The organism is Alkalibacter saccharofermentans DSM 14828 (assembly GCF_900128885.1).
Lineage (GTDB): Bacteria > Bacillota > Clostridia > Eubacteriales > Alkalibacteraceae > Alkalibacter > Alkalibacter saccharofermentans.
The window spans coordinates 57,672-113,081 of the sequence record NZ_FQTU01000002.1 but is presented as its reverse complement, the minus strand read 5'-3'; the positions used below and the strand labels follow the sequence as shown (position 1 = coordinate 113,081).

Here is a 55,410-nt window from a genome sequence, read left to right as displayed (position 1 = left end):
TTTCATAATCTGTAATGCCTAGCTGTCCAATCTTAATATTTGGTTTGTATTTTCCGTGAAAATCGCTTCCGGTCGTGTAGATTAAATCTCTTTCCAAGCAATATTTAAGGTATATCTTGATATCGTCCTCAGTGTGGGTAATGTAGTATACTTCTACCCCCTCAAGCCCTTCTTCAACCAATGAATCCATAAACCTTGTGTCGTTAAAATCCACCCTCATCTGATCGTATCCGGGATGCGCAAGTACAGGTACTCCTCCACTTTCTTTGATTGACTTGATGAAATCTGATGTGTCCGGGATATAATGCGGAGTATATAATGGTTTTCCATAGGCTAAAAGCCTCACGCTCATCTGATGAACCGGGTTTTCGTATTTCTTGTATTCATCTATGAGAGGATGATCTTTATTTCTTTCATCGTAAAACACCGCATATGCAGCAGATGAAAAAAGTGGTGGGGTGTCTCTGCAAAACTCCCAAGCCTTAGCTTCTTCAGCATAAAGTCCATTTTTTCTAAATAGGTTAATCTGCTCTTCAAGCCATCTGCCCCTGTCATTTGCAATGTCATTAACGAGTCTGTTGATTTCAGCAGCATCAGGCTCAAAACAATAACCCAACATGTGTAAGAACTTTTCACCTTTCTTGCAGAAAAGTTCAGTCCCAGAGAGAACCTCGATTCCATAACTTGATGACTTCTCCATAGTTTCCGCCACGCTATTAATCGAGTCATGATCTGTTATAGCGATTACTCCGATTTCTTCCTTAACGGCTAACCTTAGTATCTCATCGGGAGAAAGTTCTCCATCGCTGCTAGCTTTAGTATGAACATGCAAATCTATCTTTCTCATCACGCACCTCCAACTTATATACTGATTCAATCCTATCACAGCGAGCAAATACAGGCAACCTGCCCATTTTAATGAGGTTTTAATTTGGGGATAATGGGTATTTAATACTACTGAAAGATAATAAAATCAAATCCATGAAAGGAATGAATTAAATGAAAAGACTTTATAAAAACAAGGCACAGGGCAAGATTTCCGGTGTATGTCAGGGTGTAGCAGAGTATTTCGACATCGATCCTTCCATCGTAAGAGTGATATGGGCTATTACTTTCTTTTGGGGTGGAGCAGGCTTATTTCTATACATCATCTTCGCTGTCGTGCTGCCAGATAAAAGCGAGCTTGACTTTAATGACTATACCGTTAAGCCCTTAAACAAGGAAGAGGAGTAATCAGCAGTTTATGAAAATCATCCATCTGGCAAACACAGGATTTTTACTAAAAAACACATCACAAGATAAGACGATTTTGATCGATGCCGTCAATACAGGAAAGGTTTATCCTTTCACCTCTTTGCCTGAGCCTACCCTTAAGGACATGATAGCAGGCAAACATCCCTTTGAATGCATCGATCTGATTTTATTTACCCATCATCACAAGGATCACTTTGACGCCGAAAGCACCCTAAAAATCTTGGAGTCCCACCCGGAGTCTGCTGTATTTTCTACGTCTAAAACTTATGAGATCCTCGTAGACCACAGCAGCTGCACATCCGAACTTAAAAAAAGGATATACTTTGGAGAGGTGCCTCTAAAAAAGACGCTTTCTTTTAATATAAACGGCATCTCCTTTTACGGGACCAGTCTTCTCCATTCAGGAGATCAGTACAAGGATGTACAAAACTACTGTTACACTCTGGATATTGACGGAGATACGATCTTCCACTGCGGAGACGCCCATCATTCAGTTGAGAACTACAAAAATTGCGGAGTAGCTGAACTGAATATAAGCATCGCTCTTCTTGACTTTCCCTATATAACTCTATCCTCCGGTAGAAGGGTGATACAGGAGTGCATAAAACCCCAAAAAATCCATCTGATGCATCTCCCCTTAGCTTCTGAGGATAAGTTTGAGTGGCTTAAAGCCGTTGAAAAATCTATTGAAAAGTTTTCAGATGAACTGCCGGAAATAATTTTATAGCTATTACCTATTGCCATTCCTATATTCTTTGATGCTTTTAAGAGTTTTTGCAAATCGATTTGATTTAGCCTTTGGGTAAGCTTTAGTGAGGTGGGATTTTGACAACCTGGTCCTCAATTGATTGTAAATGCTTAAGCTGTTTTTTCCGTTTTCCCGCCTAGCCCTTCTTAGCTCCATAAAATCTTTTTTCAGCTCATCCCCGATTTCATTGATGCTGATATTTCCGATATAAGTGATGTATTTTTTATAAACTTGATCATGGAAATATTCAGTCTGGGACTTTATGTCAGACTTAAGATCCTGAAACCTTGCGTACATCTCTTCTGTAAACAAAAGTCCTTTTTCTTCTAGCTCTTCGATATTTTCCAATATGCTTTCAGATATATCCTTCGACAAGTTTTGCATCTTTCCAATAATGACCTTGTAGTCTGCCAATGCCTTAATGGTAAACAATATGTCTATCAATAGATAGGCGAGCAAGATTCTTAGAATTGTCTCTCCGGTCTGAGTGGGAATCATATCAATAAAAGCCTCTACCATAGGGTTGAGTACTTTTATCACGAGTATGCCTCCAATACCCCACATGATTGAAAACCTGAGACATATAAATCCGTTCAGGTTATATTTTCTTTCTGAATAATCCCACCATCTCGTATTAAACATCTTATCCAAAGCCATGCCTACTATATATTCCACAATGGAGGAAAAGAAGAATACAAAGACAAAGATCCCTATATAACTGCTATAGAAATCAAAGATATTATTTTGATTTAAAGTGTCAAATATCAAAAGCAAAATCGCCATGCCTGTACCGTAGATCGGACACAGCGGTCCATAGAGGAAACCTCTGTTGATAAATCTTTTATGATAAATGAAGGCATATATCACCTCAGTTGTCCATCCTATAAATGAATAGAGAAAAAAGTGATAAAAAAATGAATAAAGCATGTATGTCTTCAGCTCCTTTTCCCCTATAGGGTAATGATTACATTATAACACAATTTGATAAAATCCAAACTCCTATGGTTTTATTATTAGTTCAGTCCCTTGAAAACCAGCCCTCGCTCGAACATATGTTTGTTTTTTCCCCCTTTTTATGCTATATTTATCTTATGGGAGTGATCTTATGAACGAAATACTAATGGATAAGCTTGCCATCTTGGCAGAAGGTGCAAAATACGACGTGTCATGCTCTTCAAGCGGCGTAGAGAGAAAAAGCAAGGGCAAGGGCATCGGCAGCACACGAAGCTTTGGAATTTGCCACACCTGGGCTGCTGACGGTCGTTGCATATCTCTTCTCAAGCTGTTGATGACAAACAACTGTATCTACGACTGCAGCTACTGCGTCAATAAAAGCTCAAATGACGTGAGGCGCGCAACTATGACCCCTGAAGAGATAGCGCTTATCACCATAGAGTTTTACCGTCGCAATTACATCGAGGGACTCTTTTTAAGTAGTGCCATTGAGAAAAATCCAAACGATACAATGGAAAAAATGTATCAAATCTTAAAGCTCCTTAGAGAAACTTACGAATTCAACGGCTACGTCCATATAAAGGCAATTCCCGGAGCGGACCAGGTGCTTATCGAAAAATGTGGATACCTGGCAGACAGAATGAGCGTAAACATCGAACTTCCGTCATCTTCATCCTTAAAGCTGTTGGCACCACAAAAAAGCTTCAAGCAAATAATGCCTCCAATCGCACAGATAAAAAACGGCATAGCTAAAAACTCAGATGATCGAAAGCATTACCGCAAGGCTCCTAGCTTTGTTCCTGCCGGTCAATCCACCCAAGTTATCATCGGAGCTACTTCAGATTCTGATAAAAGTATTCTTAGCGTCAGCGAAAAGCTATATGGTGACTATAGCTTGAAAAGAGTATACTATTCAGCGTATATGCCCGTAAACGAAGGCACCAATCTGCCTGCTATACTTACTCCTCCGCCTTTTTTAAGGGAGCACAGGCTGTATCAAGCTGATTGGTTGCTTCGTTATTACAACTTCAGCGTCAAGGAACTCTTCTCATCGGATGAAAGCAATATAGATATCCAAATAGATCCCAAGCTATATTGGGCTCTTAAAAACCTAAATGTCTTTCCTGTGGAAATAAACCGTGCATCCTTCGAAGAACTTATTAGGATTCCAGGAATCGGCCATACCTCTGCATATAGGATAATCCGCGAGAGACGGATAGCTCATCTTGGCTTTGACAACTTAAAAAAGACCGGATGCGTAATAGGAAAAGCTAAGTACTTCGTTACCTGCAAAGGAAAATATTACGGCGAGCACTTAGAGGGCGATTTCATACGCAATCGTCTTGTGCATAAAGAAGATTATCAACAAATAAGTTTTTTCGGGTGATAAATATGGATTATATATACGACGGAACCTTTGAAGGTCTTTTATGCTGTCTATATTGCAACTTCTCAAAAGAAGCTGCATCGGGCATTTATAAGAAAGAAATCTACCAGAGGCATATGATAAATTCCTTCAAAGAGATTCCTTCTATTGAAAAATATGCCGACTATATGGATCAAAAATTAAAGCAATATCTGGGGGCGCTCGTATCATCCCAGATATATCAATGCTTCCTTTACGAAAAGGACGGTACTGAAAATATAATACTGCAATTCGTAGACCTGTGCTTTAAAAAAGGCTCCAAATATGCAGGGTTTCATACAGATCCCATAGTTTCCGCCTTTGACGACAGGGTGAGAAAGGTCAAAAACGAGACCCATAAATATGTCGGATATGTCCGATTCTCTCAGATGGGCGAATACCTATACAGCTCTATACACCCAGAGTACAACATCCTCTCTCTAATTGGCGACCATTTTGCAGACCGCTATAAGGGGGAAAAGATAATCATCCATGATGTGAATCGAAATTGTGCATTGGTCGCAAGCTGTGGTGATTTTTTACTGATCCCCTTTTACAATGGTGCCCTTCCAGAAGATGCTGAGAGCGACTTTGTGGCTAAACTTTGGAAAATCTATTTTGATCATATACCAATAAAAGACCGCATCAACCCAAAACTGCAAAGAAACTTTGTACCTCTTAAATACCGTAAAGATTTAACAGAATTCAAATAGGCCATGGATATAATCTCCATGGCCATGACTTTATGCTTTTGAATCCATATATTCCTTAATCGCCTCTACATCCTTGTCGCCTCTACCTGAAAGGTTTAATATTATAACCTCATCCTTATCGAGAGTTGGGGCAAATTTCATTGCATACGCAATTGCATGGGAGCTTTCAATCGCCGGAATTATGCCTTCCTTTTCCGATAAATATTTGAATGCATCTACTGCCTCGTCGTCAGTTGCAGGTACGTACTCAACTCTGCCGGTATCCTTAAGATAGGCATGCTCAGGTCCTATTCCGGGGTAATCCAGCCCTGCAGAAATAGAATATACGGGCTTTGGCGTCCCATCCTCGTTAAAGATAGCTATTGTGTTCATCCCATGGATAACTCCCTCGGTGCCTTTTGTCATGGTTGCAGCATGAAGCTCAGTATCCACTCCCTTTCCTGCACCCTCAACGCCTATGAGCTTGACTTCTTTGTAGGGTACAAAGGCGTCGAAAAGCCCTATTGCATTGCTTCCTCCTCCTACGCAAGCGATGCAGTAATCAGGCAGCCTGCCCTCTTTCTCCTTTATCTGCTCTAATGCCTCCTGACCGATTATCTTTTGGAACTCTTTGACTATCGTCGGGTATGGATGTGGCCCTACAGCCGAGCCTAGAAGGTAGAAGGAATTTTCCACATCTTCAACCCATGCCTCAATCGCTGCATCTACAGCATCACTTAGCGTCTGGGTTCCTCTTTCAACGGGATGGACCGTCGCTCCTAAGAGCTCCATCCTAAACACGTTGAGCTTTTGTCTTATAATGTCTTCTTTCCCTTGGTATACATCACACTGCATGCCAAACATTGCTGCAGCTGTTGCAGAAGCGACGCCGTGCTGTCCTGCTCCCGTTTCCGCAATAACCTTCTTCTTGCCCATTCTTTTTGCTAAAAGGATCTGGCCAATCGTATTATTTATTTTATGTGCCCCTGTGTGATTGAGATCTTCTCTCTTCAGGTATATCTTCCCACCTCCCAGGTCCTTGGTCATGTTTTCTGCATAATATAGGGGGCTTGGTCTTCCTACATATTCTGTCAAGATATAATTGTATTCCTCCCAAAACTCGGGATCTTTTATTGCCTTTTCAAACTCCGCTTCCAGTTCCTTTAATGCTTCCACAACAGGTGGGGGAACAAATTGTCCTCCAAACCTGCCAAATTGCAAAGTGTTTTCCAAACTGATTCCTCCTTAATATTAAAATAATAAAAAAACTCCCACCCTGGCGCATATGCGCCAGGGCGGAAGCAATATCCACGGTACCACCTGACTTGAGCAAATTTCTACTCATCTCTACCGGACTGTAAGGTCCGTTCCCTTTAACGGGGGATGCCGGCCTTGGCTACTAACTTCGCCAATCCTCTCATGAATCCATTCAAAAGCTTAATCTTACCGGACTTCCACCACCGCCGGCTCTCTATTAAGATCATATGCAATTTACTACTTTCAATCATCGAGTTTGATTATTTTGTTTATTATACACCCATTTAAAGGATTTTAAAAGCTTAATTCGCTGTAGTTTTGCAAAAATCCCATCATCTTTTCTTTTATCTCGCCGCAGCCGCCTGCTTTATCAGATTCTGAGTTAATTGCCATTACAGGATCGTGAAGGGAAAGCCTTATGAGAACCCATCCTTCTTCTTCATCACAATTGACCCTTACTCCTTCAAAGTTGGGAGTAACTATGTTCCAACCTGCTTGTCCTTGTACGTAAGCCGTAAAATCATCCAACACCTTTTGACCGTAGCTCTTGAAATCATCTACTTTTATCTTTGTCCTGAATTCATCTGCTTCTACCGGCTCTTTTAAATCTGAGATCAAATCTGTCAGAGTCTTATCCTGGGTCTTTAGCTTTGCAAATTTAATAAGTACCTTAGTGATTAAATATGCTCCGTCATCAAGGAAGAAGTTTTCTTTGAATGCACAGTGACCGCTAGTCTCTATGGCAAGCTGGCTATCTATTCCCTCATTGTTTAGTCTGATCGATTCGTTTATGACGTTTTTATAGCCTCTTTTGAATCTATGGTGTTTCCCTCCGAGGTCTTCAATAAATTCAGTTAGTCCCTTTGATGTTATTGAATCCGTTACTATGGTGGTTTCAGGAGTTTCTTCCAGCACTATGGCTGCCATTAGCGCAACCAATGGATTCCTGTTTATTGACTTTCCGCTGCCATCTACCACTGCTGCTCTATCTACATCCGTATCGAATATTATGCCTAGGTCCGCCTTGCTCTTCTTGACGGCATTTTGAATGGCTTCCATTGCTTCTTTGTTTTCAGGATTTGGCTCATGATTAGGAAAGTTGCCGTCCGGCTCTAAAAATACGCTTCCGTTAGTATCTGCACCTAAAGGCTCAAGAACCTTGGAGGCGAAAAAACCACCTGCCCCATTACCTGCATCCACAATGATTTTCGTATTTTCAAAAGGTTTTTTCTGTCCGGTTTTTTCAATTATCATATCAACCAGATTTTGTGCATATTTGCTGATGAAATCAAATTCTTCGATTGCTACTTTTTCTACAGCAGCAAATTCTACTGTTTCTGCAATAGTCAATATCTCTTTGATATCCTTGCTGTCTGCTCCGCCTTCCTTGGTGAAAAATTTAAGTCCGTTTCTGTTGAAAGGCAGGTGGCTGGCAGTAATCATTATTCCTCCGTCAGCATTTATCTCATCGTCTTTAGTTGTCATGAACATAGCTGGAGTAGAGGCCATTTTACAGTCGTATACCTTGCACCCTTTAAGTGCCAGTCCCTCTATGGCACCTTTTGCTATATCCGGTCCCGACAACCTGCTGTCTCTACCTACCGCTATGGTCAAATCTTTCCCCCCAGTTTTTTCAGATAACCACACAGCAAATGCTCCACATATTCTTTTGGCTATATCCGGCGTCAGATTCACCTTTTCCCCTTCGATTCCCTCTAAAGCAACTCCTCTGACGTCAGATCCGTTTTGCAGTTTCAATAAACTCATTAACTCATCCCCTTTGTTTTTGATTGTATTTATATTGTATATTTAATGGGAACATTTTACCATACCCTACTGTTAAGTAGTCGTTTTCATGTTTTCAGCAAAACAGGCGGTCTTCTTAAATAACCGCCTGCTATCCTTATTTTATTTCTTTTCCACCTTGATTCCGGTCTCGTGACCGTTTATGCTCTGCACTGCTAATTCGTCATCAGTAAGAACAAGCTCTGCGGTCAAGGTTTCTGATTTTATGAAGTCTTTAAAAGATTCGACGGCTTTTTGGATTTTTTCATCCCCGTTGATATATAAAACTATTTGATCTAAAACTTCATAGCCGTTTTGCTTTCGCATCTGCTGCACCTTTGATATTATCTCCCTTGCACAGCCTTCAGCAATAAGCTTTTCATCAAGAGCAGTATCCAGTATTACGAATATATTGTTTTCCATCTGCACATTGAAGCCTTCTTTTGCAGATATTCTTACATCAAGATACTCTTCCTTTATAAGTATATCCTCTCCGTCAACACTCAATGTAACGCTACCTTGTGATTTCACTGTAGAGACTATCTCCTGGGCATTTGCCTGAGCAAGCGCTTTTGCCAAGGATTTTACTTTAGGTCCAAATACGGGTCCTGCAACCTTGAAGTCAGGCTTAAGGCTGAAATCCAAAAATTCATTTAAATTATCTTCAAAGCTTACTTCTTTGATGTTTAACTCTTCTTTTATGAGCGGAACCAGATAGCTTATGGAATCCTTGAATTTTCCGTCTACTAAAATCTGCTTTAGAGGCTGTCTAACTTTTATCTGGGCTTCTTCCCTAGCTCCTCTTCCAAGACTTACCAAGGTCCTGACTGTATCCATCCTTTCCTCTACCATTAAGTCTAGACGGCTCTCATCACATCTTGGATAATCGGAAAGATGCACGGATTCTTCTCCTGTGAGCTTTGTGTATAACTCTTCCGCGATGTATGGAGCAAATGGTGCTATCAGCTTTGCCAGCCCTGTGAGCACTTCGTAAGTGGTATTGAACACCGCTTTTTTATCATCTGTTAACTCCTTAGCCCAGAATCTTCTCCTATTTCTTCTTATATACCAATTGGATAGGTCCTCATTTACGAATTCCTGCACTTTTCTGGCTACTCTGGTAAGGTCGAAGATCTCCATTTCTTCTTCAACATCTTTTAGCAGATTATTATATTTAGAGATTACCCATCTGTCAATTTCAGGTCTTTTGTCGTGCTCAATGAAGAAATCATTTGGATCTATATCGTCTGTATTTGCATAAAGAGCAAAGAATGCATAGACATTTTTAAGGGTGTTGAAAAACTTGCTCTGTACCTCTTTTAATCCTTCTATGTCAAACTTGGTAGGTGTCCATGAGGGGGATACGTAAAGCAGATACCATCTTAGCGCGTCTGCACCAAATTTGTCGAACATCTCAAAAGGATCTACAGTATTTCCCCTGGTTTTTGACATCTTTCTTCCTTCTGAGTCCAGTATCAAGTCATTGACCAATACTCTCTTATATGGCGCTTTCTTCATAATAAATGACGAAATGGCTATCAAGGAATAGAACCAGCCTCTGGTCTGGTCGATCCCTTCGCATATGAAATCCGCCGGAAACTGTTCTTCAAACAGCTCTTTATTTTCAAATGGATAGTGGTATTGGGCAAATGGCATGGATCCTGAGTCGAACCAGCAGTCGATGACTTCTGTTACTCTATTCATGCTTTTTTCGCACTTGGGGCAAGGTATGTGAACTTCATCCACATAAGGTCTGTGAAGCTCTATGTCTTCTGAAATGTCCTCAATCGCTCTATCCTTAAGTTCTTGCCTGCTTCCAACAGACTCAAGGTGTCCGCATTCGCATTTCCATATGTTAAGCGGGGTTCCCCAGTATCTGCTTCTTGATATCGCCCAGTCGTTTAAGTTTTCGAGCCAGTTGCCGAAACGTTTCTCGCCCACGTAGTCAGGATACCAGCTTACGGTATTATTGTTCTTTATAAGCTCGTCCTTGATTTTTGTCATCTCTATGTACCAGCTGGGCTTTGCATAGTAGATCAGCGGTGTCTTGCACCTCCAGCAGTGTGGATAATTGTGGGCAACTTTTTCTTTTTTAAACAGCTTGTCGTTTTCCTTTAGCCACTTTATGATCTCTATGTCCGCATCCATTACGAACATGCCTTCCCAGGGAGTGTCAGTGTACTTTCCCTCTTCATCAACAGGATTAAACACCGGAAGACCATATTTTCTTCCTACCTGATAGTCGTCCTCTCCAAAAGCTGGTGCCATATGAACTACTCCTGTACCGTCATCTGTTGTTACAAAATCAGCACAAGTTACATAAAATGCCTTCTTGTCAGTTGATAAAAACGGCATCAGCTGTTCATACTCTGTATACTCCAGTTCTGCTCCAGGCATTTCCTCCAGGATTTCAAAACCCTCTCCGATTACTTTGCCTAAAAGTTCCTTTGCCAGTATATAAGTTTTTCCTTCATATGAAGCTTTCACGTATACCGCCTTGGGATTGACAGCAAGAGCCACATTTGAAGCCAACGTCCATGGCGTAGTTGTCCATACCAAAAAGTATGCATCCTGCTCTCTAAGCTTCATGGGCACTACTACCGTATTGGATTTAATCTCCTGATATCCCTGAGCCACTTCATGAGATGCAAGACCTGTTCCACAGCGAGGACAGTATGGAAGGATTTTGTGCCCTTCATATATCATGCCTGCATCAAAAAACTGCTTTAGAATCCACCAAACAGTTTCAATGTAGTTGTTGTCCAAAGTAATATACGGATCTTCCATATCGACGAAGTAGCCCATCCTTTTGGTCATCTCTCTCCATTGAGCTTCGTAAGTAAAAACTGATTCCTTGCACTTTTTGTTGAACTTGTCGAGTCCGTAATTTTCTATTTCTGTCTTGCTTGAGAGGTTAAGAGCTTTTTCAACTTCTATCTCAACAGGAAGCCCATGAGTGTCCCAGCCGGCTTTCCTTAGCACCCTGTAGCCTGACATGGTTTTGTATTTACACACAGAATCCTTCAGAGTTCTTGAGATGACGTGATGAATCCCGGGTCTGCCGTTAGCTGTAGGCGGTCCTTCATAGAAAACGAAATTCTCTTTTCCATCTCTGTTATCGATGCTTTTTTTGAGTATGTCGATTTGTTCCCATTTGTCTGAGATCTGTTTTTCTCTTTCTGCAACAGGCAAGCTTGATAATTCTTTAAATTTGCTCATTTCTTCCTCCTGTAATTAGTTTATTTCCCATATGCATCTTTTAAAATAAAAAAACACCTTCGCTCATATAAGAACGAAAGTGTCTGACTTCGTGGTACCATCTTACTTCGCACCATAATGGTGCCTCATTTGTTAACGGCTTTACCGGATCTTATAGACCTAGCTCAGAGTTGATATTCGATATGACGCCGCTAACGATCTTTCAGCCTGGGATCGCCTCTCTACAAGCTTAATCATATTTACTGGTCTCTTCATAGCATTTTTATATGAATTTGTACGATATATTTTATACAAATTTCTTGAGAAAAGTCAAGGCTTTTGAAGTTTTATTTTTTCTTTGACCCTTCCCCCGGCTTCTTTTAACTCTGCTACCGCTTTTTTGTTATCCCTTATCATGACTTCATCGGTTTTATTGTATTTCAAATACTCAAGCACGTCTGCATTGATATTACCCAGGAAATGCTTAAGCTCTACCATTATTCCGTCAAATTGGCCAGGGTACTTAGGCGCTCCGCCATTTGAAAGCACCGCCACATTTTTCTTTTCCTTGAATATAGGATCTTTGAAGTTGTACTTTGCATTGTAGAGAATCTGGGTCCTGTCTATGAATATCTTAAACCTGCTTGTGACGCTGTTAAAATACAGAGGAGTGGCCAATACGATAAGATCGCTGTTTTTAAAGATATCTATTACATCCTCCATGTCGTCTTTTAATATGCAGTGGCCATAATGCCTCCTGCAATAATCACAAGCCAGACATATCTCTATTTTCTTATCTAACAGATCCACGAATTCTACATCATTGCCTTCCTCTAGATGCTCTAAGAAAAAGTCCGCCATCTGTCTGGTGTTTTTGTTCCTTCTATGGCTACACAAAAGAACTGTAATCTTCAAATTACAACCCCCCTTAAAGTTGGTATGTTTTCATTATAACACGTTTGTAACGTTTTCAAGCAAGCTGACTTGTTGATTTCATGTAGAGTTTGATCTACAATGGTTATGTAGCTATTAATATTAAAGGAGTCCATTATGCTTAAAAACAAAAAAAGTGTGATATTCGATCTCGACGGCACATTGATAGATTCTCTGTGGGTTTGGAGACAGATTGACGAATTGTACCTTGAAAAGAAGGGAATAATCTGCGAAGACAATCTGCAAGAGGCACTAAACGGCAAAAGCTTTACTGAAGCAGCAAAGTTTTTTAAAGAAACCTTCTCTATGAATGAAAGCATAGAAGAAATCAGCAACGACTGGATTGAGATGTGTCTAGACGTCTATGTGGATGAAGTGATTCTAAAGGAAGGTGCGCTTCGCTTTGTGCAAAAGGTCCACTCCATGGGAAAAAGCCTTGGCGTCGGCACCAGCAACAACAAGAAAATTGCCCAACAGTATCTTCAGTCAAAGAACATGACAAGGTATTTCTCCACTATCAGGACCTCCTGCGAAGTAGGAAAAGGCAAACCTAATCCTGATGTGTTCTTAAAGGTAGCAGAAGATTTGAATGTCAGACCTGATGAATGCCTTGTATTTGAAGATACCTTAGAGGGAGTCATGGCGGCCAAAAATGCCGGTATGGAGGTGGCCGCTGTTTACGACAGCGCTCATGTGAAATTCGAGGATGATATCAAGAGCCTTGCCGATTACTATTTCGAAAATCTTTTACAGGCCGGAGCCGCAATTTAAATTTTTAGCAGTTTGATAATTCAAACTGCTTTTTATAATATTGCTTCTATTGTATCCAGCGGAATTCCACTGTAGGTAAGAAGGATCAATTCCCCTACATTTCCTGTTCCTGAATCTATCTTCTCTGTAAGAATGTCATTTGCGCAGAAGATGTTTTCCAGCTCTTCTTTTGCTCTCTGGGTGTTTAATTGAATAATCAGGTGCAATCCGCTGTTCCCTCCGATTATCGTTATTTGGTCACCGAATTTTTTCTTGAGCCTCTCTTTTATCATGATATTTTTTTTATAGTATATCTTGTTAATTTTTCTCAAATGTCTTTCAAAGTGACCTTCCTTCATTAACTGGCCAAGGGTCAACTGCTCCAGTTTGGATGCAGTCTGAGTAAATCTGTTTTTATTTTGATTATACGTTTCAATCAATCTTCTTGTAAGAACCATATAGCTTATCCTGATTGAAGGCGTCAAAAGCTTTGAAAAGGAACCTAGATACACCACATGCTCCCCTTCGTCTAGACCTTGAAGAGATGGTATGGGCTCTGTTTCGTATCTTATTATGCTGTCATAGTCGTCTTCTACTATCAATATGTCCTTTTCTCTCGCCCAGTTTAGTACCTCGAGTCTTCTTTTTATGGGCATTACGGTTCCCATAGGATACTGGTGTGAAGGGCTTAAGTATGCCAGATTTCCCTTGGTCTCATATAGAAGATCCGTTCTTATTCCTTCCTCATCCACGCTTACCGGCTCAATTTCAAAGCCGTAATCCTCAAAAGTCTGTCTCGCGTGAACAAAACCTGGATCCTCTACGATCACAGTTTGAGTAGATTCCCTGATAAGGCCGGATATTATCCCTAAAAGATACTGGCTTCCCGATCCTATCACTATTTGGTCCGGGGTACAGTAAACTCCTCTGCTTTTGGAAATAAACCTGCTGATTTCCTGCCTTAACAGAAGCTCCCCTTGTAGATCTCCGCCGTCAAAGATTTCATCTTTTTTTTCTCTTATTACCCAACCATACAGTTTACGCCACAACTTAAAGTCAAAGCTGTCTTTATCAACACCGGTATTGATATATGACTTCTTTGCCTGGTTTACCCGTTTCTGCTTAGGGATTTTTTTAAATCCATACTCCTTAAGCTCAACTGCAAAATAGCCCTTTCGGGGAATGTTTTCTATATATCCTTCTGCAGCAAGTTGATTGTAAGCAGACTCTATTGTGATCTTGCTTACGTTTAACCCTTTAGCCAATCCCCTTACGGAGGGGAGCTTCTCATTCTTAATAATTTTTCCGCTCATTATCTCATTTTTATAATGCCTATAAATTTGCAGGTAAAGTTTTTCTCCACTTTTTTTGTCCAGTATAAATCTATCTATCATTTCAATCTGTCCTTGCCAAATTATTTTAATTTGTATATTTTAATATGGTCATGTTTATTATACTATAATTAATAAATAAATTAAAGGAGCTAATCATGAATACTACACTTAAAAAATTAATCTACACATCCCTGATGCTTGCCCTTGTTTTTGTGGCTACAGTGGTAATAGCAATACCCATGCCTTTGGGCTATGTCAATCTAGGCGACGGAGCAATATACATTGCAGCCGCACTTCTTGGTCCCAAATTCGGATTTCTAGCTGCAGCTCTTGGCTCTGCATTGGGGGATTACTATTTAGGCTACCTGATCTATATGCTGCCCACCTTCCTTGTAAAAGGTGCTATGGGTTACGTTTCAGGGCTTATGTTTGAAAAGTCCAAGTACGTCCAGGGGGTAATTGCCGGTTTTATTATACTTGTAGCTGGATACTACATTGCAGAAGTTATAATCTACTCCAATTTCATTTCCCCATTGTCAAGCATCCCTTTTAACGGCGTCCAAGGGGCTGTAGGCGCTGTTGTAGGATATCTGTTTGCAACGAAATTCAAAAAAATATTTTCCGGCAAAATCAATTTCTAAATTGCAAAATAAATGACATTCATTTATAATTGTTAATGTTCGGGGTGTGGCTCAGCTTGGTAGAGCGCTTGGTTCGGGACCAAGAGGCCGGAGGTTCAAATCCTCTCACTCCGACCATTTTCTATTTGAAACTTCGGCCTGGATGGGGCTTGGGGAAGGATTCCTTCCCCATTTTAGCGATAGCGGAAGTTCATCTCCGGGGGTTACAGGACATCAAGCGAAGCATATGTCCGTCATAAGGGGGCAGACGCCCCCTGTGAGGAGCTTGCGACGGATGGATGGTTCAAATCCTCTCACTCCGACCATTATCAAGGCTTTCAGAGACTTTCTTAAGTCTCTTTTTTTATTATTTGTCATTAACTTATCCTTAATCTCCAATCTAATCGGTAGGAGGAGATACTACAATTAGATAGAGATTGCTAATTGCATAGTAAGCTCTATCTAATTAAAATTTCTGAAGAAGGGGCTGAAGCACCTACCGAATTCCAAGAACCATCTTCATAGACTTCCAGCGTGTATGAATACTCATGAATAATTTTTGTATATTCCTTGACTGGCTCTTTATCTGGGTTTCTATCATCTACTAATTCGCCACTAGAAATCCGTCTTATAACTTCATCAAATTTACTGATTGTCAAATTTGCTTCTGGAAACAGACCTTGAAGCTGCTGGAGGGAAATTTGACTGAATCCGTCTACAGGTTCAAAAAACACAGGATCTTTGTCATATTCCAGTTTGCTTAGCTCCCCTACATTATAACAAGCATCATCTTCTATCGAATATGCAGCATCAATACTATCATAAAACCAAATAGTTTGAAGTGAATAATCATCGAATTTGGTTATTTCATCATAGATAAATCTCAAGTTTTCTTCATCAATTTCAGAGTCTACAACAACTTTATATAAAACACTATCTATATCTTCCTTACTAATAGGCTGCTCAAATGCCCTCGAATAATCTGGATTATCATTGTTCCCATAGCTAGGTAGAAAAATAAGTTCTTCTGTCGATGTATCATATTGCGCTATTTTATGAAAATCAGTGTATTTTCCTTTTCCAATATAAAACATATCATCTTCAAAATATCCTATTAAAGAATTAGAATATAAGAATGCATCTTTTTCTAATTCTTCGCCATTCTCTTTAGCTAAATCAACAACAAAAGGTATTAAATTTTCATAGTCTGCAATGGAATCTAATTGTATTTGCCAGTCAGATGCCCTGATACTTTTAGCATGATTTTCGGGAAGTGTTCTGTATTTAGTATATATTAACTCTATTGAATCTCCGACAACATAATTATATATATTTATATCATTGCTGTTTTTCACAAATTCATAGAAAGTTAAATTATAAGAAATTTCTTTAGCATCATAAAACTCTTGACTTTGATATAAATACAGACCGTATGCAAAATACAAATCTTTATCCACGTTCTCAAGTACTGCATTTGCTGCATCAATCATAGTATCATAGCTTTTATCGGGTTCAGCATTAGATTCAGACTTTGCACACGAACTAGTTATAAGGCTGATAGAAATTAAGGAAAAAAATATTAAATAACAAAACTTCATTTTGAGCTTTTTCATAGAATGTTCCCCCCACGATAATAATTCTTGTTTCGATTTTATCAGTTTATAAATGTATATTCAACCAATTCATTATATAATATGGTTTTTAAAGTAAATTTTATGTCTCATATACTTAAAATACAACTATATAATTAAAATACTAAAAAGTTAAATAAAGGGTTGACGACTGGGTATAATTAGATAAAATGGTAACAAACCATGTCTGGTTTTTAAAGAAAGTGAAGTTTCTCGTAAATATGTATGTAATTTAACTCAATAAGTAAACAATAACAAAATCAGCTAATTATTAAAGTATGTCACTTGAAATGAAAAGATTTTCAGTTATGAAGAATTATAGATTTTGTTTATTCTTTGAAAATTCAAAAGGAGATCTGTATGAGAAAATATATTCTTATATTCTTAATTTCGTTGTTTGCGTTATTGCTTTCCAATTGCGCAACAAGTCAATCTGAAGAATTCAATCTAAAAAAAACTTTGATTCAACTTGCTACCATTAACGAAGCATATTTGCTGCAATCTGAAGAAGATGACGAGTTTTGGGCTATTACAGACAAGATGACACAAGCACTGGAAGATAATCCAGACTGGTTCGCGAAATTTAGGAAAGAAAACAAGTATTATCCCTATACTTATGATGAGCGATTAGGAATAACAGAAGAAGAATATAACAATCTATTCATCAGTGGAAAGTATATAAGCATTGTTGATGCAGAAGTTGCTTATCCATTCTCATGTAAATTAATCGATAAAGATACTTATTCTTTAAACCTTCGGTAAATATAAGGGACTTGATGAATATGTCATTTACTATAGAATCGTTGATACAGCAGCATACACCGCCGATTTTTATATTTTTAAATTTTCTTAGTTTTATAGTTTGACCAGTTCATTATTGTTTGATACCATGTGAAATTTGAAGTAAAGATGCATACTCTAAAATCTTTATATGCCGCAGTTTTATAAACAATAGTAAAACACTGAGAGAAGAAGGTATTAAAGCAATCTGGGCGTCTCCTTACGTGAGAATTACATTTTATTCAAACAACGCAGACACTTTTATCTTTACTCCATTTTGCTCTGAATTGGCATTTTGATACACCTTAATATCAACGACATGTTTTTCAGTGTTGCTAACTAAATCTATAAATCTATTTGCCAATTCCGGATCGAACTGTTTCCCGAAATTGTCTTCTATCTCCTTTATAACAGCTGCTAGCTCCATACCTTTTCTATAAGGCCTATTTGACATCATAGCATCAAAAGCATCTGCAAGAGAAAGCATTCTTGAATAATACGGGATTTCATTGCCCGCTAACCCATCGGGGTATCCTTTGCCATCAAAACGTTCATGATGCGCTCTTACTATTAGAGCATACTCGCAAAAATCAGGTAGGCTCTTAAGTATGTTATGCCCAAGGGCAGTATGTTTTTTGATTATTTCAAACTCTTCATATGTTAGCTTGGTTGTCTTATTTAATAATTCCGCCGGAAGATCTACTTTTCCTATGTCATGCAGCAAGGATAATACCTTAAGCCTTTCAACTTCAAAACTGTCAAGAGACAACGCTTCTCCGAATGCAGCCATAAGATTCATTACCCGTGTAGAATGTCCATAGGTGTAATGATCCTTTGAATCGATAATACTAAGTACCATTTTTATTGCCAGCTCTTTTTCAAGACTGCTACCTGTGACATTTTCAATGTTGTCAAAAAGGTTTTTATAAATATTCGTATGCAAATTTTCGTAAAGTTTGTTTCCGGTTATTATTTTCTCTGCCTGAGAATATAAAAGATTATATGAATCAACCGTGTGTGGGTAGTGAGCAATTCCCGATGATATCTGGATATGCTTTGTTTGAATACCATTCTTTTTATCGTAAAAACAAAAATCGTCAACCTTCTTATGTATTTCCTTTTCTAATCGAATCATATCATCAAAATCAACTCTAGGGAGCATGATGGCAAACTTGCTTCCAGATGCCCTGCAGAAGATGCTTCCCTTTGAGAGGCTTTTATTTATTGAATCAGCAATGCTTTTTAAAACAGAGTCACCAGCTTGATATCCGTATATTTTATTTATTTCAGCAATTGGGAAGACATCAAAAACCAAAATTCCTATAGGGGATTTGTCTGCTGCTTCTGATAGTTCATGCAAGTATTTAAACATATATTTTTTATTGTGCAACCCTGTGGTCACATCTTTGAAGGTCAATGTTTCGATGTCTGCACGTTTCTGATTTAAATTTTCAACCAATAAACCTATAATAATTGAGGCTACAATAATGCTTATTTGTGTAAACATAAGTCCATAGTACATTGTATGGGGGTTAGCGAGAATTCTAAAAAAAGATGTAGCTGCGACTACCAAATTAAAAAGTATCGAAATGATCATCCCTCTATAACCATCAACCAAGGGTAAGCTAAGGGTGAGAGCCAATAGTGCTGAACCATTTAAAACCGTTATAATATCGTATACATGTGGATATGATATTATGTAGATTAATAACAAAATACTGATAATAACAACTTTTGTCTTTTTCTTATAAGATTTTTTTAAATGCATAATTTTACCCCTCAAATCTAATGTATTATTGGCTAAATTGTAAAAATTTACTCAAGATTTAAAAAAATATAGTTGCTTAGCTTTTTTTTCTCTTTCAGCAGTCGCTTTCCTTCAATAAAGTCTGCGATTGACTGGATCTCATCCTCTGTCCAATCATGATAATCTTGGAATGCAATAGCTGCATCTTTAAACTCAGGTCTTTTGAGCAATTCAACAATCTGCTCTTTAGGCGTGGGGCTCGCTGTTTCAATTCTTCCTAATATATAATCTGATGCAACACCAAAAATATCACATAGCTTTACAATAGTCTCAAAATCAGGCTCGTTTATACCCTTTTCCCATTTTCCGACCGCTTGCTGAGAAATTCCTAAGATTTCAGCAAGTTGTTTTTGAGTCATATTTTTTTCTTCTCTTAAGCAACGAATTTTTTCGCCTATGCACATTTTACACATCTTTTATACACCTCTCAGAAATATTCTACACTAAAATGTAGTTATTCACTTGTCAAACACCGAAAAATATCAAAAAATACACTCGCAACACCTCAACGGTGTAGCGAATTATAACATATGAATGCCGAAAAGGTGTATGCTTTAAACGAAAAAAATGAGGGTTATTCAAATTATTCAGGCCTGGCCAGAATAATTTATGATACAATTAATCCAATTACTATTTCAGGGAGATTTGTCATGTCGCTAATTCATGTTACTGGAAACACCTACTGCATAGATTTAGGATATTCATATGTAGGCTTATATAGAATAGGAAAAAACGATGCAGTCCTTCTCGATACCGGAAGACCCGGTGAAGAGGGAGATATTTTGCTTAATGCAATACGTGAAAATAACATTATAATCAAAGCTATCATCTCAACCCATGCCCACATCGACCATGTGGGTAACAATTCTTTATTGAAAAACCACTTCAATTCCACCATTGCCATGCACTTTAACGAGGCTGGGTTGTGCTTTTCAGATCTTTCGATTAAAAACGCCAATCCAATCCTGGATCTGCACCATGCCAAAAGATTTTATTCCAACATGGTGTGCAAAACTGACCGGCTTATACTCGATTCTGACGATAAGATAACCTTCGAAGGCGCGGATTTTTCCATATTCCATGCCCCAGGGCATTCTCCAGGTCATATCTGTGTAATCACCCCAGATGGTGTAGCATACCTTGGAGACGCACTGCTTGGCAAAAGCTCTCTTAGAGCCGCCAAGCTTCCCTATGCTTTTTCCCACAGCGCTGATATTAAAAGCAAGGAACAACTACGGGGTTTAAAAGCGGATGGATACATACTTTCTCACAAGGATATTTTGGGAGACATATCCCCCCTTATAGATTCGGGCATAAAAAAAGTCAATGATACAACCACTAGGGTTTTTAGGCTCATTGAAGGTGAAATGGAATTTGGAGCTATCTTAAAAAAAGCCATCTCTGAATTTAATATCCGCATAGATTCATATGAAAAATACGCCCGGGTCGAAAGACTCTTTAGGCCATTTCTAGAGTATCTGGTAGAGACAAACCAAGTAGTTCTTTACTCTAAAGACGGCTGCCTTTATTATTCTACCATATAGAAAACGGCGGTTTCCTCAACATTACAGTTGTGGGAAACCGCCGTTTTAAATTTAATCAGTACTTTTTATCTGCGTAGCCTACCCATCCGCCTTCTCTAACTAAAGTCTTATCAAATCCTCCGACGGAAAACTCGATTTCTTCTGACTTTTCAAGCGCGCTTACGACGAGCTTTTCGTTGTCTATATCAATCTCAATAGATGTGTCCTTGCCGGCATAATTTTTAAACAAGTAATCTATCTTTTCCTTGGGAAGCTCAATTGCAAACATCCCGCAATTGTACATATTCTGCCTGAAGATCCTTGCGAAGCTTTCGGCTAATACGACGTTTATTCCGTTTACCTCTAACGCCCACGGAGCATGTTCTCTAGAGGATCCACAACCAAAGTTTTCTCTCGTGACGATAACTGCCTTATCCTTTATGTCTGTTGCGCTGTCGAAGCCGGGCAAGCTCAAATCTTCCAGCAAAAACGGCTTTAGCGCTTCTTTTGTAATTTCAGTAAGATACCTTGCGGGTATTATTTCATCGGTATTTATGTCGCTTCTGTCCAAAAACAGTACTTTTCCACTAAAATTCTTCATATTGACCTCCTTCTACTAAGCCTCGAAAAGCTCGGAATTTGTAATTGCTCCTGCAATGGCTGTTGCAGCTGCTGTCGCCGGGCTCATAAGATGAACCGTACCGCCCTTGCCCATCCTGCCGTTAAAGTTACGGTTAGTAGTGGAAGCACAGACTTCACCCTCTGCCAAAACTCCGTTGCTCATGCCAAGGCATGCACCGCACGTAGGATTAGTTACGCAGAAACCAGCATCCTGAAAAATATCTATGATGCCTTCTTTAAGTGCCATGGAGTAGATCTTGGGAGTTGCCGGGCTTACTATGCCACGGACATCGTCGCTTATTTTCTTTCCTTCAAGAACTTTAGCCGCCACTCTCAGGTCTTCGATTCTTCCATTGGTACAGCTTCCGATATATATCTGGTCGACCTTTGTACCTTCCATATCCTTGACAGACTTAACTTGATCCGGTTTATAGCCGAAAGTTACCATTGGCTCAAGCTCTGACATGTCGTATTCGTAAATTTCTTCATACTCGGCATCTTCATCAGATACCCATTTCGAATAATCTGCAAGCGCTTCTTCCTTTGTTGAGTACTCATCCTTGATGAAATCCCACAGATAATCAACTGTAGTCATATCCGGATAACAGATGCCGCAGGTTCCACCAGCCTCGATGGCCATGTTGCAGATTGTCATCCTAGACTCCATAGACATCTTTTCTACTATCGGTCCGGTAAACTCTATTACCTTGTTGGTCGCTCCATTAACCGTAAGCTGCTTTATGATAAATAGTATAACGTCCTTTGCATAAACTCCCGGCTTTAGCTCTCCATTGAGGACGAACTTGATGGTCTTGGGGAAGTGGAATGAGCACACGCCCTTAAGTATTCCTACCTCCAGATCTGTTGTTCCTACACCCGCTGCAAAAGCCCCAAATGCTCCATGGGTACACGTATGAGAATCACCCATTATAACGGTGTAGCCAGGTCTTACAAATCCTTTCTCCGGAAAAATAGCGTGACATACGCCGTTTCTTCCAACGTCGAAAAAGTCTTTAATTCCGTGTCTTTTAGCCCACTCTCTCATTATCTTTCCCTGTTCTGCTGTCTTTGAATCTTTGGCAGGTGTTACATGGTCTATTACCGCTTTTATCTTTGTTGGGTCAAAGACTCTGTCCATGCCTCTTGCCATAAGATCTGTAATAGCAATAGGCGTAGTGATTTCATGACAAAAAACCCTGTCCAATTTTAAAACATGTGTATCCGGAAACGGCTCTTCTACTCTGTGAGAATCAAAAATCTTTTCTGCAATTGTTTTTCCCATTTTACTTCTCCTTTTTATCGATTTACAACCTTGATATTCTTTTTCCAGCTTAAATTATATTATATAGTTTTTTTGGTCATTTTAAAATCCATTTCACATAATCCCTTAACTTAAAGACCATTATCGCATATAATGATTATATAGAATGTAAACTATGCTACAATCTAAAAAGTTTTGAGGTGTTTTTGATGGACAACATACCAATAACCCAAGAACATATACTAGATCTACCTGAAGAGCTCTACGAAATATTTAATACCAAGCAAGTAAAGCTTTATAACAAACATCAGATGGTTTATAGACAGGGAGAAGCTGCAGAAGGATTTTATTTTTTAAAAAGTGGCAAGATAAAAGTATTCGTAAATTCCCCTGAAGGTCTCGAAAAAAATCTGGCTGTATATAACAGGGGAGATGTTTTCGGCGAGGCATCATTTTTTGACGGGTATCCTAGAATATCTTCTGCCAAGGCGATAACTGACTGTGAGATAATTATGATGGATAAATCGGATCTCTTAGATCTATTTAAGAAAAAGCCGTTGTTGGCTTTAAAGTTCATAGAAACCCTTTCAAAGAAAGTGAGAATGCTTTCAAATGAAATAGACAGCATGTCATTTTTGGCTGCTGACAAGAGGATTGCAGGATTTTTGTTGGAGCTTTCACAAAGCTTAAATGGAGAAATAGAAATCAGTCAGGAGGACATAGGCGTAGCCGTTGGTGTAAGCAGGGTCACTGTCAGCAGAGTCCTTGGAAGCTTTGCCGCAAAGGGCTGGATAAAGACGATGTATAAGAAAATTTTGATTATGGATCATGACGCACTCTTAAATTTCACCCGGACCTAATAATAGAAAAGGCCTCGCTAGAAGCTAGGCCTAAATATATTCTCTAAAATTCTGCATTGCCGACTGTTCTTGGAAATGGTATAACGTCTCTTATGTTGCTCATTCCTGTTAAATACATGATAAGCCTTTCAAACCCCAGACCAAATCCTGCATGCTTTACTCCACCGTATTTTCTAAGCTCCAAGTACCACCAATAATCTTCCTCCTTCAGACCGTTTTTAAGTATCTTTTCTTTAAGTACCTCTAAACGCTCTTCCCTCTGGCTTCCTCCTATGATTTCGCCAACTCCTGGAACCAACAGGTCCATAGCGGCCACCGTTTTGTCATCTTCGTTCAGTCTCATATAAAACGCCTTTATCTCCTTTGGATAATCTGTGACAAATACGGGTTTTTTAAATACAACTTCTGTCAAATATCTCTCATGCTCCGTCTGAAGATCGCTACCCCATTCCACCGGATATTCAAACTCTTTTCCCGACTCCTTTAAAAGCCGGATAGCTTCAGTATAAGTCACTCTTTCAAAATCACTTTTTAAGATTCCCTCTAATCTATCCTTCAAACCCTTGTCTATGAAGGAGTTGAAAAACTCCATTTCCTGAGGGGCATTTTCAAGGACGAATCTGATGAGATATTTTATCATCTCCTCTGCAAGATCCATATCGTCTTTAATGTCTGCAAAAGCTATTTCCGGCTCTATCATCCAAAATTCGGCGGCATGTCTAGGCGTGTTTGAGTTTTCAGCCCTAAACGTTGGACCAAATGTGTATATGTTTCTGAATGCAAGGGCAAATATCTCCCCTTCGAGCTGGCCGCTGACGGTTAGACTTGCAGGCTTCTCAAAAAAATCCTTGGTGAAATCCACTTCTTTCCTGTCATCTCTTGGAATATCCAAAAGATCCAGGGTGGTTACCTTAAACATCTCTCCCGCACCTTCTGCGTCACTTGCGGTAATTATTGGAGTATGGACGTTGACAAAACCCTTCTCTTGAAAAAACTTGTGAACGGCGTAGGATGCCAAGCTTCTAACCCTAAAAACTGCAGCAAATGTATTGCTCCTAGGCCGCAAGTGGGCAATAGTCCTTAAATACTCCAGAGTATGTCTTTTTTTCTGCAAAGGGTACTTGGAATCCGATGGCGCTTCCAATGAAATGGATGTTGCCTTTATCTCAAATGGCTGTTTGCTTTCCGGCGTGAGGACAAACTTTCCTTTTGCGACAATAGCCGTAGCTACGGGATACTTTCCTATCTCAGAGAAATTAGGCAGGCTGTCATCGTATACTGCCTGTATTCCTTTAAAAGATGTTCCATCATTTATTTCGATGAATCCAAACTTGTTTGAATCCCTTATGGTTCTTATCCATCCGCTTATTGTGACTTCCTTATCCGAATAATCTTCTTTATTGTAGTAAAAATTTCTGATGAGATCATATTTCATGGAATTTCCTCCCTTTATCATTTATTTAATTATAAAAATATTATATCATAGTGTGTATGCAGTGAAATACAAGATAACTTGGAAATGAGGCGAAATATATGAAACTAGCAAATTACAGCATCAAGGGCTCAAGTGATACGAAGCTTGGCTTGCTTACAGACAATGGAATAGTCGATTTAACAGAACTAGGCGTGTCCACGCCTCACCAAAACATGATAGAACTTATAGAAAGATACGAAGAATTTAGGCCACGGCTTCTATCTGCTTTGGAGAGGAATGATATTAACTATATCTCAGAAGATAAGATAAAGCTTGAGAGCCCCATCCCTTATCCACGGCGAAATGTATTCTGCATAGGAAAAAACTACCTGGATCACGCAGAAGAAATAAAGTCCCTGCCTGGAGCGCCATCACAAATCCCCCAGTTCCCAATCTACTTCACTAAGGTTGCGTATCCTTCAATAGGGCCTGAAGACACGATACTAAATCACAGGGAAATAACCGACTCAATCGACTATGAGGTTGAGCTGGCAGTTATAATTGGTAAAAAAGGTCTTAATATTCATATGGAAAATGCTGAAGAGCATATATTCGGCTATACCGTGGGAAACGATATCTCCATAAGGAACATCCAGATGAAGCATACCCAGTGGTTTAAGGGAAAGAGTTTCGATACCTGCTGTCCATTGGGACCGGTAATAGTAACAGCAGATGAGATAGCCTATCCTCCTGATCTTACGATTACATCCAAAGTCAACGGAGAAATAAGGCAAAGCTCCAAAACCTCCAAGCTTATATTTAGCATATCAGAGCTAATAAGCGACCTTTCCAAGGGAATGACCCTATACCCAGGAGATATCATTCTTACCGGAACGCCTGCCGGAGTGGGATTTGGTTTTGATCCTCCAAAAACCCTAAAGCCCGGTGACGAGATAGCCTGTGAGATTGAAGGCATAGGCAAACTGGTAAACTACATCGAAAAATAACATCAAAAAAGGACTTGTGGAATGGACTAAACTTACCCACAAGTCCTTTTTGCCATTATAGCTTTCCAAATGCCTCTGCGATTCGTTTAAAATCTTCAAACGAAAGGGTCTCAGCCCTTCTGCTCTCTTCTATTCCAGCTTGTAAAAGGGCTTTTTTTACATCAGGCTTTTCATAGTGAAGGTTGTTTGACAGCGTATTAAGAAGGGTTTTTCTCCTGTTGGCAAAACCGGCCTTAACAACAGCAAAAAACCTATCTTTGTCATTTTTATCCATAAGTCTGTCATCTCTAACCTCCATATGAATGACTGCAGAATCTACCTTGGGTTTTGGAATAAATACGCTTGCGGGTACGATAAAAGATAGCTGTGGCTTTGTATAATAGCCACAGGCAACGGTTAAGGCTCCATATTCCTTGCCTCCCGGAGTAGCTGCAATCCTTTCCGCCACCTCCTTTTGTATCATTACCGTTATGCTCTCTATTGGAATATCTTTTTCCAATAGCCCCATTATTATTGGGGTGGTTATATAATACGGAAGATTGGCTACAACCTTTATTTTTTTTTCGGTATGCTTTATTATCTCGGCATTTATATCCAGCTTCAAAATGTCTTCATTTATTACTGTACAGTTTTCGTATTCGGCCAAGGTCTCATCGAGTATGGGTATTAGCATCTTGTCTATTTCAACGGCTAGTACATGCTTTGCCCTTTCACAAAGCTTGGCGGTCATGGCGCCGATCCCAGGACCTATCTCAAGCACAACATCATCTTCTGTTACTCCTGCAGCATTTACTATCTTTAAGACAATGTTTTCATCCGTCAAAAAATTCTGTCCGAATTTTTTACTCATTTTAAATCCGTGCCTTTTTAAAATATCTTCTATTGTCCTTGGAGATGTGAGCTTATGCATATGATCAAACCTTTTCTTTTATTTTGTTTACAGCCTTCAGCAGTACTTCTTCGCTTATTTGGTACGCATTTATCCTTTGAAGAAACTGTTTTCCGTTTGCGTATCCAATACCCAGGGCTTCCCCTGTCTTTTCTCTCATTGCCTTGGCATTGTTCCCATAAAGCAGGCCTAGCTTTCCGATGCTTTCCGAAGTATGGATCGCCTCACCTTCAACAACCGTCTTAACATCTTCAAGCGCTTTTATGATTGCTTCCGGAGAGGCATTTTCAATTCCAATGTTTCCATTTTTGGTCCCCTCATCCCTTGGCAGGTAGGCGTGTTTGCATCCCGAAACTCTGTCATTTATCATTCTTCTGATTTTCTCTCCTGCAAAATCTGGATCCGTAAACACTATAACGCCCGTACGTTCTACGGCGTTTTGTATAATTTCGTAGGTCTTTTCTTCAAGGCCAAGGCCGCTGGTCTGAATTATATGTGCATCCACCGCTCTCTTAACAGCTGCTATATCGTCCTTGCCCTCAACCACTATAAGTTCTTTTATCATATGATCGCCAAGCCTTCCAAAAGAATCTTGCCACCAATCAAAATCAACACTGAGCCGCCAAAAATCTCGGACCCTGCCTGAAACTTATGCCCAAGGCTATGCCCAAACCTGGCTCCTACAAAGCTTATCACAAATGTAGTTAGTGCTATAACTCCTGCTATCAGCCATATATTTACATCTAAGAAAGCAAAGCCTATTCCCGAAGCCATGGCATCGATGCTCGTTGCAATCGCCAATGTAAAAAGGTATCTGTTGCTGAGCTTCCCGGTTCCACACCTGTCTTCCTCTCTAGACTCGAGAATCATCCTTATCCCGATGAATACCAACAGCCCAAAAGCTATCCAATGATCCACCGTCCTGATCCGGTCTGCAAAGGTCGCCGCAAGAAAATATCCCATCAAGGGCATAATCCCCTGAAACAATCCGAAAAACAGGGCGATCTTTCCCTGTAGTCCCAAAGTTTTTGCCTTGTTAGAAATTCCGCATGAAGCCGCCACTGCGAAGGCATCCATTGAAAGAGCCACCGCAGTGCTCATCATAACAAAGGTGCTCATCTATATGTTCTCCTCTAATTTTATTCTATCCACCATTTCAATAAGTTCCTTCCTTCTATTTAATTCAGGAGCTTCAATGACGACTTGCAATAGGTGGTTAAGGGTCTTTCCTATGCTTTCGCCTTTAAACCCTTTTTCCTTTAAATCATTACCTCCTATTTCAAGGTCTACTACCTTTCGGGGAAGCTCACCCTCTAAAAGCCTCCTAATCGTCATCTTCCATGGGTGGTTTTTGCCTAAGGCATCCTCTAGTTTTAAAAACAGCCTTAGCATTTCGTCGGTATACTCGGGAACTTTCTTAACAAAATCCTCATGTCTTTTAACTCTTTCATAATCATACAAAGCTATGACTTGGTTTATTATTATCCTCTGATACTTCAGCCTCTCTAAGATTGTTTTCACTTCTTCCCTTTCAGCTATGGGACGCAGCAAAAAATAAACCCTCAGGGACAGCTCAGGCGCGGACTCTTCAAAGTGTTTGACGTACTCGTCCCATCCTTCTTCCCCTGGAGTGACCAGCTTGTCGAGTTCAGGTATAATAACCCTTACAAGATGAAGCCTGAATAAGAGCTCAACTCCTCTTTTTGCTCCTTCACATATAAATATTCTATCAAATTCCGCCTTTATCCTCTCGCTGCTAACGCCGGGAAGATCTGGATCGTTCATTATGGATTTGATTATATCCTCATGGATTAAATAATTGTTCTCACAGGCAATCCGTACTGCTCTGAGCTTTCTGAGACGGTCCTCCTTGAACCTTACCTTAGCCCTGCCTATAGTCCTTAAGAGCCTGTTTTTCAAATCTTCCATCCCGTTAAAATAATCATATACGTTAAGGTCCTTATCAAGAGCTATCGCATTCATGGTGAAGTCCCTTCTGCTGAGATCGCTTAAAAGGGAATCTGAGTAAAATACCATGTCCGGCCTTCTTCCGTCGGAATATCTGTGTTCCAACCTAAATGTGGTAATCTCAAAGGGTTCGTCGTTAAACAGCACTGTAATAGTGCCGAAATCTATCCCCGTCTCAATATGTCGTTCGAATATGGTCTTTATCTCCTCAGGCTTTGCATCCGTGGTAAAATCAAAATCTTTGGGTTTCTTGTGGGATAAAAAATCCCTGACAGCTCCCCCAACCAGGTAGCATTTATAACCCTTTGATTCGATATAATTCATCAATCGGTATACATTTTCGGGCAGATTCATAGCCTCTCCTCGCTAACCTACGATTTCAATCAAGCTTGTTAGATCATCTATCATATAGTCCGGGGATTCCTTCAAAAGAGCTTCTGGATAGTTGTATCCCCATGTGACTGCAGCACATTTTACCCCTGCTTTTTTGCATGCCGCAATATCCCTGCTTTCATCACCTACATAAAGTATATCACTTTTTGGTATTGAATACTTTCTGGCAGTAGAGCTAATCTTTATTTCCTTGCTCATAAGGGGCGAAGACTCAATAAAATCAAAACAGTCTATGTTTTGGTTCCTCATAAAAGCCTTTACATTTCTATTTGAGTTAGAGGTTATTATCCCCATTACCTTTACCCTTTCTTTAAGTTCAATCAAAATTTCTTCCAGCTTTTCATCAAAGGGTTTTATGGTATGCATCTCGTTTTTCAGAAGCTTTTGTCCATGCTTGATGATCTTTGGCAACTTTTTTAAAGGTATCTCAACTGTTTCGATTATTTCCTTTATATTAAGATGCTTGATCTTATGTAGCTCTTCTCTGGTTATGCTCTTGTAGCTGTATTTTTCTGCAAGGCTGTTGTATATGTAAAGCGCACGTTCCTCGGTGTCTGCCAAGGTTCCGTCAAAATCAAATATGACGCATTGAAATGCCATTTTATCAAATCCTTTTGTGTTTATTCCTTTTGAATAGTACTATTATAATATAGTTTAGTTAAATTACTATGATTTTTATTGACTTTTTTGACCGGAGCCTATATAATTTTGCTATACTTTATCACACTAAAGCAATAAAGCGGAGGGTTGTTTATGATTAATTACTATATAGATGGTGTCAACGACATACATTTTCAGGAGTTTTTAGGCTATGAAAGAATAAATGAGGAAATTGAACAGGTCATGCGAAAGTTTGGCTACAAGCCGATATTGACTCCAAATTTCGAATACTACGATATGTACAACATGGATCAGTCTCTCTCTAGAGATAAAATGTTCAAGCTTATCGACAAAAACGGCAAAGTGCTTGTTTTAAGGCCGGATGCAACGATTCCCATATGCAGGATGGCTGCAAACACATTTAAGGACCCAAAAGAAGTCCTCAAGTTCAGCTACATAACAACCATATTCAGAGAAGACAACAGCAAGACAAATTATAAAAAAGACTTCATACAAGGCGGCGTTGAGTATTTTGGCAACAATTCCCCGGATTGCGACGCCGAAATAATAGCAGTAGCGATTTCCATGCTGTTAAACCTAGGTCTAGACAAGATTCACATCGACATAGGCCAAGTCGCTTTTCTGGACGGCTTATTCCACGGGCTGGATCTTACAAAGAAGGAAAAAGAACGCGTAAACGAGCTTATAGAAAACAAGAATCTAGGAGACCTCAAGCTTTATCTCAACAAGCTGCAGATTTCTCCCGAAGTTTTCGAAACGATATTGAAAATCCCCATGCTATTCGGTTCTTATCAAAAGGTGATACCACAAGCAGAAAAGCTCTGTAGGAACGAATCGATGAAAACAGCACTGGACAATGTCAAGGAAGTCTATAAGATGCTAAAGCTCTACGGTTTGGAAAAGTACGTATACCTTGACTTTGGATTCACTAATCAGCTAAATTACTATTCCGGCCTTATATTCAAAGGTTATGCTGAAGACTGGGGAGATTCAATACTATCTGGAGGACGCTACGACCAGTTGTCCTCCACTTTCGGAGTGGAGCGTCCGGCCATAGGCTTTGGAATCAATATAAGCTTGCTTACAGAGATCATAAGTGCCGAAGAAAACAGCCAAGACTACTTTGACGCACTAATAAGGTACGATTCCAGCCAGACTCAAAATGCACTGTCTCTAGCTTCGCTTCTAAGAGATCTGGACTTTTCAACAGACTGCATAAACAAGGACTATTCCATCGATCACGAGGCCTATCGGTTTATTTTTGAATACGATGAAGCCGGATTAAAGGTGTCAACCAATGAAAAAATCTCTCCCATAACCACCGAGGAGGCAATCGACCTTTTGAAAGGAGAATCAGATCTATGAAAAACTTAAATATAGCCTTGGCAAAAGGCCGTGTGGCCTCAGCTGCCATGAAGCTTTTGATTGATTGCGGGTGCGAGTTTCCCGACTACAGCAAGGAAAGCAGAAAACTGATATTCCATGATAAAAAGAACAATATAAAGGTAACTTTGGTAAAATCTCCGGATGTTCCTGTGTATGTGGAAAAGGGGGCAGCGGATGCGGGAATTGTGGGCAAGGACATCCTTCTTGAAGACAAAGCTGACGTCTATGAGCTGGTAAACTTGAATATCGGCAAATGTGATATGTGCGTTGCCGGATTTGCAGATAAAAAGCCTGATTACAGCAAAAAAATCACCGTTGGTACCAAGTATCCCCACATAACTAGAGACTATTTCAACAAGCTTGGAGTATTGACTGATATAATCAAGCTTAACGGTTCTGTTGAGCTTGCCCCCATTATAGGCCTTTCAGATATCATAGTCGACATCGTGGAAAGTGGAAAAACCCTTGAAGAAAATGGCCTTGTAGTGCATGAAAAGATGTTTCCCATAAGCGCCAGGTTCATAGCCAACAAGGTTAGCCTAAAAACCAAGTTCGAAGAGATACAGTGGGTCATAGATTCCCTTGGCTCTTTGGTGGAAAGGGATGAGTGAAATGGATACAATCATTATGAATACCCTAGATATAACTCAAGATAAAGTTGACTACATCCTGAAAAGAAATCACGCCCAGAACAAGGCTATCGAAGACGCCGTTGCCCATATTTTAGATGATGTGCGTTTAAACGGCGACGCAGCAGTACTTAAATATACAGAAAAATTCGATAAAGTGGCACTTGAGACACTGGTAGTTTCAGCTTCTGAAATAGAAGAAGGATATAAGAGCGTAGACGGAGATTTTATTGAAACCTTAACAGAAGCCAGAGACAATATAGAAAATTATCATAGACATCAGATATCAAAGACTTGGATAAAAGACTTCTCTCCCGGTGTAAGGCTAGGCCAGCTTATAACCCCAATCGACAGGGTGGGGCTCTACGTACCCGGAGGCAAGGCCGGTTATCCATCTACCGTACTTATGGATGCAGTTCCTGCCAAGGTTGCCGGAGTTAAGTCCATCGTGCTAATCACTCCTCCCGGTAAAGACGGCAAAGTAAATCCATACATACTCGCCGCTGCAAAGATTGCAGGCGTTGACGAGATATACAAAGTTGGCGGAGCCCAAGGTGTGGCAGCTTTGGCATATGGTACCGAGTCTATAAAGCCCGTCAATAAAATCGTGGGTCCCGGCAATATTTACGTAGCTACTGCCAAAAAACAGGTCTTCGGCAAGGTGGATATAGACATGATAGCGGGACCAAGCGAAATCTGCATTATAGCCGGAAGTGATGCAAACCCCGATTTCATCGCAGCTGATCTTCTAAGTCAAGCAGAACACGACGAAATGGCCTCATCCATGCTGATAACTTGGGACGAGAAGCTCGCCCATGAAACAAAAAAATCTGTTTACGCACAAATGGAGGAACTGTCTCGAAAAGATATAATGAAAAAATCCATCGAAGATAACGGTAAAATATTTTTAGTGGATGATATTGACAGCGCAATAGCTCTTTCAAACTTGATCGCCCCTGAACACCTTGAAATCATGGTGGATGATCCAGAAAGTCTACTGAGCAAAATAACAAATGCAGGAGCCGTATTCTTAGGATCATACACCCCCGAGCCCATAGGCGATTACTTTGCGGGTCCAAATCACACCCTGCCTACTTCCGGAACAGCAAAATTTTCTTCACCACTGGGAGTATATGATTTTGTTAAACGAAGCAGCGTACTGCACTACAGCAAAAAAAGCCTTGAATCGGTAAAAGACAAAGTTGCCGATTTTGCAGAAAGGGAAGGATTCACTTCCCATGCAAATGCGGTTAGGAGGAGATTTAATGATTGAAGATTTGATGAGGAGCCACCTAAAAGAATTTATGAACTACGTGGTTCCAGACAACGATTATAAATATGTCCTTAATGCTAACGAGAGCCCCTTTAACCTGTTTAAAGATCCAGATTTAAAGGATGGACTTTTTGATGAGTTGAAAGAATACAAGACAAACTTATACCCCGATGGCAGCTCACGTCTTCTCAGGGAAAAACTATCTGAATACCTTAAAGTTGATTCAGATAAAATCATATGCGCAAATGGCTCCGATGAGCTTATTCCCATGATATTTTCCGCATTTTTAAATCCAGGAGAAGCAGTAGTTTCACACTATCCTTCATTCGACATGTATAAGATATCCGCACAGATAGCTCAAGGGAATTTCGTACCTGTCAATGATCTTGAGGGACATGTCATCGATGTGGAGGGAATGATTTCTGCTGCAAAAGACTACAATGCTAAACTTATCTTCGTTTGTGTTCCCAATAACCCCACGGGACATGCCATTGACAAAAGGGATATAATAAAAATACTAGAAGAGTCCCCGGGAATAGTTGTTGTTGATGAAGCTTACGTTGAATTTTCAGATGCAAACTGTCTGGATCTTATCGAAAAATACGAAAACCTCATCATCCTTCGGACTTTTTCCAAGGCCTTCGGAATGGCAGGTCTTAGAGTGGGCTATGCCTTGGGGCAAAAAAAAATGATCGACATATTAAACAAAGTAAAGCAGCCCTACAACCTAAACTCAATTTCTCAGCTTATAGCTTCCTGGGCGATTGAAAATCGCAAGCCCATCATGGAAAAAATAAAGTACCTTTCAAAAGAACGGGATTACCTATACGCTGAACTTAAAAAAATATCCGGAATCACCGTTTACGACAGCCAGTCAAACTTCATCTTGATCAAAGTTGATGATGGGAAAAAAGTTAATGACGCCATGCTGTGTCAAGGTGTGCTGTTGAAGTACTTTGACAAAAAGCCAATGCTGGAAAATTGTTTCAGAGTCACCGTCACCACAAGAGAGGTCAATGACCTGGTTTTAAAAATTTTGAGAGGGGCCCTTAAAGATGCGTGAATCCACCATGAATAGAAATACAGGGGAAACTCAGCTTGCCTGTTCCGTCAATCTGGACGGCAAGGGAGTTTTTGATGGTAGTACCGGAATAGGATTTTTTGACCACATGCTCCATTTGCTCTCCAAGCACGGAGGTTTTGACCTGAATATTGAGTGCAAGGGAGATCTCGATGTAGACACTCACCATACCGTAGAAGACCTGGGCATACTTTTAGGCCAGTGCTTAAAAGAAGCCTTGGGAGATAAGAGAGGCATACGCAGGTACGGCAACTTCTACTGTCCCATGGATGAGGCTCTCAGCCGGGTGACGCTAGACTTAAGCGGAAGGGGATTCCTTGTGTTCAATGTGGAGTTGAAACGTGAAAAGGTGGGCAACTTTGAGACAGAAATGCTAAATGAGTTTCTCTACGCATTTGCCATTAATTCGGGCACTACCCTTCACGTGACCACACTATACGGAAAAAACGATCATCATATAATTGAATCTATATTCAAAGCCTTGGGAAGAGCATTAAGTGAGGCATGTCGCATAGAGCCAGGCTCTGACAGCATTCCTTCCACCAAGGGAATACTATAATCGGAGGTAACTATGATTGCAATAATCGATTACGGGGTTGGAAACCTTATGAACGTCTACAACGCCCTTAAAAAACTTGATATGGATGCGGTAATCACTGGCGATAAAAAAGTCATAGACAACGCCTCTGCTATCGTTCTTCCGGGAGTTGGCGCCTTTAAAGACGCCATGGACCATCTGGTAGAACACGATCTAGTGGAAACTATAAAGGACAACGCTTCAAAGGGGAAATACCTTTTAGGCATCTGCCTTGGCATGCAGATGCTCTTTGACAAGAGTTACGAAGACGGCCAGTGGGAAGGTCTAGGTCTGTTAGAAGGTGAGATTGTCCGTTTCGGAGATGGCTTAAAAGTGCCTCACATGGGCTGGAACGAACTTCACATCAACAAGCCTCACCCTCTAATCAAGGATATTCGAGACGGAGAATATGTGTACTTCGTTCACTCATATCATTTAGATCCCAAATACTTTGACGATGTACTTCTGTACACAGATTACGGGGTAAAGGTTCCTGCGGTCGTATGCAAGGACAATGTTATGGGAATGCAGTTCCACCCGGAAAAAAGCAGTGACACAGGAATAAAGCTGCTACAAAACTTCAAGGAGTTGATAAAATGATAGTATTGCCTGCAATAGATATTAAGGGCGGAAAATGCGTCCGATTAAAGCAAGGTCTTATAGACCAGGAGACAGCATATTACGACGATCCGGTTTACGTCGCTAAAATGTGGGAAAGTCAAGGAGCCGAGTATCTTCACGTAGTAGACTTAGACGGAGCCTTTACAGGATCTCAAACCAATATGGAAATCGTGAAAAAAATAGTGGACAGCGTATCCATACCTGTTGAAATCGGCGGGGGAATACGAACTAGAAAAACTGTAAAGGCTTACCTGGATTCCGGAGTATCAAGAGTCATTCTGGGTACCAAGGCTGTTGAGAACATGGATTTTGTAAAAGAGCTTTGCGATGAATTCCCTGACAAAATAGCTGTTTCTGTAGATGCCAAAGGAGACTTCGTGGCTATAAAAGGCTGGGTTGAAACCAGCGACAAGGAAGTCCTTCCCTTTTGCCAGACACTTGTCGAATCTGGGGTTTCCACAATAGTCTATACCGATATTTCAAGAGACGGGATGCTAAGCGGGCCCAATCTTGAAATGCTCAAGAAGCTAAATGACACCTTAGATGCAGATATCATAGCTTCGGGTGGAGTAGCAAACATCCAAAACATCATAGACCTGTCATCCCTGGGCTTATATGGAGCGATAACAGGCAAGGCTTTATACGAAGGCACTCTTACCTTAAAAGAAATTAACTCTCTCCCAGAGAAAGGCAGGTAGCGACATGCTTACTAAGAGAATCATACCCTGCCTGGACGTTGACAAGGGACGAGTCGTCAAGGGCAAGAAGTTTCAAGGAATAAAAGACGTTGCAGATCCAGTGGAGCTGGGAAAATTCTATTCTGACCAATGCGCTGACGAACTTGTTTTTTATGATATAACCGCCTCCCACGAAGACAGGGACATATTTATACACATAGTAGAAGATGTAGCCAGGAATATAAATATCCCCTTTACCATAGGTGGAGGAATACGAAGCGTTGAAGATTTTAGAAAGGTGCTTCTCGCAGGCGCGGACAAGGTTTCTGTAAATTCCGCTGCAGTAGTCAATCCCCAGCTAATCAAACAGGCAGCCCTAAGGTTCGGCAGCCAGTGTGTTGTGCTATCTATTGACGCCAAGCGAAATCAAAAGGGTTCCTGGGACGTATACGTCAAGGGTGGAAGAGAAAACACCGGAATAGATGCAATCGAGTGGGCAAAAGAAGGCCAAAGATTAGGGGCTGGTGAAATCTGCATCAACTCCATCGATACAGATGGTGTAAAGCAAGGGTTTGACCTGGAACTAAATGAGACTCTCTCAAGTTTATTAACCATACCTATAATAGCCTCAGGTGGCGCCGGCAATATGCAGCATTTTTCCGATGTCCTAAATTGTGGCGCGGATGCAGCTTTGGCTGCAAGCGTGTTTCACTACAAGGAAATCGCAATTGCAGACCTGAAGGAATTCTTGCATAAAGAAAATTTACCTGTTAGGAGATGCTTATAACAATGGATTTGAATACACTTAAATACGACGAAAAGGGCTTGATTCCTGCAATAGTTCAGGATGCAGATACCTCGGCGGTCTTGATGATGGCTTATATGAATGAAGAATCTCTAAAGAAGACGATAAAAACCGGTACGACCTGGTTTTACAGCAGAAGCCGCCAGAAGCTGTGGAACAAGGGAGAAAGCTCAGGAAATTTTCAAAAGATCATATCTATCGATTATGATTGTGATGAAGATACCCTTCTATTGAAGGTTGTTCCAGAAGGCCCAAGCTGTCACACCGGTGAGTACAGCTGCTTCTATCGAAGCATCACAGGGGATACTGCCTTTCAATCTGAAAATATGCTTAGCACACTCTACACAATTATAAAAGATAGACGAGACAACCCGAAAGAGGGATCCTACACCCAGTATCTTTTTGATAAGGGCGCAGACAAGATCCTGAAAAAAGTTGGCGAAGAAGCCGCTGAAACCATAATAGCGGCAAAAAACCAGTCCAAAGAGGAACTGATATACGAAACCAGCGATTTGTTTTATCATTTGATGGTTTTGCTGGTAAACCAAGGTGTGGAGCTCAACGACATAATGGAAGAACTCAAGAAAAGACATAAGTAACTAAATTAAAGTGGTTTGAAATCAAACCACTTTTTTATATATTTTTAGTATTTCCTCGGTGTAGGTGCCATCTTGGTTGTACACCACGATCTCTTCACCTAATTTTATTCCAGGATTTCCTCCCTTTACTCCCTCAATCAGTATCATGTTGGGTTCCTTCCCTTCATGAGGTCTGACTTTGATCATCTGCTTCGGCTCTATTCCATGTTCCCTCATGGCGCAAAATATATCTACGATTCTATGTGGCTTATGAACCAAATAAAATCTGCTTTTATCCTTTAGAAGTCTAGCAGCTGTCTTTGAAACATCTCCCATGCTGCATAAAATTTCATGCCTTGCTATTGCGACTTCCCTTACAGGACTTTTAAATCCCTCAGATTCATTCATATATGGTGGGTTGCTGACCACGATATCGTATGACCCGGGTATGAAAAGCTCCGGAGGATTTTTGATGTCTCCAACCACTATTTTGACTTCATCTTCAAGTCTATTTAGAGCTACGCTTCTTTTAGCCATATCTGCCACATATTCCTGAATCTCCAGTCCATGTATCTGCTTTGCTCCGTTATTTGCCAACAATATAGGGATTATGCCGCTTCCAGTTCCCAAATCAGCGATTTTGAAATTAGGCTTTGCCCTCTCCCCAGCCATCCAAGCCAGCAGTACAGCATCTGTTCCGTATCTGAAGAACTTCTCATTTTGAATAATCTTCAGTCCCTCTATGTGAAGGTTATCCACTCTCTCCTGTGCATTAATCAAGTACTTTTCCACAATATCCACTGCTTTCATTCGACTTTTATTTTACATGTTGTATATAACATATGTTCGGCACTAAATATAGTGACCTATCCACATATTCCACATTATTGTGCACACATTGTGGATAACTCCCCTGTTTTCTATGGGCTTTTCAACAGGCAATGTGGCCTTATCCACATTTATCCCCAACCCACATGTTCATATGTGTATAAGATTTTCTCCTGTAACAAAAAAAACCTCTATTCAAAGAGGTTTTTCTCGCAGTTATTATACAAGGTGTGGAGAATCCACTGGACAAACATCTGCACATGCACCACAGTCGATACATAGGCTTCCATCTACCACGTAGATTCCATCACCTTCGCTGATAGCGTCTACTGGACATTCAGGCTCACATGCTCCGCAAGAAATACAATCATCATTGATTACGTATGCCATTCTTTTCACCTCCTCTAATGTGATTGGTTGACAAAACCATTATATAATAAATATTATAAACAATAAACTGTTTTTTTGTACTAAATTTCCTTACTTTCCGTCCAGTTCCTTTAAAGCTTTTCTTTCTTCAGGCGTTAGTTCCTCTTTGCTTCCCTGGCCTTGTTTCTTTCCATGACAGCCCTTGCCACAGCCTGTCTTTTGAGTTTTAATTTCTTCAAGATGGTATTCCTTCAAAACAGCATCATCTCCATCGAGTTTAACTGTCACTGTTTCTCTTAGGACGTTAACCTTGAAGACTACACCTTTTCCATCCTTTGTGGATACTGATTGACCCTCCACCGGAAGTTTTTTGCACACATCTTCGTAAAAATCCTGCTCGTACTTTAAGCAGCACAATAGCCTTCCACAGATTCCTGAAATTTTTGTAGGGTTTAAAGATAAATTTTGTTCCTTAGCCATTTTTATGGATACCGGCTGAAACTCTCCAAGCCACTTGTAACAGCAGAGACCTATGCCGCATGGACCCAATCCTCCAAGCATCTTGGCTTCATCTCTGACCCCTATTTGCCTTAACTCTATCCTTATTTTAAATACTGATGCAAGGTCCTTCACTAGCTCCCGGAAATCCACCCTGCCGTCAGCCGTGAAGTAAAATATGACCTTGTTATTGTCAAATGTATACTCCACATCTATGAGCTTCATATCCAGCTTGTGCTCTTCAACTTTTTTCTTGCATATTTCCATGGCTTCAACTGCTTTTTCCTTGTTTCTCTGGTAAGCCTTGTCATCCTTGGGAGTTGCTTTTCTAATGACCGGCTTTATGGGTGATACTATATCATCTTCAGCAACCTTTTTTATATCTAATACCACCTGTCCGTATTCCATTCCTCTGGCTGTTTCAACTATTACATTATCCCCTTTGGAAAGCTTGAATTCCAAGGGATCGAAGTAGTAAATCTTGCCCGCCTTCTTAAACCTGACACCAACTACATCTATCATTTTATTCCTCCTGTATCCTCAAAAGCAGATTTTCAATCTGCAATGGCATATTCAAATTTATTTTGGTATTTGACTGTAGTTCCATAATCCCCTCTATTATATCATTTATCTTCCCCACAGTTAAATAATCTATATCACTATTTTCCTTGTACACTGTTTTTTCCACAAGTCTCTGTCTGAGATAAACTAACAGGTAATCCGTCAGCTCCAGCTCGTTAATTCCCTTATCTTTCGCTAATGCCGGAATTTGAAATATCTTATCAAATTCCCCTTTGCTGATACTGTCCATTGATGATGAAATGCTTTTGTAAATATCTATTTTACCCGGATCTTCCAATGCCTTCAAAGCTTCGCCCATTCTTCCCTGGGTAATCTGGTATAAAAACTTTATCTCGTTTATATCCGTGATTCCTTTTGCTTCCACAACATTTAAAAACTCGGTGTATCTCAAGGGCATAAAATTCAGAATCTGACATCTAGATAAAATCGTAGGCAATATGGAGCTTTTGCTATTTGCTATCAATAGGATTATAGTTCCTTCTTCCGGCTCTTCTAGTATTTTTAATATGGCATTTTGTCCGGGCACACCCATAGTTTCACAACTGTTTACTATAAAGATTTTTTTGTCCCCTTCATATGGTTTAGTGGCTGCGCTTTTTTGCAGCTGTCTTACTTGGCTGATTTTTATGGAATCGCCTTCTGCTCCGGTTTTTATCTCATGAATATCAGGATGGTTTCCCTTTTGTACCTTTAAGCATTGACTGCATAAACCGCAAGGCTTTGAATTTTTTTCTATGCAGAGTATAGCTTTTGCAAATTCCAATGCCGCATCTCTTTTTTGAGTGCCTTTTGGGCCTGCAAACAGGTACGCGTGGCTAAACCTTTCAGTTTCCACAACTTTTTTTAGAATGTTTTTATTCATCTCATTGCCGTATATACGTTCAAACATCTGCATCACCGGTTTTCCATTACTAATTTCATAATCTCTGAGTTTATTTCCCCTATAGTTTTAGGCACCCCGTTTTTCAAACAGTCTATTCTAGTCCAATAGTACTTGTCCACCATTTGAACTGCAGCCTCGTATGCATTTCTCAAATGAAGCTCATTCGATTCATGGATATCCTTTTGGGATTCATTCGTTATCTTGTTTTTCCTGTCTTTTATCCTCTCCATGCTAAAGGACGGAGGAATATCCAAAAACATCACCTTGTCCGGAATAGGTATCTTGTAGAGATTGAATTCCAAGTCCCAAAGCCAGTCTAAAAACCTCTGTCTTTCTTTTTGGTCTTTAATCTTGCACCCCTGGTGCATCATATTAGAGGTGGTATACCTGTCGGCTATCACTATACCCCCTTCATTGTAAAAGCTCTCATATTCGGTCTTGTAGGAAGCGTAACGATCTGCTGCAAAAAATGTAGAAGATATGTATGGGCTTACCTCATCCGGATTTTCTCCGAAATCACCTCTAAGATACATCTTAACCAGAGCCGAGCTTTCCTTCTCATATCTAGGATATGATATCCTCACGACCTTTTCTCCCCACTCCTCAAGCCTTTCGTACAGCAGCCTGCTCTGTGTCTCCTTGCCGCTTCCATCAAGACCCTCTATAACTATCAATCTGCCTCTTTTCATAATGTTTGCTCCTCGTCTAGAATATAGATCATCTTATCTTCGATCATCCCGTCAACCGAACCCTCTTTCATGGAATAAAGATAATCTGCCGCAGCATCGCTTACCATCTCTCCCGGACATACCACCGGTACTCCTGGTGGATATGGCACTAGATAGCTTGCCGATACTTTGCCCGCTGCTTTTTTTATGCTGACCATTCTTTTTTTCATCCTGTCAATTTCCCAAGCCTCCATAACCTTGTTTCCTGCTTTGGGAAATAGAGCTCTTTTGCTGTCTTCCAAGCTATCTTTAAATAGCCCTTTCTCACTGATATCCTTTAAAGCTGTAATCAGCCTGTCAACATCCTCAATGACGGTTCCAACTCCCATCATGCACAGTGCTGTTTTTCCGTCATCAAGCTCGATATCGATATTGTAATCCTCCGCAAGGATTTTTCCCACTCCTCCAGGAGCCAGCCATATTTTTGCCTTGTCCACCTGAAGAATCTCACGACTTATTTTATCATGAATAAGGGTGAATTTGGTTCCTTCAAGAGCTTTTTTAACTCTTTCATAGAATCCTTGGATTTTCTCCAGCTTTTTTTCTCCATTTTCATTCATGAACTTTACAGCTTCTTCCACTGAAAGAATTATTGGGTATGACGGACTAGATGTCTGCAACATAGCCATATGCCTTCTGATATTTTCCATATCTACCCTATCGCTTTTTACATGGAGGACAGCTCCTTGGTTTAAAGAGGAAAGTATTTTATGAGTACTGTGTATGGTAATATCAGCCCCAATATCTATGGATGAGGGTGGAAATTCCATGCTGTGTTTAAAATGGGCTCCATGTGCCTCATCGACGATAAGCAAAACATCGTGACTGTCGCATATATGCTTCACAGCATTCAGATCATCACAAGTTCCGTAGTAGGTTGGATACGTCATTACAAGCGCCCTTACTCGTGTTTTTCTCAGTTCAGCCTCTAAATGTTTTAAATCTATGCCGACTGGATATCCGTATATAGGATCCAGCACCGGATCGATGAATAAGGTTTTTAATCTGCCGTAGTATATGGCGCTGAATACGCTTTTATGAGAGTTTCTCGCCACTGCGACACAATCCCCCTCCCTGCAGGAACCCATTATCCCAGCCATTATGAGAGATGTGCTCCCATTGACGCTAATTATGCATTCCTTGCTTGCGTAAGATTTAGAAATCTGCCTTTCAATTTCCCTAATCTCTTTTTGAGGGTTGTTTAGATTGTCCGTGCCTTCCAATTCAGTAGTATCGAAATACTCCCAACCCAGTTTTGTGAAATCCCTGGATTTATGCCCCGGCATATGAAAATTGGCGTTTTTTCTCTTGGATTCAATATTTAAATAAAGTCTGCTTTTCATACTTGACCTCCGAGTTTCATTTTATCATAAGGCCCTCTCATTAATCATTATTTTATGGTATAATTTAAAATTGTCCCTGATAGAATTTTAAAATTTGATTATTGCCATCTAATAAGGGTAATAAAATACTAACAATACGAAAGGAGTTTGGGTAATGGCAGATAAAAACATTGTGATCCTTGACGAAGCGAATTTTGAAGGAGAAGTACTAAATTCAAACATTCCTGTTATGATTGATTTTTGGGCTGAATGGTGCGGTCCATGTCAAACGGTTATGCCCATTGTGGACGAGCTGGCAAACGAATTCGAAGGCGTTGCCAAGATTGCGAAGCTTAACGTGGACGAAAATCGCTCTCTTGCAATGAAGTACAGAGTAATGAGCATCCCCACAATTTTGTTTTTTAAAAACGGTGAAGAAGTTAAAAGAGAAGTAGGAGCCAAGAGCAAGGAAGAATACGTGGAATTGATTGATTCTCTTGTTTAAATGTTTTTAGTGACTTTCTCAGCACATTGAAAAAGAGAGGAAGAGCCTCTCTTTTTATTTGTTGCCTTTTTATTTGTTTTTTGTCACTTCTTTCTCAAGCTTTTCAACAAACTTCTTGCTGGCTTGTATTAGGATTTGAACTTTTTTTCCGTTCTTGTCCCATTCTACCGCATATTTAATCTTGTTTCTGACTCCCACCAAAGTGTAGTCTACCTTTCTGCCTTTTAGATCTTGTTTTTCAAACAAGGGCTTTATCTCGACAATGTCGCCAACAGGCACAGTAATTACCATCCTCGGCTTGAAAAACATGGCTTTATATATTACTAAATTATTATCTGCTACGATCATTTCATACCTCGGGAGCATTTTTCTCAATATAAACATCGTTATTCCCAAGCTTATCGCCACACCTATTGCAGAAACTATCGCCTGAGTAGACTGATCCAGGTTCTCAGTTATTATGCCATATCCTACTTGAAAAATTATTAAAGCCACAAAAATCGCTATCAGCTTTTTGGGGTTCATCACGTCTCTTTTGTTTATTTCTCTTGCCTTTAAAGCCATCTTTAATCCTCCAATGTTCTTTTGTATTTTTTTGTCTGAGTTATATAAAGGTTCTCTCCCGACGAATCTATGATAACCACCGCAGGAAAGTTTTTGACCTTTAGCTTTCTTATAGCCTCAGTTCCAAGCTCATCGTAAGCCACGACTTGCGCAGAGACAACAGATTCTTTTAACAAGGCTCCCGCCCCTCCTACTGCCCCAAAGTAAACTGCTCCATGTTCTTTCATGGCATTTATTACATCTTGGTTTCTCTCACCTTTACCTATCATTCCTTTTAGGCCTTTTTCGATCAGTTTGGGAGCGTAGCTGTCCATTCTCCCGGATGTGGTTGGTCCTATCGAACCAATGACATCCCCGGGTTTGGCAGGACACGGTCCAGCATAATAAATCGTTTGATTTTTGATGTCTATTGGCAAAGGCTTTCCGCTGTCCATTTCCTCCACCATTTTCTTGTGAGCTGCATCTCTTGCCGTATATATTATGCCATTTAACAATACTCGGTCTCCCGCCTTTAGTCCTGATGCCGTTTTATCGTCAAGAGGCAGGTTGATAATAATTTCTTTCATTATGACATTCTCCTTATATCTTGACTTTTATGTGCCTGTTCACATGACAGCAAATATTTACTGCCACAGGCAAGCCTGCTATATGAGTCGGAAACGTCTCTATATTCACGCCCAATACAGATGTCGTCCCTCCTAATCCCATCGGCCCTATACCTAGTCTGTTGAGCCTCTCAAGCAGTTTGTCTTCAAGATCTGCATAATATTGATTAGGATTTGGTTCATCTGCATCCCGAAGCAGAGCCTGCTTTGACAACAGGGCACACTTTTCCATCGTCCCTCCTATCCCTATTCCTAAAAACAAGGGTGGACATGCATTTGGACCTGCAAGAGCCACTGTTTCCGTTATAAACTCCACCACGCCCTCAACTCCTTCCGAGGGCTTGAGCATCTTTAATCTGCTCATGTTTTCACTGCCAAAGCCTTTGGCGGTCAAAGCTATTTCTATTCCCTCTCCCTCCACGATGTCGTAGTGAATGACGGCAGGCGTATTGTCCTGGGTATTTTTCCTCTCAATAGGATCAGAAACCACTGACTTTCGAAAATAACCGTCTTTGTAGGCTTCCTTTACGGCCTGGTTTATTGCCCGGGAAATATTACCCCCTACTACATGTACCGCCTGACCAACCTTCACAAATGCCGTGACCATTCCCGTATCCTGACAGATGGGCACCTTTTTATCTTTTGCTATTTCATTGTTTTTTAGTATGTCCTCAAATATTGATCTACCAACTTCAGATTCTTCCCTTTCTACTCCAGCAATTAATGCCGATGAAACATCCGGCGACAGCACGCAATTGATTTGAAGCAAGGCGTCGTATACTTTGATTTTTATCTCATCAATATGAATTTCTCTCATGATATCTTCCTTTACTTAATAATAACCCATTATATCATTACAACTGTTTTTTCGTCCAATAAAAAAACCCCTGTCACGTCATTTGACTGTAACATAGGGTTCTAATATTTTACTCTACTTCCTGGAAATCTTCTTTTCCAGCTCCACACAATGGGCATACCCAATCGTCTGGAATATCAGCAAAAGCTGTTCCCGGATCCACACCATTGTCCGGATCTCCTTCAGCCGGATCATAAATATAACCGCAGATTACACATTCGTATTTTTGCATTTGCAACTCCTCCTTGTAGTTTAATATATGCAATGGGCTTTTTAACCCTTGCTTTCATTGTCAGATTCTTAAGATGCACTCTTTAATTTCATTTCCATGGTCTTTAACCTTTACATTTAGAAATGCCTCTTGTATTATTCCCTCTTCGTCAATTACAAAGGTGCTTCTGGAAATCCCATAGTATTCTTTGCCAAATTTCTTTTTAAGAGCCCAAACGTCATAGGCTTTAATTGTCTCAAGCTCAGGATCGCTTAATAATATAAATGGCAATTCATATTTATCAATAAATTTCTGATGAGATTTTTCTGAATCCTTGCTTATGCCTACTATTATCGTATCCTTTTGTTGAAACTCTTCATATAAATCTTTAAACTGCAACGCTTCATCCGTACATCCAGGAGTATCGTCCTTGGGATAAAAATACAGCACTACTTTTTTCCCTTTAAAATCTTCTAGGCTATGCTCATTACCCAAATGGTCTCTAAGGGTGAACTGAGGAGCCATATCTCCTTTTTTCAAGCTCACATTAATCATCCTTTCTGATACTATAATATGATACCCAGGTGAACTCCCTTTAATCTATAATTTCATGTTCTATTTATTTTTTTTTATCTTTTGCTATAATATAAGCGGAGACTAAAATTTTTGGAGGTCACATTCATGGATAGAAATAAATCATATTTAGCTGCATCCTTAACTACGGTAATTTGGGGATTTTCATATATAAGCACAAAGATCCTTGTGGATGTAATAAGTCCTGATTTATTGGTTTTTTATAGGTTTTTAATATCGTCGGTATTTCTCATCATTCTTTTGAAGTTACGGGAAAAGAAACTATATTTAAACCTAGCGGATATCCCCAGGTTTATTTTCTGTTCCGGGATAGGGTATACCGCATACTTTTTATTGGAGAGCAACGGCATTATGCTAACAAATGCCTCAATATCTTCAATCATAATAGGGATGATACCCGTACTTTCCCTTCTCACCGATGTAGTCTTCTTTAAAAACAGACTGACAGCTGTCAAAATGGCAAGCGTCACCATGTCTTTTGCAGGCGTCATTCTTGTGATAGGAAGCCCTGGCTCCGGTGTTGTTGATCCTCTGGGGGTAGTATTTATTTTCGGAGCAGCTGTGTGCTGGATAGCCTTTAACTACCTAAACGGCCCTTTATATAGGAGCTATTCACCTCTTGCCATAACTACCTGGCAAACCATTATAGCTTTTATTAGCTTGTTTTTCATAGTCATGTTCAAAGAAGAAAGTTTCACATTAAATGCCAGCTTGGCGGAATTTTCTCATATTTTGTTTCTAGGTATTGCGGCATCTGCAGGTGGTTTTCTTTTCTATATATATGCACTGAAGCATCTTGGAGTGCTGTCTACCACTTTGTTTGTGAACTTCATCCCTGTTACCACTATGCTCACAGGAAGAATATTTCTTGGAGAAGTTTTAAGTGGAATGCAGTGGGCAGGTGGATTTGTAATAGTCTTATCTCTTTACATCGGATCGATTTCTTCTGCTAAAGAGTCAGTTAAAGCTTTGGCCGAAAATAATAAAACCGGATAATCCATCGATTACCCGGAAATAATTTATAAAATCTTCTTTAAAAATGCCTTAGTCCTATCTTCTTTTGGGTCTGCAAATATCTGGCTTGGTTCTCCCTGCTCTACTATTCTTCCTTCATCCATAAATATGACCCTAGTGCCCACTTCCTTGGCAAATCCCATTTCATGAGTTACCACGATCATGGTCATTCCGTCCTTAGCAAGCTTTTTCATGACCTCGAGCACTTCTCCCACAAGCTCAGGATCCAGTGCGGAGGTCGGTTCATCAAAGAGCATTATTTTCGGTTGCATGGCAAGAGCTCTGGCAATCGCCACCCTTTGCTGTTGTCCTCCTGATAGCCTTGAAGGGTACTCGTCTTTTTTGTCTTCAAGTCCCACAAGCTTCAATAAATCATAAGCGATAGCCTTTATATCTTCTTCTTTGAATTTTTTTACGATTTTAGGTGCTATCGTTATGTTCTCATAAACCGTTAGATGTGGAAACAGATTGAACCTCTGAAAGACCATCCCCAGTTCAGTGCATAGTTCCTGGACTTTTTCCGCCGGAATATCCTGAAGGTCTTTGCCCATCTCCCTCTGATCTGCAAGCTCCCCATCTATGTAAATCTTGCCGCTTGTAATCCTCTCAAGCTGATTCAAGCAACGAAGCATGGTGCTTTTGCCGGAACCGCTGGGGCCAATGACGCAAACCACTTCTCCCGGATTAACCTCAAGATTTATATCTTTAAGCACTTCTAAATCTCCAAATGACTTATATACATTTTCTAGCTTAATCATAAATTGAATACCTCTTTTCGATCCTCTCGAAACCCAGCTGTACGATAGAAGTTAAAAACAGATACACTACAGCTGCGTATATGTAATAATACCATCTTCCTGTCGCATTTGACATCTGGTTGACTGTACGCAAAAGATCAAACAGACCAATCGAGGCGACAAGTGAAGTATCCTTCAGCAACATTATAAGCTCATTCCCAACTGGTGGTATGAGCCTTCTATAAGCTTGAGGTATGATTATTTTAAACATTGCCTGGTAGTAGCTCATCCCCAATGCCTTTGAAGCTTCCATCTGACCTTTATCTATAGATTGTATGCCCGCCCGAAATATTTCAGCTAAGTAAGCCGCTGAGTTCAATGAATAGGCTACAGCTGCTGCAACTAATAAAGGCAGCCTGACAGGTGCTCCAAATACATCTAAGGTAAACAAGGGTATTGCATATACTATTATGAAAAGCTGCATCAAAAGAGGCGTGCCTCTGAATACCCAAACGTAAAACCATGTTATTGAATTTAGGAATCTGCTTTTAGATATCCTCCCCAATGCAAGGACAACCCCCAACATAATTCCTGCGATAATGGCGACGACAGTCAACTGTATCGTTACGATTGTCCCTTGAAACATCGCCATTACCTGAGGCGTAGTCAACAATTTAATCTTCCTTTCATTACATGAGCGAAATAAGCTTGCATAGCTCAATCCTATACAAGCTTACCCTTCAATTTAATTATTCTATTACATTCAGCTCTGTGTCAATATTTGAGGTATAGTCTTCTTTTAACCATTCTATCGATATTTGAGCCAGTGTTCCTTCTTCTCTCAATTCACTTAACGCCTGGTCTATTTTTTCCTTAAGCTCCACGTCGTCTTTTCTTATGCAAACGCCGATAGGCTCGTTTGTAAGCTGGGCAGTTGAAATCTCAAAGCTTGCCGGATCATTTCCTACATATTCGATTGCAACGGGATAGTCTACTACTATGTAATCCACATAACCTGCCTTCATAGCTGAAAAGGTCTGGATTATCTCATCGTATTTAATTAGCTCAATATCAAGCTCTTCCATGTATTTCTGAACCGCATTGTCTGCTGTAGTTCCAAGTTGTACGCCAACCGTTTTTCCGTCAAGATCTTCCGGGGATTGTACCGAAACGTCTCCAGGCTTTACGACTATTACTTGACCGTTAGCTAAATATGGCTCTGAAAACAAAAACGTCTCTAATCTGCTTGGAGTTATGCTTACTGAAGAAATGATAACATCATAGTTCTGAGTCTCAAGACCTTGGAATATGCCGTCCCATGCCGTTGATACGAATTCGACTTCCATATCTAGTTTCTCGCCAATTGCCCTTGCAAGGGCAATATCAAAGCCCACTAGTTCGTTGTTTTCGTCTCTGTACTCCATAGGCGGATAAGAATCATCTACGCCGATTCTCAGAACGTCTCCTCCAGCTGAATCTGAAGAACATCCTGCAAACATCAATATCGCCGACAATAAAAGCACAGCCATAATCAAAGAAATTTTTTTCATTTTTATTACCTCCCCAAAATTTATATTTTACTGTCTTTCCCTTTTCTATCAACAGTTTTATTAGTTTTTTATTATATCATAACCTTCAGAATAAATATACATTTTTTGATGTGTAAAATACATGTCGTTTTTATTCTTTTCAGCAAGATATTTTCACTTGAACATTTGTTCACTAGTATTACTTTTGATGAATTTATGATATAATCTAATTGAAAGTTTAAAGTTTATTAAGGAGGCGTAACAGATGAAAATTATGATGGTAGGCGGCATAAACGACAAAAAAGCAGAAAAATTGATCGGTGCAATCAAAAAAAATATCGGCAGCGATACCGAAGTTGTAAACGTGAATATTTTTACACAAAAACCTCTGGAAGAGGAAGAAAAAATAAACCCGGATGTAATAGTAATGCTGAACAAACAGAGCTTTTCGTTCAAGGCACCTGTCGTAGATGGTCTTGGACTTATCTATCCTCAAATGGGTGAAAAAAAGGTTTACGAGGAACTTAAAAAACACCTGTAACAAATAAAAAACCGAGGCGGATGCCCTGGTTTTTTTATTTGTTATCAGAAAGTATGCTCTTCGCCGTTTCTTCATCAGTTATCAAGGTATTTATGTATCCACCTTTAAGTCCGGCCCTTAATGCCCTTTTCTTTTCCTCCGGTCATGCACACAACCTCAGGAATTTTCTTAAACGTTTCAGGCTCAATGCCCATTACCGATTTGTTCAAGTCGCAATCTAAAATATTTCCATTTTCATCAAAATACCTTAAGCTTATATTTCCAACGCCGCCGAGCTCAAGTATCTCCTCGTAGTCTGATTCGTCTATCAACGTAGTTTTTAGAGACGAAGAGTATTTGCTTACTTCACCGATGCTCAAAAATACCACATCACAGCTTTCAATCTGCTTAAAAACTTCTTTTATTGATTCTTCCTTTAGATACTCTTCCTTTATGAGCGGGTTTTTAACGAAGGTAGGAGCAAATAAAAAGTAAGTCTTTGCATTTAATTTATCTCCTATCATCCTGGTTATTTCATCAGATTTGCGCGGTCCATCCTCGGAGCTCATTCCACCGACAAGCTGAGTAACAGATATGTCTTGGAATCTATTTGAATTCGATGGCAGGTTTGCAGAAAGATGGTATAGCGTCTTTCCCCAGGAGACACCTATCTTCAATCCGTCTCTTAGTATATCTACAAGGTAATTAACCCCTTCCATCGCCAAAGCCTCATATAGATTTTCACTCTCAAGAGCTTTTACTACTATAGCTCTGTCAAGATTGAATTTTTCTTCAAGTCCGCTTTCCAGCTCAGCGAAGCTTTCATTGTATCCTTCAATATTTATTTTTACGATTCCTTCTTCTCTTACTTTTTTTAGCAGTCTGTTGACCCTTTGTCTAGACATCTTCATTTTATTTGCAATCTCATTTTGTGTATAATCCAGCCTGTAATAGTAGTGCGCAATTTTTATCAGCAGATTTCTCATGTCTTCCATATTAATTCCCCTTTAAGCAAGCCCTTTTATATACATTATAGCTCAATTTCTATATTTATGAAGTGTATTTTTATATAAATACATATAAAAACCCCATAAGATTTATGGGGCGATATACTTATTCGGGCAACTTTTCATTGATATATATCAAAACCTTGTTGAAATATTTATCTCTTGTCTTAACGACCTCAAATGCATCCTGTGCTTTTTCAAGGGGAAATCTATGGGTAATCATATGGTCTGCCTTCACTTTTCCGCTATTAAGATAATCTATGCCAACCTGCCATTCGTCAATGGGAAGTTCCTTGTAATCATAGCACCAGGATCCCTTTACAGTAAGTTCTTTTCTTAGTATTCCTTCAAATACCTTGTCCCCTATGGTCACATCTCTGTGAGGTGTTCCCATGAACACGACTCGTCCTTGCTTTGCAGCCACCAGGATGCTGTTTTCAACGGCTTGAACGGCTCCAGCAGATTCTATGACCACATCTGCCATTAATCCGCTTGTAGCTTCTTCTACGACTTTGAAAATGTCATCTTTGGTAACGTTGACGCAGATATCGGCACCGGATTCTTTTGCGCAATCCAACTTTTCTTCCATGAGATCTGCAGCTATGACAGTTCCCGCACCATACACTTTTGCAAGCTGTACCATGAAATTACCGATAGGTCCAGCACCCATGATGCATACTGTATTTCCAGGCTGTATGTCCGCTTTAGACAAAGTATGTATGCCAATGACCAATGGATCGATGGTAGCCGCCAAATCAAATGGCATTTCCTGCGGTAGCTTTATCACATTTTTTGCAGCCACATTTACATATTCTTGATATCCTCCGTCGGATCTTGAACCGAGGTAGTCATATTCTACGCACATATTTTGATGTCCGGATCTACAATATCTGCAAACCCCACATGTAACCATAGGATTGATGACTACGTGGTCTCCTACATTCACATTAGTGACGCTTGATCCTACCTTCTCAATTATCCCACAAAATTCATGACCCAGTACAGTTGGAAATTTCCATGTACCGGTATGCCACATTCTTTCAATATCTGTCCCACATATGCCTCCTACCATAGGCTTTACGAGAACCTCTTCTTTTTGGATACTAGGAATATCCCTTTCTTCGATTTCAATTAAGCCTATTTCCTTTAAGACAGCTGATTTCATTTTCCCCATAGCCATTCTCCTCACATCAATTTGATTCTTTGTGCATTTGAACATAATAAAGTTCATATGCACACTATTATTATATATCATCTATTAGAAATGTCAATGGCGTATTTACCTACCTGATTGTTCTTCCACCGTCTACCAGAATCTTTTGACCTGTAATGTAGCCTGACATATCTGAAACAAGAAAAAGTACCGCTTTTGCTATGTCTTCAGGCTTCGCAAGACGTCTAAGTGGTATCCCGGATTCAACCTCTTTCTTTCTTTCAGGTGTAAAAAAATCTTTTAGCATCTCCGTTTCAGTGGGACCGGGAGCTACTATATTTACATTTATTCCATAAGGACCAAATTCTTGGGCTAAAGAATTCATCAAGAGCTCAACTCCGCTTTTAGAAGCGGAATATGCGGCAGTTCCTCCTCTTGGTTGTTCAACGGCTGAGCTTGAAATTCCTATAATCTTTCCAGATCCCCTTTTCATCATTTCTCGCACAGCTTCCATAGAGCAGTAAAATGTCCCTTTTAAATTTATATCTATCACTCTTGCGAAATCCTCATTTGTTATATCTAGTGCTGAAGGGGGCGCAAGTCCTATACCTGCATTGTTGATAAGTATGTCGATCTTTCCAAATTTTTCGACTGCAAGGTCCACTAGTGCCTTCGCTTCTTCTGGCACGGATACGTCACAGCAGCAAAGAACTGCTTTTGATCCTAATGCTTCTATATCTTTTTTCAAATCTTTTGCAGCATCTTCACTTGAGCAGTAGTTTATGACTATATCCGCTCCATTTTTCGCAAGCTCAATAGCTATTGCTTTCCCTATTCCTTTTGACGCTCCGGTTACGACTGCTGATTTGCCTTTTAACATATTCATCCTCCCATTTCTTTGAAATCATTTATGCACTATTATATTTTTTTAATTTGATATTAATAATTATACGCTTATAACCCACCATACAATAAAGGCCCCAATGAATTTCATTGGGGCTAAATGTGCAAAGAGTTAAATTATTATTACTTCACAAATTGTAGTGCTATGAAGAATGGTATCCAAGTATAAATTTGTGCTCCAATTGCCAAGCAAGTTACTTGAGAACCTTCCATCAAAAGCGTTGGGTCAACAACACCAAGAAGTTCTGTCATCATAGGCGCCGCATAGGAAGCCAAGTACAGGATTATGACACTGTTGATTGTACCCAATATAATTCCTCTAAACAAGTTTCCTCTGTTTGGAAGAACTGAGCAGATGTTGAAGAATGTAAGTACTGACAAGTCAGCAAGAGGAAGTACAGTAACACCTGGTAATACAAAAGCAAGTACCAAGGTGATTGGAATCATGATAAGGGCGATTGATACTACGAATGGATGTCCGATAGCAACCGCTGCGTCAAGACCAATGTAAACTTCTCTTCCTGGGAATCTTTTTTCCATAAACTGATGCGCGCCTTCTGAAATAACCATAAGTCCTTCCATCAAAAGAGCGATCATTCTTGGAAGAAGCACAAGTACTCCGGCAACTCCCATTGCAGTGTTAAGGATTACTCTGACTTCCATTCTGGCAGCTGCTGCCAAAACGGCACCGATGATAAGTCCCAACAACATTGGCTCTCCTAGAAGACCAAGTTTTTCCTGCATTTTTTCAGATGTCCAGCTAATCTTGTTGATGCCTGGAATTCTGTCCATTAACCAATCTAATGGATAAGCTATTAATGCAAATGCTACACCTTGTGTATGTGGAAGAGATATGCCTTCAAGGCCAAGTACTTCCGCACAGTCAGGTTGAATATAGTCGGCGATTTTAAATACAACAGCCATGTTGATTGCAGCTGAAGCCGCAGCCAAGATATAGCTTAGAGTTGATCTTTCGCCCATAAGTACGATTGCGCTACCAATGAATAGAGCATGCCAGTAGTTCCAAATGTCGATATCCATTGTTTTTGTCCATCCAAGAGCCAACATGATGATGTTGGTTGCAAGAATTGTTATAAATATGATTGGAACAACGTCGGTACCCCATGCTACTGCGGCACCTGCCGGCCAACCGATGTCAATAGCGTTGTTTCTAAGTCCGTATACGGTAACAAGCTCATTGATAACCGGTGTGATGGTGTTTACCATCAGGCCTATAACCAAGTTAAGTCCGATAAATGCAATACCAAAAGTGATTGCTGCCCTAAATACATCTGAAAATCTTTGACCTAAAGCGACACCTAAAATCATAAGTATGATAGGCATCATTACAGAGGCGCCCGCGCCAATGATCCACGTAAAAAATCCTAATACTAAATCCATTGAGTTATTCCCCCTCAATAATAAATTTATATTTCTCACTACACTTTTCGACTGACCTGCTAAAATCAGTCTTTTAACACTTCAACCAATTCATCGATTGTTTTTTGAAGGTTCACTCCAGTTAAGAATGATCTTCCGTTAACTACAGGAACGCCTGGATCCCCTGGAATCTGGCATGTACCAACAACAACATCCGGCTTCAAGGTTTTAGCTTTGGAAACTGCTTCACTAGCTTTGCATTGTACAGTCATACAATCGATTCCCTGCTCTTTGCACATTTTTTCGATTTTCTTTGCTACTACTGTAGATGTTGCGATAGCTGTTCCACAAGCAACCAAAATTTTCTTTTTAGCCATGAGTATTCACCTCCTCAATGAATGATTTTAGGTAAGACTAGTGAGTAATACACCATTTTACCTAATTTGCGCCCTTCTCTTTGTATCGATTACATTTGTTACATGAGTTATTGTCTCATATTACATATGTAATTTCAACTATTTTTTGATCTGTCCTTTGTATACATTGATTACTGAGCATATTCTCGTTTTTATCCCTGAAAACGTTTATCTCAAGGCAAAAACCAGGGCTACAAAAGCTAAAACCAATGCCATTATGTTTAATAAATACATCTTTTCCAATTTTTCTTCCAGTTTTTTAATCTTGAACAATAGATATTTTTCATTAAATGTGCCTGGTGATCCTGAAAATTTTTCATCTGTATTTTCATCTACAGATTTCAATGGATTCCCTATATCAAGAGCATTCTTCCCTAAAGGTGCAAATTTGGCTTTTTTTATGCTTTTTTTATAATTTTCAAATATCTGTTTTCTTTTTTCTGAGTCATTCATAATTTCTCCGATTTAATTGTCCGGCAGAACTGACTGCCGGACAACATATTGGTTTAAATTTTATTTTTCTAAATCAAATAGTACTTTGAATCCAGTTACGTTAGCAGCTTTCTCAAAAGCTTCCTCGTAGTCTTTAATAGCCATTACGTCTGATACCAAGGCTTTTACGTCTATCTTTCCTTCTGCGATCATGTTAGTTGCTTTAATCCAAGCAGTAGGCTTTTGGCTTAAAGATCCAACTATATTAAGCTCCTTGTGAAGAATCTTGGACCAATCTACCTCTCCATTGCCATGGTGGACTCCCATTTGACATATCGTTCCTCGCTTAGCCACGATATCTAGAGCTGCTCTCACAGCAGGATATGCGCCGGATGCTTCTACTACAAAGTCAGCCCCGTATCCTCCAGTAAGATCAAGAACG

General features: G+C 39.9%; 60 protein-coding genes, 1 tRNA gene, 1 pseudogene and 2 other annotated features (2 of these 64 running past the window's edge). Of the genes and pseudogenes, 23 read left to right on the top strand and 39 right to left on the bottom strand.

Translation table 11 applies throughout. From position 1 onward, the window contains the following. A protein-coding gene (locus BUB93_RS02360; RefSeq protein ID WP_073269468.1) for a PHP domain-containing protein crosses the window boundary here: on the bottom strand, positions 1-847 show its 5' portion. 56 nt of this gene lie to the left of the window's left edge; only the first 847 of its 903 coding nucleotides appear in the window; the start codon lies at positions 845-847; its stop codon lies off the left edge, out of view. A gap of 152 nt (positions 848-999) precedes the next feature. Between BUB93_RS02360 and BUB93_RS02355 the strand changes: the two genes are divergently transcribed. Beyond that, entirely contained in the window at positions 1,000-1,233 is a 234-nt protein-coding gene (locus tag BUB93_RS02355; protein WP_073269467.1) for a PspC domain-containing protein, read from the top strand. 10 nt (positions 1,234-1,243) lie between these two features. After that, positions 1,244-1,981, top strand: coding sequence for an MBL fold metallo-hydrolase (locus tag BUB93_RS02350; RefSeq protein ID WP_073269466.1), 738 nt, complete (start codon positions 1,244-1,246; stop codon positions 1,979-1,981). Positions 1,982-1,984: 3 nt separating this feature from the next. Here BUB93_RS02350 and BUB93_RS02345 read toward each other — a convergent pair whose 3' ends face one another. Then, positions 1,985-2,929, bottom strand: a complete 945-nt coding sequence (locus tag BUB93_RS02345) for a putative ABC transporter permease (protein WP_073269465.1) — start codon at positions 2,927-2,929, stop codon at positions 1,985-1,987. Between the two features lie 178 nt (positions 2,930-3,107). On the opposite strand from BUB93_RS02345, the gene BUB93_RS02340 reads away from it, so the two are divergent. Next, the gene (locus BUB93_RS02340) at positions 3,108-4,343 is read left to right on the top strand and encodes a putative DNA modification/repair radical SAM protein (protein ID WP_073269464.1); all 1,236 of its coding nucleotides are present in this window, start codon (positions 3,108-3,110) and stop codon (positions 4,341-4,343) included. 5 nt (positions 4,344-4,348) lie between these two features. Beyond that, positions 4,349-5,074, top strand: coding sequence for a TIGR03915 family putative DNA repair protein (locus BUB93_RS02335; protein WP_073269463.1), 726 nt, complete (start codon positions 4,349-4,351; stop codon positions 5,072-5,074). Positions 5,075-5,104: 30 nt separating this feature from the next. Here BUB93_RS02335 and trpB read toward each other — a convergent pair whose 3' ends face one another. The 4 genes from trpB to BUB93_RS02315 form a co-directional block, all read right to left on the bottom strand. Further along, entirely contained in the window at positions 5,105-6,292 is a 1,188-nt protein-coding gene (trpB, locus tag BUB93_RS02330) for a tryptophan synthase subunit beta (protein ID WP_200789387.1), read from the bottom strand. Positions 6,293-6,341: 49 nt separating this feature from the next. Then, positions 6,342-6,570: a binding site (T-box leader), on the bottom strand. Between the two features lie 34 nt (positions 6,571-6,604). After that, positions 6,605-8,077, bottom strand: coding sequence for a phosphohexomutase domain-containing protein (locus BUB93_RS02325; RefSeq protein ID WP_073269461.1), 1,473 nt, complete (start codon positions 8,075-8,077; stop codon positions 6,605-6,607). 141 nt (positions 8,078-8,218) lie between these two features. After that, on the bottom strand, positions 8,219-11,314 hold the full coding sequence (gene ileS / locus BUB93_RS02320) for an isoleucine--tRNA ligase (RefSeq protein ID WP_073269460.1): 3,096 nt from the start codon (positions 11,312-11,314) through the stop codon (positions 8,219-8,221). Between the two features lie 66 nt (positions 11,315-11,380). Continuing rightward, positions 11,381-11,578, bottom strand: a binding site (T-box leader). A 45-nt stretch (positions 11,579-11,623) separates the two neighbouring features. Next, positions 11,624-12,208 (bottom strand): flavodoxin family protein, encoded by a 585-nt coding sequence (locus tag BUB93_RS02315; RefSeq protein WP_073269459.1) that lies wholly within the window; start codon positions 12,206-12,208, stop codon positions 11,624-11,626. A gap of 135 nt (positions 12,209-12,343) precedes the next feature. Here BUB93_RS02315 and BUB93_RS02310 point away from each other — a divergent pair, with 135 nt between their 5' ends. After that, a complete protein-coding gene (locus BUB93_RS02310; protein WP_073269458.1) occupies positions 12,344-12,997 on the top strand; it encodes an HAD family hydrolase in 654 nt (217 codons plus the stop codon). 32 nt (positions 12,998-13,029) lie between these two features. On the opposite strand, the gene pdxR is transcribed toward BUB93_RS02310, so the two are convergent. Continuing rightward, complete coding sequence (gene pdxR / locus BUB93_RS02305; protein WP_084116850.1) at positions 13,030-14,370, bottom strand: MocR-like pyridoxine biosynthesis transcription factor PdxR; 1,341 nt, start codon at positions 14,368-14,370, stop codon at positions 13,030-13,032. Positions 14,371-14,465: 95 nt separating this feature from the next. On the opposite strand from pdxR, the gene BUB93_RS02300 reads away from it, so the two are divergent. Further along, positions 14,466-14,951 carry an ECF transporter S component gene (locus BUB93_RS02300; protein ID WP_073269457.1) on the top strand — a complete coding sequence of 162 codons (486 nt, stop codon included), beginning with the start codon at positions 14,466-14,468 and terminating at the stop codon, positions 14,949-14,951. Positions 14,952-14,991: 40 nt separating this feature from the next. Further along, positions 14,992-15,068 (top strand) — tRNA-Pro (locus BUB93_RS02295). Positions 15,069-15,388: 320 nt separating this feature from the next. Here BUB93_RS02295 and BUB93_RS02290 read toward each other — a convergent pair. Further along, positions 15,389-16,543 carry a hypothetical protein gene (locus tag BUB93_RS02290; RefSeq protein WP_073269456.1) on the bottom strand — a complete coding sequence of 385 codons (1,155 nt, stop codon included), beginning with the start codon at positions 16,541-16,543 and terminating at the stop codon, positions 15,389-15,391. A gap of 378 nt (positions 16,544-16,921) precedes the next feature. On the opposite strand from BUB93_RS02290, the gene BUB93_RS02285 reads away from it, so the two are divergent. Then, positions 16,922-17,323, top strand: a complete 402-nt coding sequence (locus tag BUB93_RS02285) for a hypothetical protein (protein ID WP_073269455.1) — start codon at positions 16,922-16,924, stop codon at positions 17,321-17,323. 256 nt (positions 17,324-17,579) lie between these two features. On the opposite strand, the gene BUB93_RS02280 is transcribed toward BUB93_RS02285, so the two are convergent. Together BUB93_RS02280 and BUB93_RS02275 are read right to left on the bottom strand one after the other, a co-directional pair. Then, complete coding sequence (locus BUB93_RS02280; protein WP_073269454.1) at positions 17,580-19,109, bottom strand: bifunctional diguanylate cyclase/phosphohydrolase; 1,530 nt, start codon at positions 19,107-19,109, stop codon at positions 17,580-17,582. Positions 19,110-19,156: 47 nt separating this feature from the next. After that, a complete protein-coding gene (locus tag BUB93_RS02275; protein WP_278278369.1) occupies positions 19,157-19,552 on the bottom strand; it encodes a helix-turn-helix domain-containing protein in 396 nt (131 codons plus the stop codon). 246 nt (positions 19,553-19,798) lie between these two features. Between BUB93_RS02275 and BUB93_RS02270 the strand changes: the two genes are divergently transcribed. Next, positions 19,799-20,692 carry an MBL fold metallo-hydrolase gene (locus tag BUB93_RS02270; RefSeq protein WP_073269588.1) on the top strand — a complete coding sequence of 298 codons (894 nt, stop codon included), beginning with the start codon at positions 19,799-19,801 and terminating at the stop codon, positions 20,690-20,692. Positions 20,693-20,747: 55 nt separating this feature from the next. Here BUB93_RS02270 and BUB93_RS02265 read toward each other — a convergent pair whose 3' ends face one another. Together BUB93_RS02265 and BUB93_RS02260 are read right to left on the bottom strand one after the other, a co-directional pair. Then, complete coding sequence (locus BUB93_RS02265) at positions 20,748-21,272, bottom strand: 3-isopropylmalate dehydratase small subunit (RefSeq protein ID WP_073269452.1); 525 nt, start codon at positions 21,270-21,272, stop codon at positions 20,748-20,750. Positions 21,273-21,287: 15 nt separating this feature from the next. Next, the gene (locus tag BUB93_RS02260) at positions 21,288-22,574 is read right to left on the bottom strand and encodes a 3-isopropylmalate dehydratase large subunit (RefSeq protein ID WP_073269451.1); all 1,287 of its coding nucleotides are present in this window, start codon (positions 22,572-22,574) and stop codon (positions 21,288-21,290) included. A 188-nt stretch (positions 22,575-22,762) separates the two neighbouring features. Here BUB93_RS02260 and BUB93_RS02255 point away from each other — a divergent pair, with 188 nt between their 5' ends. Next, positions 22,763-23,413, top strand: coding sequence for a Crp/Fnr family transcriptional regulator (locus BUB93_RS02255; RefSeq protein ID WP_073269450.1), 651 nt, complete (start codon positions 22,763-22,765; stop codon positions 23,411-23,413). Positions 23,414-23,456: 43 nt separating this feature from the next. Here the strand turns inward: BUB93_RS02255 and asnS are convergent, their stop codons facing one another. Continuing rightward, positions 23,457-24,848, bottom strand: coding sequence for an asparagine--tRNA ligase (asnS, locus tag BUB93_RS02250; protein ID WP_073269449.1), 1,392 nt, complete (start codon positions 24,846-24,848; stop codon positions 23,457-23,459). Positions 24,849-24,946: 98 nt separating this feature from the next. Between asnS and BUB93_RS02245 the strand changes: the two genes are divergently transcribed. Then, a complete protein-coding gene (locus BUB93_RS02245) occupies positions 24,947-25,834 on the top strand; it encodes a fumarylacetoacetate hydrolase family protein (RefSeq protein WP_073269448.1) in 888 nt (295 codons plus the stop codon). A gap of 55 nt (positions 25,835-25,889) precedes the next feature. Here BUB93_RS02245 and rsmA read toward each other — a convergent pair whose 3' ends face one another. The 5 genes from rsmA to BUB93_RS02220 are packed head-to-tail and all read right to left on the bottom strand — an operon-like array spanning position 25,890 to position 29,684. Further along, positions 25,890-26,744 carry a 16S rRNA (adenine(1518)-N(6)/adenine(1519)-N(6))-dimethyltransferase RsmA gene (gene rsmA, locus BUB93_RS02240; protein WP_073269447.1) on the bottom strand — a complete coding sequence of 285 codons (855 nt, stop codon included), beginning with the start codon at positions 26,742-26,744 and terminating at the stop codon, positions 25,890-25,892. A 4-nt stretch (positions 26,745-26,748) separates the two neighbouring features. Then, a complete protein-coding gene (gene rnmV, locus BUB93_RS02235) occupies positions 26,749-27,288 on the bottom strand; it encodes a ribonuclease M5 (RefSeq protein ID WP_073269446.1) in 540 nt (179 codons plus the stop codon). Beyond that, the gene (locus BUB93_RS02230; RefSeq protein WP_073269445.1) at positions 27,285-27,842 is read right to left on the bottom strand and encodes a manganese efflux pump MntP; all 558 of its coding nucleotides are present in this window, start codon (positions 27,840-27,842) and stop codon (positions 27,285-27,287) included. The genes rnmV and BUB93_RS02230 overlap by 4 nt, the downstream gene beginning before the upstream one ends. After that, positions 27,843-29,045: a CCA tRNA nucleotidyltransferase gene (locus BUB93_RS02225; protein ID WP_073269444.1), complete on the bottom strand. Its 1,203-nt coding sequence runs from the start codon at positions 29,043-29,045 to the stop codon at positions 27,843-27,845. 12 nt (positions 29,046-29,057) lie between these two features. Then, complete coding sequence (locus tag BUB93_RS02220) at positions 29,058-29,684, bottom strand: HAD-IA family hydrolase (RefSeq protein WP_073269443.1); 627 nt, start codon at positions 29,682-29,684, stop codon at positions 29,058-29,060. A gap of 153 nt (positions 29,685-29,837) precedes the next feature. Between BUB93_RS02220 and hisZ the strand changes: the two genes are divergently transcribed. Genes hisZ through hisIE form a run of 9 tightly spaced genes read left to right on the top strand, consistent with a single transcriptional unit; the run spans position 29,838 to position 37,353 of the window. Then, positions 29,838-31,070 carry an ATP phosphoribosyltransferase regulatory subunit gene (gene hisZ / locus BUB93_RS02215; protein ID WP_073269442.1) on the top strand — a complete coding sequence of 411 codons (1,233 nt, stop codon included), beginning with the start codon at positions 29,838-29,840 and terminating at the stop codon, positions 31,068-31,070. Continuing rightward, positions 31,067-31,702 (top strand): ATP phosphoribosyltransferase, encoded by a 636-nt coding sequence (hisG, locus tag BUB93_RS02210; RefSeq protein ID WP_073269441.1) that lies wholly within the window; start codon positions 31,067-31,069, stop codon positions 31,700-31,702. The genes hisZ and hisG overlap by 4 nt, the downstream gene beginning before the upstream one ends. 1 nt (position 31,703) lies before the next feature. Further along, positions 31,704-32,993 carry a histidinol dehydrogenase gene (hisD, locus tag BUB93_RS02205; RefSeq protein WP_073269587.1) on the top strand — a complete coding sequence of 430 codons (1,290 nt, stop codon included), beginning with the start codon at positions 31,704-31,706 and terminating at the stop codon, positions 32,991-32,993. Continuing rightward, positions 32,986-34,056: a histidinol-phosphate transaminase gene (hisC, locus tag BUB93_RS02200; RefSeq protein ID WP_073269440.1), complete on the top strand. Its 1,071-nt coding sequence runs from the start codon at positions 32,986-32,988 to the stop codon at positions 34,054-34,056. Before hisD ends, hisC begins: the two co-directional genes overlap by 8 nt. Then, complete coding sequence (hisB, locus tag BUB93_RS02195) at positions 34,049-34,633, top strand: imidazoleglycerol-phosphate dehydratase HisB (RefSeq protein ID WP_073269439.1); 585 nt, start codon at positions 34,049-34,051, stop codon at positions 34,631-34,633. Before hisC ends, hisB begins: the two co-directional genes overlap by 8 nt. Positions 34,634-34,645: 12 nt before the next feature. Then, positions 34,646-35,251, top strand: coding sequence for an imidazole glycerol phosphate synthase subunit HisH (hisH, locus tag BUB93_RS02190; RefSeq protein ID WP_073269438.1), 606 nt, complete (start codon positions 34,646-34,648; stop codon positions 35,249-35,251). Then, complete coding sequence (hisA, locus tag BUB93_RS02185; RefSeq protein WP_073269437.1) at positions 35,248-35,970, top strand: 1-(5-phosphoribosyl)-5-[(5-phosphoribosylamino)methylideneamino]imidazole-4-carboxamide isomerase; 723 nt, start codon at positions 35,248-35,250, stop codon at positions 35,968-35,970. Before hisH ends, hisA begins: the two co-directional genes overlap by 4 nt. Positions 35,971-35,974: 4 nt before the next feature. Further along, a complete protein-coding gene (gene hisF / locus BUB93_RS02180) occupies positions 35,975-36,736 on the top strand; it encodes an imidazole glycerol phosphate synthase subunit HisF (protein ID WP_073269436.1) in 762 nt (253 codons plus the stop codon). A 2-nt stretch (positions 36,737-36,738) separates the two neighbouring features. Next, positions 36,739-37,353: a bifunctional phosphoribosyl-AMP cyclohydrolase/phosphoribosyl-ATP diphosphatase HisIE gene (gene hisIE, locus BUB93_RS02175; protein ID WP_073269435.1), complete on the top strand. Its 615-nt coding sequence runs from the start codon at positions 36,739-36,741 to the stop codon at positions 37,351-37,353. A gap of 21 nt (positions 37,354-37,374) precedes the next feature. Here the strand turns inward: hisIE and BUB93_RS02170 are convergent, their stop codons facing one another. From BUB93_RS02170 to BUB93_RS02145, 6 genes are all read right to left on the bottom strand, one after another. Continuing rightward, positions 37,375-38,124, bottom strand: a complete 750-nt coding sequence (locus BUB93_RS02170) for a tRNA1(Val) (adenine(37)-N6)-methyltransferase (protein ID WP_242945285.1) — start codon at positions 38,122-38,124, stop codon at positions 37,375-37,377. A gap of 255 nt (positions 38,125-38,379) precedes the next feature. Next, on the bottom strand, positions 38,380-38,550 hold the full coding sequence (locus tag BUB93_RS02165) for a 4Fe-4S binding protein (RefSeq protein WP_073269433.1): 171 nt from the start codon (positions 38,548-38,550) through the stop codon (positions 38,380-38,382). A 90-nt stretch (positions 38,551-38,640) separates the two neighbouring features. Beyond that, entirely contained in the window at positions 38,641-39,549 is a 909-nt protein-coding gene (locus tag BUB93_RS02160; RefSeq protein WP_073269432.1) for a PSP1 domain-containing protein, read from the bottom strand. Between the two features lies 1 nt (position 39,550). Then, positions 39,551-40,504 (bottom strand): DNA polymerase III subunit delta', encoded by a 954-nt coding sequence (gene holB, locus BUB93_RS02155; protein ID WP_073269431.1) that lies wholly within the window; start codon positions 40,502-40,504, stop codon positions 39,551-39,553. Continuing rightward, the gene (locus BUB93_RS02150) at positions 40,504-41,181 is read right to left on the bottom strand and encodes a dTMP kinase (protein ID WP_073269430.1); all 678 of its coding nucleotides are present in this window, start codon (positions 41,179-41,181) and stop codon (positions 40,504-40,506) included. The genes holB and BUB93_RS02150 overlap by 1 nt, the downstream gene beginning before the upstream one ends. Then, positions 41,178-42,563 carry an aminotransferase class I/II-fold pyridoxal phosphate-dependent enzyme gene (locus BUB93_RS02145; RefSeq protein ID WP_073269429.1) on the bottom strand — a complete coding sequence of 462 codons (1,386 nt, stop codon included), beginning with the start codon at positions 42,561-42,563 and terminating at the stop codon, positions 41,178-41,180. The genes BUB93_RS02150 and BUB93_RS02145 overlap by 4 nt, the downstream gene beginning before the upstream one ends. 154 nt (positions 42,564-42,717) lie before the next feature. Between BUB93_RS02145 and trxA the strand changes: the two genes are divergently transcribed. After that, a complete protein-coding gene (gene trxA / locus BUB93_RS02140) occupies positions 42,718-43,047 on the top strand; it encodes a thioredoxin (protein ID WP_073269428.1) in 330 nt (109 codons plus the stop codon). 69 nt (positions 43,048-43,116) lie between these two features. Here trxA and BUB93_RS02135 read toward each other — a convergent pair whose 3' ends face one another. The 5 genes from BUB93_RS02135 to bcp all read right to left on the bottom strand — a co-directional run bounded on the left by BUB93_RS02135 (position 43,117) and on the right by bcp (position 45,838). Then, positions 43,117-43,611 (bottom strand): hypothetical protein, encoded by a 495-nt coding sequence (locus BUB93_RS02135; protein WP_073269427.1) that lies wholly within the window; start codon positions 43,609-43,611, stop codon positions 43,117-43,119. Between the two features lie 2 nt (positions 43,612-43,613). Further along, entirely contained in the window at positions 43,614-44,177 is a 564-nt protein-coding gene (locus tag BUB93_RS02130; protein WP_073269426.1) for a Fe-S-containing hydro-lyase, read from the bottom strand. 13 nt (positions 44,178-44,190) lie between these two features. Then, the gene (locus tag BUB93_RS02125) at positions 44,191-45,033 is read right to left on the bottom strand and encodes a fumarate hydratase (protein WP_073269425.1); all 843 of its coding nucleotides are present in this window, start codon (positions 45,031-45,033) and stop codon (positions 44,191-44,193) included. Between the two features lie 109 nt (positions 45,034-45,142). Continuing rightward, positions 45,143-45,304 (bottom strand): rubredoxin, encoded by a 162-nt coding sequence (rd, locus tag BUB93_RS02120; protein WP_073269424.1) that lies wholly within the window; start codon positions 45,302-45,304, stop codon positions 45,143-45,145. Positions 45,305-45,364: 60 nt separating this feature from the next. Beyond that, positions 45,365-45,838: a thioredoxin-dependent thiol peroxidase gene (bcp, locus tag BUB93_RS02115; RefSeq protein WP_084116844.1), complete on the bottom strand. Its 474-nt coding sequence runs from the start codon at positions 45,836-45,838 to the stop codon at positions 45,365-45,367. Positions 45,839-45,964: 126 nt separating this feature from the next. On the opposite strand from bcp, the gene BUB93_RS02110 reads away from it, so the two are divergent. Beyond that, positions 45,965-46,873 carry a DMT family transporter gene (locus tag BUB93_RS02110; protein WP_073269422.1) on the top strand — a complete coding sequence of 303 codons (909 nt, stop codon included), beginning with the start codon at positions 45,965-45,967 and terminating at the stop codon, positions 46,871-46,873. Between the two features lie 23 nt (positions 46,874-46,896). On the opposite strand, the gene BUB93_RS02105 is transcribed toward BUB93_RS02110, so the two are convergent. The 3 genes from BUB93_RS02105 to BUB93_RS02095 all read right to left on the bottom strand — a co-directional run bounded on the left by BUB93_RS02105 (position 46,897) and on the right by BUB93_RS02095 (position 49,178). Further along, positions 46,897-47,649: an amino acid ABC transporter ATP-binding protein gene (locus BUB93_RS02105; RefSeq protein WP_073269421.1), complete on the bottom strand. Its 753-nt coding sequence runs from the start codon at positions 47,647-47,649 to the stop codon at positions 46,897-46,899. Further along, the gene (locus tag BUB93_RS02100; RefSeq protein WP_242945278.1) at positions 47,642-48,301 is read right to left on the bottom strand and encodes an amino acid ABC transporter permease; all 660 of its coding nucleotides are present in this window, start codon (positions 48,299-48,301) and stop codon (positions 47,642-47,644) included. Before BUB93_RS02100 ends, BUB93_RS02105 begins: the two co-directional genes overlap by 8 nt. Positions 48,302-48,377: 76 nt before the next feature. Then, positions 48,378-49,178, bottom strand: a complete 801-nt coding sequence (locus BUB93_RS02095; protein ID WP_073269420.1) for a substrate-binding periplasmic protein — start codon at positions 49,176-49,178, stop codon at positions 48,378-48,380. Positions 49,179-49,422: 244 nt separating this feature from the next. Here BUB93_RS02095 and BUB93_RS02090 point away from each other — a divergent pair, with 244 nt between their 5' ends. Next, on the top strand, positions 49,423-49,698 hold the full coding sequence (locus tag BUB93_RS02090) for a PTS sugar transporter subunit IIB (RefSeq protein ID WP_073269419.1): 276 nt from the start codon (positions 49,423-49,425) through the stop codon (positions 49,696-49,698). A 34-nt stretch (positions 49,699-49,732) separates the two neighbouring features. Here BUB93_RS02090 and BUB93_RS02080 read toward each other — a convergent pair. The 7 genes and pseudogenes from BUB93_RS02080 to BUB93_RS02050 form a co-directional block, all read right to left on the bottom strand. After that, positions 49,733-50,663: pseudogene (locus BUB93_RS02080) on the bottom strand (sugar-binding transcriptional regulator). A gap of 127 nt (positions 50,664-50,790) precedes the next feature. Next, the gene (locus BUB93_RS02075; RefSeq protein WP_159432050.1) at positions 50,791-51,858 is read right to left on the bottom strand and encodes a galactitol-1-phosphate 5-dehydrogenase; all 1,068 of its coding nucleotides are present in this window, start codon (positions 51,856-51,858) and stop codon (positions 50,791-50,793) included. A gap of 109 nt (positions 51,859-51,967) precedes the next feature. Further along, positions 51,968-52,723: an SDR family NAD(P)-dependent oxidoreductase gene (locus tag BUB93_RS02070; RefSeq protein ID WP_242945277.1), complete on the bottom strand. Its 756-nt coding sequence runs from the start codon at positions 52,721-52,723 to the stop codon at positions 51,968-51,970. A 140-nt stretch (positions 52,724-52,863) separates the two neighbouring features. Then, positions 52,864-54,141, bottom strand: coding sequence for a PTS galactitol transporter subunit IIC (locus BUB93_RS02065; RefSeq protein WP_073269416.1), 1,278 nt, complete (start codon positions 54,139-54,141; stop codon positions 52,864-52,866). Positions 54,142-54,206: 65 nt separating this feature from the next. After that, a complete protein-coding gene (locus tag BUB93_RS02060) occupies positions 54,207-54,497 on the bottom strand; it encodes a PTS sugar transporter subunit IIB (RefSeq protein ID WP_073269415.1) in 291 nt (96 codons plus the stop codon). A gap of 207 nt (positions 54,498-54,704) precedes the next feature. After that, positions 54,705-54,989, bottom strand: coding sequence for a hypothetical protein (locus BUB93_RS02055; protein WP_073269414.1), 285 nt, complete (start codon positions 54,987-54,989; stop codon positions 54,705-54,707). A 60-nt stretch (positions 54,990-55,049) separates the two neighbouring features. Beyond that, on the bottom strand, positions 55,050-55,410 hold the final stretch of the coding sequence (locus tag BUB93_RS02050) for a zinc-dependent alcohol dehydrogenase (protein ID WP_084116840.1). The gene runs 680 nt beyond the window's last position; 361 of the gene's 1,041 nt are visible here — the last part of the coding sequence; its start codon lies off the right edge, out of view — the gene reads right to left on this strand; its stop codon occupies positions 55,050-55,052.

What these genes read in the sequence shown, in the direction of transcription:
- BUB93_RS02355 (WP_073269467.1), top strand. Translation starts at nt 1,000, where the DNA reads ATGAAAAGACTTTATAAAAACAAGGCACAGGGCAAGATTTCCGGTGTA.
- BUB93_RS02350 (WP_073269466.1), top strand. Translation starts at nt 1,244, where the DNA reads ATGAAAATCATCCATCTGGCAAACACAGGATTTTTACTAAAAAACACA.
- BUB93_RS02345 (WP_073269465.1), bottom strand. Translation starts at nt 2,929, where the DNA reads ATGCTTTATTCATTTTTTTATCACTTTTTTCTCTATTCATTTATAGGA.
- BUB93_RS02340 (WP_073269464.1), top strand. Translation starts at nt 3,108, where the DNA reads ATGAACGAAATACTAATGGATAAGCTTGCCATCTTGGCAGAAGGTGCA.
- BUB93_RS02335 (WP_073269463.1), top strand. Translation starts at nt 4,349, where the DNA reads ATGGATTATATATACGACGGAACCTTTGAAGGTCTTTTATGCTGTCTA.
- BUB93_RS02325 (WP_073269461.1), bottom strand. Translation starts at nt 8,077, where the DNA reads ATGAGTTTATTGAAACTGCAAAACGGATCTGACGTCAGAGGAGTTGCT.
- ileS (WP_073269460.1), bottom strand. Translation starts at nt 11,314, where the DNA reads ATGAGCAAATTTAAAGAATTATCAAGCTTGCCTGTTGCAGAAAGAGAA.
- BUB93_RS02310 (WP_073269458.1), top strand. Translation starts at nt 12,344, where the DNA reads ATGCTTAAAAACAAAAAAAGTGTGATATTCGATCTCGACGGCACATTG.
- pdxR (WP_084116850.1), bottom strand. Translation starts at nt 14,370, where the DNA reads ATGATAGATAGATTTATACTGGACAAAAAAAGTGGAGAAAAACTTTAC.
- BUB93_RS02300 (WP_073269457.1), top strand. Translation starts at nt 14,466, where the DNA reads ATGAATACTACACTTAAAAAATTAATCTACACATCCCTGATGCTTGCC.
- BUB93_RS02290 (WP_073269456.1), bottom strand. Translation starts at nt 16,543, where the DNA reads ATGAAAAAGCTCAAAATGAAGTTTTGTTATTTAATATTTTTTTCCTTA.
- BUB93_RS02285 (WP_073269455.1), top strand. Translation starts at nt 16,922, where the DNA reads ATGAGAAAATATATTCTTATATTCTTAATTTCGTTGTTTGCGTTATTG.
- BUB93_RS02280 (WP_073269454.1), bottom strand. Translation starts at nt 19,109, where the DNA reads ATGCATTTAAAAAAATCTTATAAGAAAAAGACAAAAGTTGTTATTATC.
- BUB93_RS02275 (WP_278278369.1), bottom strand. Translation starts at nt 19,552, where the DNA reads ATGTGCATAGGCGAAAAAATTCGTTGCTTAAGAGAAGAAAAAAATATG.
- BUB93_RS02270 (WP_073269588.1), top strand. Translation starts at nt 19,799, where the DNA reads ATGTCGCTAATTCATGTTACTGGAAACACCTACTGCATAGATTTAGGA.
- BUB93_RS02265 (WP_073269452.1), bottom strand. Translation starts at nt 21,272, where the DNA reads ATGAAGAATTTTAGTGGAAAAGTACTGTTTTTGGACAGAAGCGACATA.
- BUB93_RS02260 (WP_073269451.1), bottom strand. Translation starts at nt 22,574, where the DNA reads ATGGGAAAAACAATTGCAGAAAAGATTTTTGATTCTCACAGAGTAGAA.
- BUB93_RS02255 (WP_073269450.1), top strand. Translation starts at nt 22,763, where the DNA reads ATGGACAACATACCAATAACCCAAGAACATATACTAGATCTACCTGAA.
- asnS (WP_073269449.1), bottom strand. Translation starts at nt 24,848, where the DNA reads ATGAAATATGATCTCATCAGAAATTTTTACTACAATAAAGAAGATTAT.
- BUB93_RS02245 (WP_073269448.1), top strand. Translation starts at nt 24,947, where the DNA reads ATGAAACTAGCAAATTACAGCATCAAGGGCTCAAGTGATACGAAGCTT.
- rsmA (WP_073269447.1), bottom strand. Translation starts at nt 26,744, where the DNA reads ATGCATAAGCTCACATCTCCAAGGACAATAGAAGATATTTTAAAAAGG.
- rnmV (WP_073269446.1), bottom strand. Translation starts at nt 27,288, where the DNA reads ATGATAAAAGAACTTATAGTGGTTGAGGGCAAGGACGATATAGCAGCT.
- BUB93_RS02230 (WP_073269445.1), bottom strand. Translation starts at nt 27,842, where the DNA reads ATGAGCACCTTTGTTATGATGAGCACTGCGGTGGCTCTTTCAATGGAT.
- BUB93_RS02225 (WP_073269444.1), bottom strand. Translation starts at nt 29,045, where the DNA reads ATGAATCTGCCCGAAAATGTATACCGATTGATGAATTATATCGAATCA.
- BUB93_RS02220 (WP_073269443.1), bottom strand. Translation starts at nt 29,684, where the DNA reads ATGGCATTTCAATGCGTCATATTTGATTTTGACGGAACCTTGGCAGAC.
- hisZ (WP_073269442.1), top strand. Translation starts at nt 29,838, where the DNA reads ATGATTAATTACTATATAGATGGTGTCAACGACATACATTTTCAGGAG.
- hisG (WP_073269441.1), top strand. Translation starts at nt 31,067, where the DNA reads ATGAAAAACTTAAATATAGCCTTGGCAAAAGGCCGTGTGGCCTCAGCT.
- hisD (WP_073269587.1), top strand. Translation starts at nt 31,704, where the DNA reads ATGGATACAATCATTATGAATACCCTAGATATAACTCAAGATAAAGTT.
- hisC (WP_073269440.1), top strand. Translation starts at nt 32,986, where the DNA reads ATGATTGAAGATTTGATGAGGAGCCACCTAAAAGAATTTATGAACTAC.
- hisB (WP_073269439.1), top strand. Translation starts at nt 34,049, where the DNA reads ATGCGTGAATCCACCATGAATAGAAATACAGGGGAAACTCAGCTTGCC.
- hisH (WP_073269438.1), top strand. Translation starts at nt 34,646, where the DNA reads ATGATTGCAATAATCGATTACGGGGTTGGAAACCTTATGAACGTCTAC.
- hisA (WP_073269437.1), top strand. Translation starts at nt 35,248, where the DNA reads ATGATAGTATTGCCTGCAATAGATATTAAGGGCGGAAAATGCGTCCGA.
- hisF (WP_073269436.1), top strand. Translation starts at nt 35,975, where the DNA reads ATGCTTACTAAGAGAATCATACCCTGCCTGGACGTTGACAAGGGACGA.
- hisIE (WP_073269435.1), top strand. Translation starts at nt 36,739, where the DNA reads ATGGATTTGAATACACTTAAATACGACGAAAAGGGCTTGATTCCTGCA.
- BUB93_RS02165 (WP_073269433.1), bottom strand. Translation starts at nt 38,550, where the DNA reads ATGGCATACGTAATCAATGATGATTGTATTTCTTGCGGAGCATGTGAG.
- BUB93_RS02160 (WP_073269432.1), bottom strand. Translation starts at nt 39,549, where the DNA reads ATGATAGATGTAGTTGGTGTCAGGTTTAAGAAGGCGGGCAAGATTTAC.
- holB (WP_073269431.1), bottom strand. Translation starts at nt 40,504, where the DNA reads ATGCAGATGTTTGAACGTATATACGGCAATGAGATGAATAAAAACATT.
- BUB93_RS02150 (WP_073269430.1), bottom strand. Translation starts at nt 41,181, where the DNA reads ATGAAAAGAGGCAGATTGATAGTTATAGAGGGTCTTGATGGAAGCGGC.
- BUB93_RS02145 (WP_073269429.1), bottom strand. Translation starts at nt 42,563, where the DNA reads ATGAAAAGCAGACTTTATTTAAATATTGAATCCAAGAGAAAAAACGCC.
- trxA (WP_073269428.1), top strand. Translation starts at nt 42,718, where the DNA reads ATGGCAGATAAAAACATTGTGATCCTTGACGAAGCGAATTTTGAAGGA.
- BUB93_RS02135 (WP_073269427.1), bottom strand. Translation starts at nt 43,611, where the DNA reads ATGGCTTTAAAGGCAAGAGAAATAAACAAAAGAGACGTGATGAACCCC.
- BUB93_RS02130 (WP_073269426.1), bottom strand. Translation starts at nt 44,177, where the DNA reads ATGAAAGAAATTATTATCAACCTGCCTCTTGACGATAAAACGGCATCA.
- BUB93_RS02125 (WP_073269425.1), bottom strand. Translation starts at nt 45,033, where the DNA reads ATGAGAGAAATTCATATTGATGAGATAAAAATCAAAGTATACGACGCC.
- rd (WP_073269424.1), bottom strand. Translation starts at nt 45,304, where the DNA reads ATGCAAAAATACGAATGTGTAATCTGCGGTTATATTTATGATCCGGCT.
- bcp (WP_084116844.1), bottom strand. Translation starts at nt 45,838, where the DNA reads ATGATTAATGTGAGCTTGAAAAAAGGAGATATGGCTCCTCAGTTCACC.
- BUB93_RS02110 (WP_073269422.1), top strand. Translation starts at nt 45,965, where the DNA reads ATGGATAGAAATAAATCATATTTAGCTGCATCCTTAACTACGGTAATT.
- BUB93_RS02105 (WP_073269421.1), bottom strand. Translation starts at nt 47,649, where the DNA reads ATGATTAAGCTAGAAAATGTATATAAGTCATTTGGAGATTTAGAAGTG.
- BUB93_RS02095 (WP_073269420.1), bottom strand. Translation starts at nt 49,178, where the DNA reads ATGAAAAAAATTTCTTTGATTATGGCTGTGCTTTTATTGTCGGCGATA.
- BUB93_RS02090 (WP_073269419.1), top strand. Translation starts at nt 49,423, where the DNA reads ATGAAAATTATGATGGTAGGCGGCATAAACGACAAAAAAGCAGAAAAA.
- BUB93_RS02075 (WP_159432050.1), bottom strand. Translation starts at nt 51,858, where the DNA reads ATGGGGAAAATGAAATCAGCTGTCTTAAAGGAAATAGGCTTAATTGAA.
- BUB93_RS02070 (WP_242945277.1), bottom strand. Translation starts at nt 52,723, where the DNA reads ATGAATATGTTAAAAGGCAAATCAGCAGTCGTAACCGGAGCGTCAAAA.
- BUB93_RS02065 (WP_073269416.1), bottom strand. Translation starts at nt 54,141, where the DNA reads ATGGATTTAGTATTAGGATTTTTTACGTGGATCATTGGCGCGGGCGCC.
- BUB93_RS02060 (WP_073269415.1), bottom strand. Translation starts at nt 54,497, where the DNA reads ATGGCTAAAAAGAAAATTTTGGTTGCTTGTGGAACAGCTATCGCAACA.
- BUB93_RS02055 (WP_073269414.1), bottom strand. Translation starts at nt 54,989, where the DNA reads ATGAATGACTCAGAAAAAAGAAAACAGATATTTGAAAATTATAAAAAA.